The following is a 42,964-nucleotide window of genomic DNA, read 5'->3' as shown; positions in this document are numbered from 1 at the left end:
CACGTGCCCGCGCACGCCCCTCCGGAGGCCCCTGGCTGAAGGGGTGCGTCGGTGGGAGGTGGGGTCGTGTCAGCCGCCGCTCGTCGGGCGGACGGCGCTGCTGGAGCGGCTGAAGTGGTGCGCGGAGAAGGCCGAGAAGAGCGACAAGCTCGAGCGGACGGACAAGGGCGAGGGCCGTCAGGAAGGCGGCGGTGGCGCGCGCGCCGCGGGCCTCATCCGCGAAATCGTCAACGAGCGGATCAGCGACCCGTACGTGAAGCAGTTGCTCATCGCGTTCCTGGATGATCCGCAGGTGGCCGCGGGGCTGCCGGTGTCGCCAGCGGCCAAGGGCATGCACCACGCGTGGCGCGGCGGCCTGGCCGAGCACCTGCTGTCGGTGATGCGGCTGACGCTGCGGGTGGCGGACCACTACCCCATGGCGGACCGCGACCTGCTGCTGGCCGGCGCGATGCTGCACGACGTGATGAAGGTGGCGGAGATCTCGCCGGACAAGGGCTTCGACTACACGGACGAGGGCAAGCTCGTGGGTCACCTGGTGATGACGGCCCAGAAGATCCGCGAGAAGACGCTGGCCATCCCCGGCTTCCCGCCGCTCCTGGAGCAGCACCTCACGCACCTGGCCATCTCCCACCACGGGCAGCTCGACTACGGCAGCCCCAAGGTGCCGATGACGCTGGAGGCGCACATCGTCCACGCGCTGGACTCGCTGGACTCGCGCATCGCCTCGTGGCTGGAGGCCATGCAGCGCGACCCCAACGACAAGTGGACGGACGTGCTGCGCCACTACGACCGTCAGCTGTGGAAGGGCCCCTCGCCCACCACCCGGGGCCGCACTCCGGTGGAGGGTGGCGGCGCGGGTGGTGGCGGCCGTCGCAAGTCGCGCGAGGAGAAGCGCAAGGCCCGGGGTGAGAAGGCCCCGAACCAGGGCACTCCTCCGGCCGAGGGCACCGCCCCCGCCGTCGCGCGCGAGGAGTCGCCGCGTCCGCCTCGCGAGGAGCATCAGCGTCCTCCGCGCAAGGAGCGTCCGCCCCGCGAGGAGCGCGCCCGGGACGAGCAGCGTCCGCCCCGCGAGGACCGTCCGCCGAGGGACCCGAGCGGGCTGCCCAAGGAGCTGACGTTCAAGCCCTTCAGCGCGCTCACCACGCTGCCCCCCGCCTCCGAGTCCTCATCGAAGAATGGAGAGGGCTCCTCGGAAAGCTGAGTCGTCATGGCGAAAAAGCTGGGTGAGCGCCTCATCGAGGCGGGACTCGTCAACGCCGGGGCCGTGGAGCAGGCCCTGGAGCACCAGAAGATCACCGGCCACAAGCTGGGGGACTGTCTGGTGGAGCTGGGGCTCCTCCAGGAAGCGGCGTTGCTGCGCTTCCTGGCCGCGGAGTTCCAGACGCGCTTCGTGAGCGCGGACAAGCTGGCCAAGGCGAAGATTCCCACCGAGGTGCTGGACAGGCTTCCGGTGCGTCTGGCCGAGGCGCAGAACGTGCTGCCGCTCGCGGTGGACCCGGACCGGAAGCTGTTGTCCGTGGTCGCCGCCGAGCCGCAGAACAAGGCGCTGATGGACGAGATTGCCCTGGTGACGGGCATGTCGGAGGTCTACGCGTACGTGGGCCTGCGCGGCGCCATCGCCGCGGCCATCCGCAAGCACTACTACGGAGACCCCACGGCGTTCGCCGCGCTGCTGGAGTCGGCGAGCGCGCACTCGAACCCGACGGAGTCGACGTCGCGCACGGGGGCGGCGGAGCACAACCGCACCTCCACCAGCAACCGCAGCAGCCTCTCCTTCCGGATGGAGACAGACGCGCGCATGCGGCTGCAGCGCCCCAGCGGCACGCAGGTGGCGGGGCGCCCCTCCTCCACGCAGCGGCGCGAGCCGGGCGGCCCTCGCGGGCTGGTCAGCGACATCGACTACGTGGAGACGCTGGGCATCCTCGTGGGCCTGCTGGAGCAGGACCGCCAGCGCCACCGGGGACACTCCGCGCAGCTCGCGCGACAGGCGGGCATCGTCGGCCAGCGCATGGGCATGCCCCACAAGGAGCTGGCCGCGCTGTCCATCTCCGCGTACCTCCATGATTTGGGCAAGCCCTCCGAGCGGCACTTCTCGCTCGCGAGCAACGCCGTCAACTCCGAGTGGAAGGCGCAGGCCCGCGCGGCCTGTCGCGCGCCCACCAAGCTGTTCGAGACGGTGCACCTGCCCACGCAGGTCAACACCATCCTCGCGCAGCTCTATGAAGCCTGGGATGGCTCCGGCACTCCGCAGGGCGCCAAGGGCGAGGAAATCACCCTGGGCGCGCGCATCCTCGCCGCGGTGGACAGCTTCCTGGAGCTGACGAAGAACCCTGGCAACGCGCTGGGCAAGGCGATGACCAAGGAGCAGGCGCTGGAGCACCTGAGGACGAACTCGGGCGTGCTCTACGACCCCGTGGTGGCGGACATCGTCATCCAGCTCCAGAGCGGTGAGCTCCTGCGCCACCGGCTGGAGAGCGAGGGCCGTCAGGTGCTCGTGGTGGAACCGGACGAGACGGCCCGGGGCGAGCTGCTGGAGGCGGTGCTCAAGCAGGGCCTCGTCGCCCACGCGCTGTCCACTCCGGAAGGCGCGCACGACGGACTGGCCCGGCAAGACTGCGACGTGCTGGTGGTGAGCCTGCGCCTGGGACAGCAGGAAGTGCTCGACTTGCTCCAGCAGGCGCGCTCCACGCCGGAGACCGCGGGCCTTCCCATCGCAGTGGTGGGCGAGCCGGACGCGGCCACGCGCGAGCGCCTGATGATGGGCGGCGCGACGGAGCTGCTGCTCCCGGGAGACAAGTCGCTGGTGGCCAAGGCGGTGCGCGCGCTGCTCGAGGACCGGGTGTTGCACAACGGCCCGGGCCGCGTGGTGCGTGGCAGCTTCGACGAGCTGCCTCCGCGTGAGCTGTTGCGCACGCTGGGCGGCGGGAAGAAGAGCGGCAAGCTCCAGCTGCGTCAGCACACGCTGGAGGGCTCACTGCACCTGGAGGGAGGCCGCGTCGTCTTCGCCGCCTTCGGCGGCCACACCGGGGAACCCGCGCTCCAGGCCCTGCTGAAGATGAAGCAGGCCGACTTCCAGTACGACCCGGACGCGCTGCTGCTCGACGTGCCGCAGATGGACCAGGACCTCCAGGCCCTGGCCAACGCCATCACCGCAGGTTGAGGTTGAAGAGGGCGGCGGCGTTGGCGGTGGTGACCTCCGTCACCGTCTCCAGTGCCACGCCCTTCAGCTCCGCCAGCTTCCGCGCCGTCTCCACCACGTGCGAGGGCTCGTTCTTCCGGCCCCGGTGCGGCACGGGCGCGAGGAACGGGCTGTCCGTCTCCACCATCAGCCTGTCCAGGGGCGCGAAGCGCACCGCGTCCTGGAGCGCCTCCGTCTTCTTGTAGGTGATGACGCCGGACAGCGAGAGGAAGAAGCCCCGGTCCAGGTAGCGCCGCGCGGCGGCCGTGTCGCCGGTGAAGCAGTGGATGACGCCCTTGGAGACGCCCGCTTCTCCGAGAATCGCGTCGCAGTCCTCGTGCGCGTCACGCACGTGCACCACCAGCGGCTTGCCCAGCTTCACCGCGAGGACGCACTGGTGCCGGAAGATGCGGGCCTGCACCTCTCGGGGCGAGTGGTCGTAGTAATAGTCCAGGCCCGCCTCGCCCACGGCGCGGACCTCTGGCCGGGCGCAGGTGCGCTCCAGCGTAGCCAGGTCCTCGTCCGTGGCCCGCGCGGCCTCGTGCGGGTGGATGCCGAGCGTGGGCGACAGGAACTCCGGATGCGCGGCGGCCAGCTCCAGCGCATTGCCCCACTCGCCGGGGCCGTGGAACTGCCCCACGACAATGGCGTGGACGATGCCCACGGCACGGGCCCGCTCCAGCACGGGGGCCACGTCCGCGAAGTCCTTCACTTCCAGGTGGCAGTGCGCATCCACCAGTCTCATGTCCCCTCCTGAAACAAGTCGTCCAGTTCCTGCCGGGCCTCGGGTGAAGTGAAGGTGCTCACCGAGGCGCGAACACGCTCGCGGCCGTCCGCATCCCCCAGGCGCCACACCCCATCCGCCGCATCCAACCGGTCTTCTTCGTCAGCACTCGAGTCCTGGAGCAGCGCGAGCAGCCAGGGCAGCGCCCGCATGTCCCCCAGACGGCCCAGGCCTCGCGCGGCGGCGCCACGGCAGGAGTCCTTCGCGTCGTCGAGGATCTCCTTGAGTCGCTCCAGCGCACCGGGGGCCTTCACCTCGCCCAGCAGCTCCACCGCGAGCGCGCGGTCCTGACTCCACTTCTTGCGCGAGCGCTGAAGCAGGTGCGCCGCGCCCGCGGGGTCTCCCAGCTTCGCCAGCACCCCCGCCGCCTGCGTCCGGTCGAAGGCGGGCAGGAGCCAGCGGCCGAACAGGCGCTTCACGGCGGGCAGGGCTCGCGCGTCCTCCAGCTCGGCCATGGCGCCCAGGGAGCGGAAGCGGAGCAGGTCCGCATCCAGCGCCTCAATCAGCACCTCCAGCCCCGCGGGATGCTTGAGCGCGGCGATACCTCGCGCTGCCTCGAAGCGAACCTCCGGGACGGAGTCCTCCAACATGCCCGCCAGGGCCCCGCGCAACTCCGGCCGGTACAGGTCCGCCAGTCGACCGGTGGCCTCCAGGCGCACCACCGACTCCGCGTCCCGCAGGTAGAAGATGAGCAGCGCGGGCAACTCCTCGGGAGGAAGAACCACCGTCGCGAGCGCCACACCCGAGCGCTTCACCTCCGGCTGGGCATCCGACAGCAACCGGGGCACCACCTCCGCGAAGTCCTCGGCTGGCGAGGGGGCCTCCAGCGCGAGGTGGTGGAGCTGTTGCGCGGCCTCCGCCCGGAACGCCGGACGCTTCTCGCGCTCCAGGGCCAGCAAGGCCCGGTCCCGCTCCGCACGCCAATCCGTCACGTCCAGTCACCTCGCTGCCCGGCGGCCTCGGCCCCGGACGCGTGAATGGGCAATGGCCCCAGACACCGCTCGTGGGCGGAGCACAGGCGCTCCGCCCACCACCCCATCACTTCACGTCGCTGCCCGGCGGGACGTTGCCAGGGTCCAACAACGACAGGTCCTTGCCGCCGGGGCCCGCCGTCAGGAGCATCCCCTTCGACTCGATGCCCTTCAGGCTGCGCGGCTTCAGGTTCGCGACGACCACCACGTTGCGACCGACGAGCGACTCGGGAGCGAACGCCTCGGCGATTCCGGAGACGATGGTGCGCGGACCGCTCGCCTCACCCACGTCGACCGTGAGCTTGAGCAGTTTGTCCGCCTTGGCGACCTTCTCCGCCGCCAGCACCTTGCCCGACTTGAGCACCACCTTGGCGAAGTCCGCGTACTCAATCTCCCCCGAGCCGGCGGCCTCCGTGGCCCCCGCACCCGAGGTCGCCTGCGTGACAGGCGCGGGCTCGGCCGGCTTCTTCTCGGCCTTCTTCTCCTTGCTCGCGCCTTCGGCCTTCTTCGCCTCGGGAGCCGGCACGGCGGCGACGGCCCCCGGCGGCTCCACGATGATGGCGTTGACGCGGTCCTCTTCGAGTCGGGGCAACAGCGGCTCCGGGGTGCCGATGGGGCGGCTGCGATCCAACAGCGGGTACTTCGCCCCCTCCAGCGCCTTGAAGGTGAGCGGCTCGGCGCCGAGCTGCGCGAACAGCTTCTCCGACAACCGAGGCGTCACCGGCGCCAGCAGCGCGCCCAGCAGGTACACCAAGTCGGCGGCGTCGGACAGGTCCGCACGCGCGACCTCCGCGTCCTTCTTCACCTGGGCCCACGGCGCCGACGTCTGCACGAAGGCATTCGCCGCGGAGGCGATGTCCGTGATGACGCGGATGGCGTTGCGGTACTCCAGCTTCTCGAAGGCCTCGCGAACCTCGGGGATGCGGGCGAGCACGGACTCCACCAGCGCGCGGCCCGGACCCTCGGACCGACCCGGCGCCAGCTTTCCGCCCAGCGGCCCGGCCAGCAGCGACAGCGCGCGGTTGGCCAGGTTGCCCACGTTGTTCACCAGCTCCCCATTCACCCGAAGACGGAAGTCCTTGAGGTTGAGGTCCAGGTCCTCCACGCCCGCGCCCAGGTTGGCCGCGTAGAAGTAGCGCAGGTAGCTGGGGTCCAGTTGGTTGAGGTAGTCGCGCACCGGCACCATGGTGCCGCGGCTCTTCGACATCTTCTCCCCGTTCACCGTGAGGTGGCCGTGGACCTTGATTTCGCTCGGGATGTGCAGCCCCGCCACGTCCAGCACCGCGGGCCAGAAGAGCGCGTGGAAGTAGACGATGTCCTTGCCGATGAAGTGGACGATGCGTGCGCCGCTGTCCTTGGCCCAGTAGTCCAGCGCGCTCTTCGCCTTGCCCGTCTCCTTCGCCCACTTCTCCGTCGTGGCGATGTAGCCGATGGGCGCATCCAGCCAGACGTAGAAGTACTTGTCCGTCTCGCCCGGAATCGCGAAGCCGAAGTACGGGCCGTCGCGGCTGATGTCCCAGTCCGCCAGCCCCTTCTCGAAGAAGCCTTGCAACTGAGCGGCGAGGCCGGGGTGGATGAAGCCGGGCTTGCGCAGCAGCTCCTGCAGGAAGTCGGCGTGGCGGGAGAGCTTGAAGAACAGGTGCTCGGACGATTTGCGCACCGGCGGGGTTCCACACAGGGAACAGCGCGGGTCGATGAGGTCCGTGGGGCTGTACGCCTTGCCACACTTCTCGCAGGCGTCGCCGTACTGGTCCGGCGACTTGCAGTTGGGACAGGTGCCCTTGATGAAGCGGTCCGGCAGGAAGCGACGGTCCTTCTCGCAGTACGCCTGTTCGACGTCCTTGCGCTCGATGTCGCCCTTCTCCTTCAACCGCCCGTAGATGAGCTCCGCGTACTGACGGTTCTCCGGCGAGTTGGTGGAGTGGAAGTAGTCGAAGCGGACATCCAGGTCCTGGAAGTCCTTCTGATGCTCATCCTGGAACCGGGCGATGAAGTCCTCGGGCTTGAGGCCCTGCTTCGCCGCGTTGAGTTCGATGGGTGTGCCGTGCGTGTCGTCAGCACAGAAGTAGACGACGTCCTTGCCGCTGGAGCGGAGGAAACGGACGTAGATATCGGTCTGGATGTACTCGACGGCGTGCCCGATGTGGAGGGGGCCGTTCGCGTACGGAAGTGCACTGGTGACGAGGATTCTCTCCGCCATGGACTCTCCTGGGGGCGGCGGACATTAGCCGCTCGGTGGGCCGAGGTCATCGACGGCGTGGGGGCCGCGAGCACGAATGCAACGCGGTGCCGGGAATGTTATCGACCCGAAACGCATGTGCACCATCATCATCCTTCGCCAGGTCCATCCTGAGTGGCCGCTGGTGCTCGCGGCCAACCGGGACGAACTCCTCGCTCGTCCCGCGACGGGCCCACAAGTCCTGCTCGAGTCTCCCCGGACCGTGGGGGGACGTGATGTGGAGCGCGGCGGGACGTGGATGGGGGTTACTAACGAGGGCCTCTTCGTGGGCCTGACGAACCAGCGTGGCGGGCAAGCAGGAGGCCCGGCTCCCCGCTCGAGGGGAGAGGTGGTGCTCCAGGCCCTCGCCGCCGGCACCGTCGAGGGCGTCGAGCGCTACCTCGACACCCTCTCGGGCAAGGACTTCCTCCCCTTCAACCTCCTGTATGGCGACGCCCGGACACTTCGGGTGGCCTATGGCCGGCCCGGACAGTCAGGGCTTCGACGCGAGGATGTCCCGCCGGGCATCCATGTCCTGCCCAACGACGTGCTCGACTCGACGGAGCTGCCCAAGGTCCAGCGCGCGAAGACGCTCGCCACGAAACTCGTGCTCCAGCCCTGGCCCCGGTTCGAGGAAGGCCTGAAGGCCCTGCTGGCGGACGAGGCGCTTCCTCCCCTGGAGTCCTTGCCCGCACAGCTCTCAGGCGAGTCGTTCCCACCGGACTTCCGCCAGCGGCTCCAGGCGCTGTGCATCCACACGCCGGCCTATGGCACGCGCTCCTCGGCCATCGTCGCCCTCGCCCCCGGGCGCGTGGGGCACTACCTGACGTCGGAGACGCGCCCCTGTGAGGGCCCCTGGCAGGACGTCACTGCGATGCTTGAGACGCCGCGTCCCCCCGCCTGAACCCCGCCTGTCCCGTCTCCAGTCGCGACAGCAGGGCGGACAACAGGGCCCACAACCGGGGCTCCTTCAAGAGCCCGGGAGCCCGCAGCGAGCGGTGCAGCGCCACGAAGTCCCGCGCCACCTCCGGGTCGTCGAGCACCGCGCCGCCCCCGAGCAGCAGCTCCTCCGCGGGAGGCTCGCCTTCCACCTCCTGCACCGCCTGGCCCGAGGGGGCAGTGCCCTTCAGGTAGGCGACCGGCACCAGCATTCCGCAGGACACCCCGGGCCGCCCGCCCTCGCCGCGCAGCGCGTGAATCTCGCCCGGAGGAATGACGACCAGGCTCCCGGGCGGCGCCACCAGATTCGCGCCCCCACATGACACCTGCTGGACATGTCCGGCATCCAGGGTGAGCTGAAGCTCGTCATGGACGTGCAGTGCCTGCGAGGTCGCTCGACCGCTCACCCGGTACAGCACCAGCCCTGGATACGCCGCCGGGCGCCAGACCTGCGCCGTCGCATATCCCTCCCACTCCGTCACCATGTGCCCTGCTCCCGCCCCGTCACGCACGGGTGACACGAAAGCTAGACGCGACGAAGGCCCCTCACACGTGGCCGCGAGGTCATGGGTCGATGTCCGCTCGCGGGCAGTGTCGCCTCAGCGCGGCGCGACGGGCGCGGGCTCGCCCACCAGGACGCGTGCACGGCCGTCCATGGTGAGTGTCACCTCTTCCACCGTGGTGAAGCCCCCCGTGCCACGCGCCAGTTCGGCCAGGTGCCGCATCCACGGGTTGTAGGGCATGCCGTTGTCGGAGCAGCAGGGCACCACGGCGAAGGGCAGGCCATGCCGGGCCGCGTACTCGATGATGATGCGCGTGGCCCCGTCGGGGTGCATGCCCACCACCAGCTCCGCGTCGCACGGCTCCTCCAGCGTGAAGATGCGCTGGGCGTACGTCACCGGCAGGTGCTTGTGGCGCAGGTCGAAGGTGGTGACGGCCCGGCCGCGCCGGGTCAGCGCCTCGTTGAGACGCCCCTGCCCGCCCGCGACGTCGAAGACGCGAGGGGCCACGAAGCGCGACACGATGAAGTCCGCGAAGAGGTCGAAACGACGCTTGTCCGCCATACGCGGCCTCCTCTACCCGAGCCGGACTCCAAGTGCACGTCCCCGTCGCCCGCCTGCCCCTCAGACGCCGAGGCACACCGTGGCCAGCAGCCGCTCGATGACGAGCCGACCGTTGCCGGAGGACTTGAGGGACAGGTCCGCCTCCGCGCACGCCACCAGCGAGCCCAACAGCTCCTTGCGCTCATAGCCCGCGGCGGCCTTCATGCTGAAGGTGAGCGCCCAGGCGTTGGGCATCTTGCGCCGCGTGCCCTTCAGCTCCACCTCCAGCTTGGGGAACACCCGGGCCTCCACGTCCTTCGCGGAGCGCGGCGGAGTGCCCCCCGCGTAGCGGAACATCCACTCGTGGGCCTCCAGCAGGCCGCGCACGATGGAGGCCACCGCGCCCAGCAACTGGAGCGCATGCGTGCCCTGCCCCATCGCGTCCTCGGCGTAGGTGAGCGCGCCACGGAAGTCCCGCTTCTGGAGCGCCTCGGACAGCTCGAAGAACTCCTCCTCGCGAGCGTGGTGCACCAGCGACACGACGTCGGAGCGCGCGATGGCCGGCCCCTCCGAGTACGTGGCCAGCTTCTCCAGCTCCGACTGCAAGAGGCGGATGTTGCCGCCGACGCGCTCCTTGAGTTCCTCCAGCGCGCCGGGCCCGAGCTTCTTCTTGAAGGGCGCCAGGAACTCCGTGGAGATGGCGGAGAGGTCCAGGTCCTTGTGGCGCGCGGCCACCTTGCGCTCGACGACGTGGCCCTTGTCCTGCGCCAGCTTCACCAGCGGATTCTTCGCGTCCACTTCCGTGGCCGCCATCACCAGCGAGTGTCCCGAGGGGACGCCCTTCTGGATGAGGTCCATCAGCACCGTGGCGTCACCCTCCGGCGCGGTGATGCGCTCCTCCTTGCAGAAGGCGGCGGCCTCCTTGAGGAAGGCGACGTCCGCCTCGGCCAGGTCGACGTTCAGCTCTTCCTTCCACTGCTCCACCGACGGGGCACCCGACGCGGACGGGTCCAACTTGTCCACGCCCCACCCCGCGCGCGCGGCCAGCGCCAGCAATCGCCGGGCGCCTTCCTTGCGCTTGCCCGCCTTCCACGCCTCGCGAGCCTTGGCCAGTGGATCTCCCCGGCCCTTCTTGGGCGCGAGGAACTCCGGGTCCCTCACCACGACGACCTTGCGCCCGGGGAACAGCGGCATGGTGGCCAGCTCCTGCGCCACCTCGCGCGGGCTGCCCGCGTCCAGCATCACCAGGTTGAGCCCCACCGCGGCGTCGGGGACCAGCAGCTTGACCAGCTCGTCGGCGCCCTTGCGGACCAGGTACTCCTCGCCCCACAGCAGGTAGAGCGGAGAGACCTTCCCGGACTTCACGCCCGCGAGCACGTCCTCCAGCAGGTCCTTGCTCATCGCACGGTCTCCGTGAACAGGTCGATGAGCATGCGCTCCAGTTGCAGCCGGGGTGCGCCATTGCGCGCCACCGCCGCGCGAGCCGCCTCCAGCAGCGAGTGACGCCGATGCAGCCACGCATCGGAGATGCGCGAGGCCACGTCCACCGCCAGCGCGCGCAAGTCCCGGTTCGCCAGCGAGTCCTCGCGGCCGGCCCTCACCAGCGCCACGTCGCGCGTCCACAGCACGAGCAACTCCAGCGTCGCCTCCGCGTCCTCGCGCGAGCCGCCGTGCTCGTCGGCGAAGCGCAACAGGCCCACCGCGTCCTCGCCTCGCAGGGACTCGAAGGCGGTGACGACGTCCTTGCGCCGCGCCAGCGCCTCCACGTCCAGCGCCAGCGCGCGGCCCAGGCTGCCACCGGCCATGATGGCCGCGAGCTGGGCGGTGTCCGCGTCCAGCTTTCGCACGGTGCGCACGCGCTCGGCGACCAGCTCCACGGAGAGCGGGCCGAAGTGCACCTTGCTGCACCGGCTGCGAATGGTGGGCAGCAGCTTGTCCACCGCGTTGGCCACCAGCACCAGCGTGGTCTCCGGAGGCGGCTCCTCCAGCGTCTTGAGGAACGCGTTCTGCGCCTGCACGTTCATCGCCTGCGCGGAGATGATGATGGCCACCTTGCGGCGGGACTCCAGGCCGCGCAGGGCCAGCCGCTCCTGGAGGTTGCGGATCTGCTCCACGCGCAACTCACGACTCGGCGTCCCCGTGAAGTCCGAGCGTCCCGCCAGTCCGCGAGACACGCGTTCATCGTCCGGCATCACCCAGGTGACGTCGGGATGGAGGCCCTTGGCCACCCGCACGCAGCTGGCGCAGGCGCCACAGCCCACGTCCGGCTGCTCGGGGCAGGTCAGTGCCTGGGCGAGCCCCACGGCCGCCAGCTCCTTGCCCACCCCCTCCGGCCCAGCGAAGAGATACGCATGGTGCACCGCACCACCGCGAAGTGCCGCCTGAAGTGAATCAATCGCGCGGGGCTGTCCCAGCACCGATGCGAGCGTCATGGCGCGTGTATCCCTGCTTGCGCGCCACGCGTCAACCGCTGCCTTGACCCCTCGGGCGAGCGCGGGTCAGAGTCGGGGGCCCTTGCTGCCTTTTCTCCAGAGCAATCTGTCGCTGGCCGCGGGTGCGCTGCTGGTCCTGGTCCTCCTCGGGACGCGGGCGACGAGCCAGGACCCGGACTTGAAGCGGGACTTGACCGGCGCCCTGCGGCTCCTGGTGATGTTCCTGATGCTCCGGGTCACCGCCTGGGCCCTGCCGCACACGACCCCCCCGGGGCCGCTCAAGGCGCTCCAGGTGGCGTGGATGCTGACGTTCGCCTTCGGCGTCATCCGCGCGAGCGTGGGCTTCGGCCTGAAGCTCGTCCGGCTGCGCTCATCGTCCGTGGTGACGCCGAAGATTCTTCGCAACGTCATCGACTTCCTGCTCTACACGCTGGCCGCCGTCCCCATCTTCCAGACGCAGTTGGACCTGGACCTGACGGGGCTCGTCGCCACGTCCGCGGTGCTGTCGGTCGTCATCGGCCTCGCGCTCCAGGAGACGCTGGGCAACCTCTTCGCGGGACTGTCGCTCCAGCTCGACAAGCCCTTCGAGGTGGGCGACTTCATCCGCATCGGCGAGCACACCGGGCGCGTGGCGCAGGTGAACTGGCGCTCCATCCGAATCATGACGTTCCGCCGCGAGCTGGTGACGCTGCCCAACTCGATGGTGGCCAAGGAGCAGCTCAAGACGTTCTCCCAGGACCGGGAGCCGGTGGGCGTGGACACGCAGGTGCGGGCCTCCTACGACACGCCGCCCAACGTGATGAAGGCGGCCCTGCTGGACGTGGCGCGCGCGATTCCTCAAGTCCTGGTGGACCCCGCGCCCTTCGCCCGCACGCTCGCGTTCGACGAGGCGTCCGTCCGCTACATGCTCCGCTTCTTCGTGAACGACTTCTCGCTCGCGGACGCGGTGACGGCGGAGGTCCACACCCGACTGTGGTACCGGCTGCGACGCGACGGCGTGGAGGCGCCCGTGCCCCACCGCGTGCTGCGCATCCGCGAGGACGTGCCCAAGCCGGAGTTGCCCGCGCACACGGTGCTGAGCCTGCTGCGCGCGGTGGACCTCTTCCAGCCGCTGGCGGACGCCGACCTGGAGCGACTGGGCCAGGAGGTCCACGTGAGGCGCTTCGGCCGGGACGAGCACGTCATCCAGGAGGGAGACGACGGCCGCACCTTCTACCTGGTGGCCTCGGGCAAGGTGAGCGTGCGCGCGGGCAAGACGCAGGCGGAGGTCGCCCAACTGGGTCGGGGCGACTACTTCGGAGAGATGTCGCTGCTCACCGGAGAGAAGCGCGCGGCCACCATCGTCGCCCTGGAAGACTCGCTGCTGCTCGAGGTGGACCGGCCGACCTTCGCGCGGCTGTTCGCCGAACACCCGGGCCTGGCCCGCCAGCTCTCCGCCATCCTCGCGCAACGGCGCACCCAGCTCCGGGCCGTCGCGCAGGCCAGCGGCGCCAGCTCGGACCCCATCCCCGCCGAAGTGGGACGAATCCTGGGTCGGCTGCGCCAGATCTTCGGGCTCAGCGCGTCGCACGAATAGCCCCTGAGTCTCTCGCCCCAAGGGGCCATTTCCGCCCCGGTTGGGCCTGCCTGCCCTACCCACCAGGGGGTCCATTTCAAGGCGCTCGCGAGGCCCTCCCCGTCAGAGGGAATGTCAGACCCCTCCGGTAGTATCCCTTCATTCCCGCTACCGGAAAGGAAGTCGACATGACCACCCTTCGTGAGACCCCGTGCGTTTCCGTCAATCAGCTGGGCCAGTACCTCACCGGAACGCCGTCCCTCCGCAAGCGCATCATCCACGGGCAGCGCAACCCGGTGGACCCGCGGTACCTGCGCTACCCCGCAGCCGCCCAGGCCATCACCGAGTACCTCTGCGAGGGCCGTGACGAGGTCATCCTCCGCTACCACCAGCGGCGGCTGCTCAACGCCCAGCCGGACTCGGACTTCGACGCGCACCGGCTCGCCCTGTGCGCCGAGGCCCTCCAGCACTGCCTCCTCGCCGCGGACGACCTGGCCACGTGCGCCATCGCCAGTCCCGCGGACGGGGCCCCCGCGCCCCTGGAAGTCGCTGGCGTCGCCGTCAAGGTCCGGCCCGAGGTGCTGCTGCGCGGCGTCGATGCGCGCGGGCAGATGCGCTCGGGCGTGCTGAAGCTCTACTTCTCCAAGCACGCGCCACTGGATGAGCGCGCCGGCCAGTACATCGCCACCGTGCTCCACCGCTTCGCCGAGGAGCGCCTGGAGCAGCGCGGCCCCGTGGACCCTCGGCTCGTGGGCGTGTTCGACGTGTTCGCCGGCCGCCTCTTCATGGCGCCCAAGTCGCAGCAGCGCCGGCTCAACGACGTCCTCCTCGCCTGCGAGGAGATCGCCGGCTGCTGGAACCGGAACTGACGGACCGCCGGCCCCGCCCGTGCCCGCATCGGCGCGGGGCCGGTGTTCATTTCCGGGACGCGACTTCCCGCATCCGCGAACGCATTGGGGGGGAACCCCCTGTCCCCCCCTGGGAAGCCAAGGGGTTTCCTCGCGGGTGAAGCTGGCACGGCCTTCGCTTTGAGGGCCGCCATGGACTCGCTCCGCCAGGATTTCCGCTACGCGCTGCGCACGTTGAGGCATACCCCCGGCTTCACCCTGGCCGCCGTGGTGACGCTCGCACTGGCCATCGGCGCGAACACCGTCCTCTTCAGCGCCATCCACGCCATGCTGCTGCGGCCCCTGCCCTTCCAGGAGTCGGAGCGGTTGGTGCGGCTGTGGTGCAAGCAGGAGGTCATCAGCACCGCCTCCCTGTCGCCCCCGGAGCTGCTCGGTTGGCGGGAGCACGGCCGCGGCTTCACCGCGCTCGCGGGCTTCACCCGGCAGGACTTGAGCCGCACGGGTGGCGACACTCCCGAGCGGGTCCGCGCCGGCCGCGTCACCCCCAATTTCTTCAAGCTGCTGGGCGTCATCCCCGCCCAGGGGCGGGACTTCCTGGACGAGGACGCGCAGCCTCGCAACACCTCGAGCGTGGTGGTGGTGAGCCATGGCTTCTGGCGAAAGTCGCTCGGTGGCGCGGCCGACGCAGTGGGGGCATCGTTGCAGTTGGACGGGCGCACCCACACGGTGGTGGGCATCCTGCCGGAGGGCTTCACCTTCCCGGAGTTCGCCGAGGACGCGGACGTCTGGCAGCCCCACTGGCTGGACCCGGAGGCCCACGGCAACCATTTCATGCAGGTGGTGGGGCGGCTGGCGCCGGGCGTCACGCTGGAAGCGGCGACGGAGGACCTGCTGCGGGTGGCCCTGGCCATCGCCCGGACGGAACCGGGTGAGAAGCCGCACAAGGTGACGACGGCGATGTGGCAGCAGCACCTCACGTCCAGCAGCCGCCCGGTGCTGTGGACGCTTTGGGCCGCGGTGGGCTTCGTGCTCCTCATCGCCTGCGCGAACGTGGCCAACCTGCTCCTGGTACGCGCCCTGGCGCGGCAGCGGGACGGGGCCATCCGCGCCGCGCTCGGCGCCAGTCGGGGCCGCCGGATGCAGCAGGCGCTGGCGGAGAGCGTGCTCCTGGGCCTCTTCGGCGGCGCCCTGGGACTGCTGTTGGTGATGTGGGGCATGGAGCTGGTGCGCGCGCTGTTGCCCCAGTCGATGTTGCGCATGGCGCCCGTGGAGCTGAGTGTTCCGGCGCTGCTGTTCAGCCTCGCCCTCTCCGTGGGCGCCGGCATCCTCTTCGGCCTCGCGCCCGCGCTGCACACCGCCGGCATGGATGTGCTGCCGCTCTTGAAGCAGTCCGGGAGCGCGGTGGGCGCTCGCGCCAACCACCCCCTGCGCAACACGCTGGTGGCGGTGCAGCTGGCGCTGGCGCTGGTGCTGCTGGTGGGCACGGTGCTGATGGTGCAGACGCTGCGCAACGTGCAGGCGGTGGACCCGGGGTTCGACGCGGAAGGCGTACTGACAGCGCGGCTGTCACTGCCCGACGTGAAGTACGCCACACCCGACCGGCTGCGAGGCTTCTACGGCGAGTTGCTGGAGCGCCTGCGCGCGCTGCCCGACACGGAAGCGGTGGGGCTGGTCAACGACGCGCCACTGGGAGGAACCAACTCCAACGGAGGCTTCACCCTGGAGGGCGCGTCCGACCAGGACACGGACCGCTACCTCGCCGAGTACCGCGTGGCCTCTCCCGACTACTTCCGCGCCCTGCGCATCGCCGTGCGTCAGGGCCGGGCGTTCGGCCCCCAGGATTCCGAGAAGGGCGCACCCACCCTCATCGTCAATGAGGCCTTCGTGCGCACGTTCCTGGAGGGCGGCGACGCCCTCGGGCGCAGGGTGCGACTGGGCTGGAGCGACTCCGAGCCCTTTCGCGAAATCGTTGGCGTGGTGGCGGACGTGCGCCACTCGCGGCTGACGGAGCCCTCCACGCCGGAGGTGTACCTGCCCTACGAGCAGTTCCCCCTGCAGACCATGTCCGTCCTGATGAGGACGCGCCGCGAGCCGTCGACGCTGGTGGCGTCGGTGCGCCAGGAGCTGAAGGCCGTGGACGCCGAACAACCCATCTATGACCTGGCCCCCTTCGCCAGCCGCCTGGATCGCCAGCTCTCGCGTCCCTTGGCCACCGCGCGCCTGCTCGCCGCCTTCGCGCTGCTCGCCGTCATCCTGGCCGGCGTGGGGGTCTACGGCGTCATGGCCTACGCGGTGGGACAGCGCACCCGGGAGCTGGGCATCCGCCTCGCACTGGGCGCTCATCCCCGCCAGGTGCTCGGGCTGGTGATGCGCCAGGGCCTCCAGCTCACCGCGGTGGGCGTGGGCGTGGGCCTGCTGGCCGCCTTCGGCTGCATGAGACTGCTGGCCACCCTGCTGTACGGTGTGAATGCCAACGAGCCGGGCGTCTTCCTGGGTGTTGCCGTGGCACTGGCGGCCGTGTCGCTGTTGGCCACGTGGTTCCCCGCATTGCGTGCCAGCCGGGTGTCGCCGTCCGTGTCGCTGCGCGCGGAGTAACCGCGCCCTCCTGCTCGGACGGGAGGTGGGCGGCTCGGAACGCCCTCCCCCCTGAGTCAAGCTCCGGGCGCCAGGCCTCCGGACCCTCACGGGCCATGGGGTGACTTCACCCCAGCCCCAGGTAGGGCGGCGCGGAGCAGACCAGCGGACGTCCCGGACGGTTGGCCCTTTGACGCTTGGCGATGGAAGGGTTTAAGAGTCCGCATGCACTTCGACTGGACCTTTCTGGTTCGCGTGAGCGCGCTGGTGTTGCCCGCCATGCTGCTCATGGTTCTGCATGGCGCGACGGCGAAAGCCGCGGAGACGAGCGCCCCGCTGGAGAAGCTGGCCAGCCGCCGCATCTTCTTCGGGCACCAGTCGGTGGGCGGCAACCTCCTCGACGGGGTGAAGCAGATTCCCGCGTCCTCCCAGGGATTGGCGCCGCGCGTCGTGGAGGTGAAGAACCCCACGGAGTCGCTGGCGCCCGGCACCCTGGCGCACGCCCTGGTGGGACAGAACGAGAAGCCCGAGTCCAAGATCGCCGACTTCGAGCGGATGATGGACGCGGGGCTCGCGAAGTCGACGGACGTGGCCTTCTTCAAGTTCTGCTACATCGACTTCAACGGCGCCACGGACTCGCGCGCGCTGTTCGAGAAGTACCGCGTCTCGCTGGAAGGCCTGAAGGCGCGCCACCCGGGCACCACGTTCGTCCACGTCACCGCGCCGCTCACCACGGTGCAGCGGGGCGCCAAGGCGTGGCTGAAGGAGCTGCTCGGCCGTCCGGTGTGGGGCATCGCCGAGAACGTGCGGCGCGAGATGTTCAACGAGCTGATGCGCAAGGCGTACGGCGGCAAGGAGCCCCTCTTCGACCTGGCCCGGCTGGAGTCCACGGCGCCCGACGGCACGCGGGAGACCTACGAGCTGAACGGGCAGACGTGGCCGGCGATGGTGCCGGGCTACTCGGACGATGGTGGACACTTGAACGCGACGGCACAGGCGCGCCTGGCGAAGGAGCTGCTCAACTTCCTCGCGAGCCTGCCCGCGCCCGCCGTCCAGCCTCCCATCCCCGCCGTCCAAGCCACGCCGTGACATGACGCCGTTACGCCAATCACTGTCACGCGAGCTTGGGGGCCTCCTGTCCCGCCTGAAGTTGAGGCGCTGTCAGGAGGTGGGGGACTCGCCCACGGTGCTGGGCCGCGTGTGGATTCATGGCGCGGGCCGCGTGCACGTGGGCTCCCGGGTGGTGCTGGATGGACGGCTGGCGCCCATCGAGCTGCATGCCATGTCCAGCGACAGCCTCATCATCCTGGGGGACGACGTCGCCATCGAAGGTGGTGCCTCCCTGGAAGCGCTGAGCTCCATCACCGTGGGCCCGGGCGCGAGGCTGGGGGCCTTCATCAAGGCGATGGACAACCAGCACCATCCGCTCCGGGGCAACCGCCACGAGCGGCCCGCGTCGGTGCCGATGGTCATCGCGGAGGGGGTGACGGTGGGCAGCCGCGCCATCCTCCTGCCGGGCGCGCAGCTCCAGAAGGGCTGCACCGTGGCGCCGGGCACCGTCATCTCGCGCAAGATTCCCGCCGGAGTGACGGTGGGTGGCGCGCCTGCCCGGGTGTTGCGCAGGGAGGTGACGGGATGACGTCGCGAATGCCGTTCGTCCGGGTGCCCGCCGTGCTGGCCCAACTGGAAGCGCTGCGCAAGACGGTGGAGCCCCGCGCCCAGCGCGCGGTGGCCATGGTGCGCGCCCGGTGGTTGTTCCGCGACGTCCAGTCGCTGGGACACAACGTGGCCGCCTACGGCCCGCTCTCCGTGCACAACGCGGGGGAGATGGTGCTGGGAGACAGGCTCACCTTCGTGGGCGGGATGCTGCCCAGCTCGCTCGTGTGCCATGCGGGCGCGCTGCTCACCATCGGCGAGGAGACCCAGTTCAACTATGGCGTCTCGCTGGAGGCGTGGAAGTCGGTGAGCGTGGGAGCCCGGTGCATGTTCGCGTCGTTCGTGCGGCTCGGAGACCGGGACGGACACCACACCGCGCCCATCGTCATCGAGGACGACGTGTGGGTGGCCCATGGGGCCATCATCATGCCCGGGGTCCGCGTGGGGACGCGCTCGGTGGTCGCCGCCGGCAGCATCGTCACCCAGGACGTGCCGCCCGACACGCTGGCCATGGGCAATCCCGCACGCAACATGAGCCTGGAGCTGGTTGCTCGCGACACAGGCAGCTGAGCGCCTCAAGCCTTTTTCCCGGGTGCGTCTTCTTCACGCCTGGATTGTTTCCGAACCCATCCACCGTTTTTCCAGACAGGACTTCCTACCGTGAGCATTCGTGAACGCATCCGCACCTTCATCGTCGACACGTTCTTCGTGGACGAGTTCGGCGACGACGACTCCTTCCTGCGCAAGGGCCTCATCGACTCCACGGGGATGATGGAGCTGGTGGCGTTCGTGGAGCAGGACTTCGGCATCAAGCTGGAGGACAAGGAGCTGGTGCCGGAGAACCTGGACTCGCTCACGCGCGTCGCCGCCTTCGTCGAGCGCAAGCAGCAGCAGCGCCTGCCGCAAGCGGGCTGAGAGCGAGCGCGCCATGTGTGGAATCGCTGGCTTCACCTACCCGGCGGGAGGGAGCGCCGGGGCCGCGCGGGCGGAATCCGCCGAGCGGCTGCGCCGGATGACGGCCAGCATCCGCCACCGGGGCCCCGACGCGCAGCGGGCCCTGCTGCTGGACGGCGTGGCGCTGGGCCACACGCGGTTGTCCATTGTCGACCTGGAGGGCGGACACCAGCCCATGCGGGACGCGGCGACGGGGCTCACCGTCGTCTTCAACGGAGAGATTTTCAACCACGTGGAGCTGCGCGAGCAGCTCGCGAGTCAGTACGCCTTCCGCACGCGCTCGGACACGGAGGTCATCCTCGCGGCGTTCCTGGCGTGGGGCATCGACTGCGTGCGCCGCTTCGAGGGCCAGTGGGCCTTCGCGCTGTGGGACCCGCGTGACGCCACGCTGTGGCTGTCGCGAGACAGGGTGGGCATCTGCCCGCTGTTCTACGCGGAGCTGCCCGGCGGACACCTGGCGTTCGGCTCGGAGGCGAAGGCCCTGTTCGCCAGCGGCCTGGTGACGCCGTCGCTGGACGCGAGAGGGCTCAAGCAGACCTTCCAGCTCTGGTCGCCGGTGGCGCCGCGCACCTCGTTCGAGGGCGTCCGGCTGTTGCCCCCGGCGCACTCGGCGAGGTTCCGCGCGGGGACGTTGGAGACGTTCCGGTACTGGGACCTGGACTTCGGCGTGGAGCCGAGCACCGCGAGCGGCGAGCGCATCCAGGAGGAGCTGGGCGAGGCGCTGGAGCGCGCCGTGCGGCTGCGGCTGCGCGCGGACGTGCCGGTGGCGGCGTACCTGTCGGGGGGACTGGACTCCAGCCTCCTGTGCGCGCTGGCGCAGGGACAGTTGGGCGGAACTCTGCGGACGTTCTCCGTGGGCTTCGAGCGCGCGCGCTTCGACGAGCGTCAGCACCAGGCCACGGTGGCGGAGGCGCTGCGCACGGAGCACCGCGTGGTGGAGATGCGGGATGGCGACATCGGCACGTTGGTGCCCGGCGTCATCTTCCACGCGGAGCAGGCGATGATGCGCTCGGCGCCCGCGCCCTTCCTGCGGCTGAGCGAGTGGGTGCGGGAGAATGGCATCCGGGTGGTGCTCACCGGGGAGGGCTCGGACGAGATGTTCCTCGGCTACGACCTCTTCAAGGAGACCAAGGTCCGGCAGTTCTGGGCGCGGCAGCCGACGTCGAAGTGGCGGCCCCTGCTGTTGCGAAAGCTCTACCCCACCCTGTCGGTGAGCCAGCAGAACGTGGAGCTCTTGCGCGAGTTCTTCGGCATGGGGCTGGAGGACCCGGGGAGCCTGGGCTTCTCGCATCTGGTGCGTTGGTCCAACAGCGGTCGAATCCTCCGCTTCCTCGCGCCGGAGTTCGCGGCGAGCGTGGTGGACGAGGACCCGATGGCCTCGGTGCTCGCGACGGTGCCGAAGCACGTGGCCATGTGGCGGCCCCTGGCGCGCGCGCAGTACCTGGAGGCGAAGACACTCCTGTCCGGGTACCTCCTGTCGGCGCAGGGCGACCGCATGCTCCTGGGCAACGCGGTGGAGGGACGCTTCCCGTTCCTGGACACCTCGGTGATGGAGCTGGCGGCGAGAATCCCCGAGCGGGTGCGGCTCAAGGGCCTGGACGAGAAGCACGTCCTCAAGCGCTTCGCGAAGGGTCGCGTTCCCGAGTCCATCCTGGAGCGCAGCAAGTTCCCATACCGTGCGCCCATCGCTGGAGCGCTGGTGGGACCGGAGGCGCCGGCGTGGGCCAAGGAGCTGCTCGCGCCCGAGGCCGTCGCGAAGGTGGGCGTGTTCGACGCGCGCAAGGCGGAGCGGCTGGTGGCCAAGCTGCGTGCGCCCAACTCGACGGAGAGCGAGGCCGACACCATGGCCCTGTTCGCCATCGCATCCACGCAGTTACTCGCGCAGCATTTCCTCACCCCGAGGCCACTGCCCCAGGCCGACCTGGACGCCGTGGTGGTGGAGGCCGCATGAATGCGACGGACTCCGCACCCTCGTGGGTGCCTGGCCATTCCGAGCACCCGACTGTCGCCCCTGCATGGGGACGAGAGGCCGTATGAGCACGACGGACTCCGCACCCTCGTGGGTGCTTGGCCATGCGGAGCGCACACCGGACGCCTCGGCGGTGGACTCACCGTGGACGCGGCTCACATATCGACAGCTCTCCGAGCGGATGCGCTCCCTCGCGGGGCATCTGCACGCAGTCGGTGTGGCAGCCGGAGACAAGGTCCTCATCGCCCTGCCCCTGGGCTCGGCGGGCGCCGTGGCCGCGCTCGCGGTGCAGGCCCTGGGCGCCTGCGCGGTGGAGCTGGACCGGGAGACCGGAGCGACGTCTGTCGACGCCATCCTCGCGCAGACGGGCGCACGTCATGCCTTCATCTTCGGACAGGACGCGCGCAAGTGGACCGGCAAGGGCCTCGGACACCTGTACGTGGTCCACTCCGCGCGACCTCCGGAGCGGATGCTCCAGGCGCTTTCACCCGCGACGTGCACATGGGTGCAGGAGGACGGAGCGCTCGACGCGGACGTGAAGGTGACGCCGCTGGACGCGATGCCCTCGACGTCCGCCCAGGCCCACGCATCCATCGTCTACACGTCGGGCAGCACGGGCACGCCTCGAGGTGTCATCCAGACCTTCGGCAACATCGCCGCGAACACTCGCTCCATCGTCGAGTACCTGGGACTGACTTCTCGTGACCGGGCGCACCTGGTGCTCCCCCTGCACTATTGCTACGGCAAGAGCGTGCTCCAGACGCACCTGCTCGTGGGCGGCTCGGTGTTCCTGGACCCGCGCTTCATGTATCCGCAGGTGGTGCTGGAGGCGATGGCCGCCGAAAAGAGCACCGGCTTCGCGGGCGTGCCGCTCACCTTCGAGCTCTTGCGCAGACAAGCCGGCGCGGAGGCGCTGTCGAAGCTGCGGCTGCGCTATGCGACTCAGGCCGGCGGAGGCATGTCCCCGGACACGATTCAGTGGACGCGCGACGCGCTCTACCCCGCCGAGCTGTACGTCATGTATGGCCAGACAGAGGCCACCGCGCGACTGAGCTACCTGCCGCCCACGCGAGCCACGGAGAAGGCCGGCTCCATCGGCGTGGCGATTCCCGGCGTCGAGCTGCGCGTCGTGGGCGAGGATGGCAAGGCACTGCCGACAGGCGAGACAGGCCACCTGGTCGCGCGAGGCGCCAACGTGACACCGGGCTACTTGAAGGACGCCGAGGAGACCGCGGCCATCCTCAAGGATGGCTGGCTTTGGACGGGCGACCTGGCGTGGAAGGACGCGGACGGCTTCATCTTCCTCGTGGGCCGCGCCAAGGAAATCCTCAAGGTGGGCGGCCACCGGGTGAGCCCCGCGGAGATGGAGCATCAGCTCGCGCGGCACCCCGCCGTGCGCGAAGTCGCGGTGGTGGGCGTGCCGGATGCCCTGGGTGGCGAGGCGGCGTGCGCCGTGGTGGCGCTCCAGGAAGGCGTCGCGGTGAAGGAGGACGACCTGCGGCGCTTCTGCAGGGAGTCGCTGCCGGCGCACAAGGTGCCCAAGCACGTGGTGTTCGTGGAGGCGCTGCCGCGCGGGCCCAGTGGAAAGGTGCTCAAGGCGGAGCTGCGCACTCAATATTCGTCGGTCGGTTCTTCGTGAAGGGTTCGAGAGGGGTCCACAAATGAAATTCTCCAAGCAGGTGCTGGAACTGGATTGGGAGGCGAAAGCCGCCGAGCTGTCCGAAGGGCTGCGCGAGACGGTGACGAAGAAGCTGCGCAAGCGCGGCCTCGTGGTGGCCATCTCCGGCGGCATCGACTCCGCGTGCGTCGCGGCGCTGGCCGTGCGGGCGCTGGGTCCCGAGCGTGTCTTCGGCATCCTCCTGCCGGAGAAGGACTCCAGCGGGTGGAGCTCGCAGTTGGGCCGCAAGCTCTGCGAGAAGCTGGGAATCAAGTACCAGCTCCACGACATCGCCCCCATCCTCGAGGCCGCCGGCTGCTATCGGCAGCGCGACGAGGCGGTGCAGTCCGTCTTCCCCGAGTTCACGCCCGACATGAAGTGGAAGATTGTCATGCACGGCGACCGGCTGAACACGGACGCGGTGAACTTCTTCTACGTCGTGGTGCAAGTGAATGGCGAGGAGCGCCGCTTCCGGCTGTCTCCCCAGGCCTATACCCAGATTGTCGCCGCGACGAACTTCAAACAGCGCACGCGGAAGATGATGGATTACTTCCACGCGGACCGGCTGAACTTCGCGGTGGCGGGCACGCCCAACCGTCTGGAGTATGACCAGGGCTTCTTCGTGAAGCTGGGCGACGGCGCCGCGGACGTGAAGCCCATCGCCGGCCTCTACAAAACCCAGACATACAAGCTGGCCAAGCACCTGGGCGTCATCGACGAAATCACCAGCGGCGAGCCCACCACCGACACGTTCAGCCTTCCCCAGTCGCAGGAGGACTTCTACTTCTCCGTGCACTACTCGCAGTTGGACTTGCTGATGTGGGCCAAGAACCACGCGGTGCCCACGGACGAGGCCGCGCAGGTGATGGGCCTGACGCCCACCCAGGTGCAGCGCGTCTACGACGACATCGACCAGAAGCGCCGCAGCACGGCCTATCTGCACTCGCCGCCGCTGCTGCTGGAGAAGGTGCCGGAGCTGGAGCCCTTCAAGCTCGGCTGAAGATGAAGGGTGGACGGGAGGCACCCTCGCCTCCCGTCCTTCGAGCGGGGACTACTCCTCCTCGCAGGCCTCGGCCTTCACAGGGATGCCCTTGCGCGCGTCGTCGCGCACGTAGAGCGAGCCTTCGCGGAAGTAGTCCTTCCCACCCTGCAGACGGATGACGTTCCGCTTCGGGTCCGTCACCGTCCACTTCAGCATCTCGCTGGCTCCGCGCTGGTAGGCCACCAGCAGCGTCGAGCCGCCACCTGCCTCGGCATTCACGCGCCGCACCTGGCCCAGCAGGTCATCCTGGCCGTAGTCGATGAGAATCGACCCGGACGCCTCCAGCGTCACCGAGGGCGTGTTCGACCCGCACCACTCCTCGATGAGGTAGCCCTTGCCCTTGCGCCGCACCTGCACCCACTTGCCGGCCAGGGCGCGCATCGCATCGGCGGACGCGGCCTCGAGGCCGCCCTTCAGCCCGCTGCACTCCAGCTCGTTGGCCGACAGGAGCCCCGTGGCGACCCGCGGCCCCTTCACCACGCGCACGAGGACGTTGTACGGCATCGGCAACGAGGCGTGCATCTCCACCTTGTCCCCGGCCACCAGGGTGGGCCCCTGCCGCGTCCCATCCAGCGGCCGCAGGAGGGCCTCCTTCGCCTTCAGCGTGCACGTCGACAAGGCCTGGAGGGAGGCCCGCGAGAAGCTGTCCTGCCCGGACCACCCCGCGCCACAACAGCCCGGCCCCTGCCCCTTCAAGACCAGCCTGTCGGCTTCCAGCCCCAGCGTCCATTTACTCTCACGATGGATGTAGGTCGTCAGGTCCCATGACTTCGGGGAGGTCTTCTTCTCCACAGCGAAGGTGCAGTCACAGGCGTCCGTGCCCTTCCCGCTCGGAAAATTCGAGTCGTATTGGACATACGTCTGCCCATCCCCCTCCAGCACCACGAGTGTGGCGCCCTCCTTGGCATAGACACCCGTGAGTGGCGGTTGCTGCGCGGCTGCGAGGCCCGCCCACAGACACAATGACGCGCCAGTCACGAGCCCGTAACGCAGTGCATTCATTCGCGACTCCTTGTGTGGATTCACCCAGACAGGCTCCACGTCTATCTCTCTCCGAACCCGGAAGTCAGGCCAAACCGACCTGGGTCGCCGCAACTCTTCTTCTCAGCCGCCGACAATCCGGGCATCGGTTGTTCCCACACCCCTGTTTCCAATCGCGGAGTGCCCCATGTCCCCCCGCATTGAAGGTCGTCAGCAGACGTACTCGCCCACCTCGACGCAGACCTCGGGCCTGCCTCAGGGCCGAGACGCTCAGCTGAACCTCCAGCAGCTCTGGCCGTACATCGAGAAGTACGCGCAGAAGTACGGCGCGGACCCGAAGGTCCTCGCGGGCATCGTCGCGCAGGAGTCGTCGTTCAAGAACCACGGCGTGCACCAGGACGGCACGGGCCACGGACTCATCGGCCTGGATGACAACGGCCTGTTGCCCTCGTTCGAGAAGTGGTCCGGCATGCAGGTGGGCCGCGGGGCGAACGCGAAGACGATTCCGCCCGAGAAGCAGATGGAGTTCCTCGCCAAGACGATTGGCGACCTGACGAAGAAGCACGGCAGCAGCCTGGCCGCCGCGCGCGAGTGGCACCGGGGCGCGGGCAACATGAACGACGCTCGGGGTTACGACTACCAGAGCAAGATTCAGAACCACATGAACAGGCTGTTCCCCGGAGGCAAGACGCCGAGCGGGACGAACGCCAACGTGCCCGACAGCACGGTGACGGGCGGCAACAACAACACGCCGGGCAACAAGCCGGGTGTGGCGCCGAACCAGGTGGACTCGCGCAAGCCGGTGGGTGAGTCGGATTACCAAATCAAGAAGGGTGACACGCTCTGGGGCATCGCCTCGAAACTCAAGGGCCAGGGCATGGAGGGCTCGCACTGGGAGATCATCAACCAGATTCGCGAGCTGAACCCGAAGATCACCGACCCCAATCTCATCCTCGCGGGTGACTCGCTGAAGCTGCCGGGCGTCGCGGGCAAGGACCAGAGCTCGTACACGCCGGGCACGAACAAGCCCGGGCCGGTGGACCTCAATCCCAAGCCCACGGGACCGCAAGCCACGGACGGCGCCGCGCCTGTCACGGGTGACGGCCGCGTGGACCCGAGCAAGGTTCCGCAGATCAGCCAGTACAACCCGGCTGGGAAGAACGGCGCGTACACGAACGGCCCCGCGAACTGCGGCCCCACGTCGATGGCGCAGATTGCGCGCGCCTTCGGCTACGGGAAGGACATGACGGACGCGCAGCTCATCAACCACCTGGGCAGGATTGGCGGCACGTCGTCCAACGGCACGGGCGTCAACGGCATCGCGCAGATGGCGAAGGCGATGGGCAAGAACGCGGTGACGAAGGGCCCCGGCGCCAACGTGGAGTGGATTACGGAGCAGCTCAAGGCGGGCAAGCTGGTGGTGGCCAACGGCGACTACCACGCCATGCCCCCGCACCAGAACGAGGGCCGCACGTCCGGCCACTACGTCACGGTGGCGGGCATGGATTCGAAGGGCAACTTCATCGTCCGGGACCCGGCCGACGCGAACGTGAAGACGATTACGCCGGAGCAGATGCGGCACTTCCTGAGCTCCAACCCCAACGGTGGCTATCAGATGGCCATCGGCTGACCTGGCCGGAGTGAAGTAGGCTCGCGCGCGGACCGACACTCCCTGGGTGCCGGTCCGTTGCGTTTCCACACCCCGAGGTTTCGTGATGACGCAGAGCAACCCGACGCACACCTGCCTCTCCTGCAAGAAGACCGAGGGGGGCGAGGTGATTGGCTCCACCTACACGTCCACGGGCGAGAACGGGATGATCGTCCGCTTCTGGATGTGCGATGCGTGCGCCCTGAAGATGGGACCTGACCAGGGCCCCATCGACATGGACGAGCCGGCCGGGGCCGCGCAGCAGGGCTGAGACGAGCCCTCGCGCGGGGCGAGGAGCCGCGCGAGGGCCCGTACCGGTGGGTGGCCTGGGGCCTACACCGGGGTGGAGCGAGGGCGGCGGGCGGGGTATGGAATACGGCGTCCCTGCCCCCGTCGGAGAAGTCATGAACAAGCTCCTTGGCCCTGTGTCCTTCGTCCTCGCCTCGGCCGCGCTCGCGGTGGCCCTCTGGGCCCCGGGGCGTACCGAGGCGCCTCCCACCTCCGAGCGGCCCGAAGCCGTTGCCGCCGTGCCCGCCAGCCAGGAAGGCCTGGAGCGGCGCATCCAGGCCTTGGAGGACACCACGCTGAGCCTGTCCCGGCGACTGATGGAGCTGGAGCGGCGGCCGGCGGGGACGGGCGGCGATGGGGGCGGCGCGGCGCCGGCCCTGACGGCGGAGTTGGATCAGCTCCGTAACGAGGTCCGGGGGCTGATGACCGGTGAGACCTTGAGCACCGAGGGGGGCCGCGAGGCGCTGAAGGACGCGATGCGTTCAGTGCAGGAGGAGATGCGCACCGAGCAGTTCCGCTCGCGGCAGGAGGAGTGGATGCAGGCGCAGGTCCGCTCGACGGAGCAGCGCACGGAGCGCATCAAGCGGCTCGTGTCCGAGGCGAAGCTGAACTACTCGCAGGAGCAGGAGCTGACGCGCCGGCTGGAGGCCGAGGAGACCACGCGCAACACCCTGTTCGAGGAGGTGCGCACCGGCGCGAAGAACCCGCGTGACATTCGTCAGGCGTTGCGGACACAGCGCGACGAGACGGACCAGGCGATGAAGGCCCTGCTCGATGAGGAGCAGCGGGCCAAATACAACATCATGCGGCGCGAGGAGCAGATGAACTCCCGGCCCCGTGGTCCTCGTGAAGGTCGGTCTCAGGACCCGTAGTCTGGGGTTGGGAGGACAGTGGGTGGAAGCCTTTCGAGGACCCACCCCGCACTCCAGGAAACCCAAAGCAGCACTCGCAGTCCCGATGCAATGACTTGCGCGTTCCATCGCGCATGCACAAATCCATCTCCCGCAGAACACGTTGACCACTTTCGTACAGATCGAGTTTAACTACTCGGGAATACGGGAGGTTGGACATGGGGATGCGCGTTGGACGCCGTCGAACGCTTGGATTTTTGCTTCTTTTCGCCCTGACAGGGTGCGGCGACAGTGAACCTCGGAAGGAAAACAGAGCCGCCAAGCAACCGCCCATCCTGACGGAACACCGAGCCACGAAGGTGGGAGCCGGGCGTATGGCCTTGGGTGAAGACTGCACACAGGGCTCTCACACAGACTGTGCATCAGGCCTGTGCCTTCGTGCGGCACCGCATGGAGGCATGCCCTCCCAAGCCGGCTATGTCTGCAGTCGCACATGCATGCAACCTGCGGACTGTCCCTCGCAGTGGCGCTGCCAGCAACCAGTCGCTTCCGGCCAGGAGCGATTCTGCGTCCCGCCCTCCAGCTGATTGCCTGACATCCCCGCGGTCCCCAATCCTACTCTTCACGCTGAGCATTTCCCCAGTGACTTCGCCCACTTCCGCGGGGTGCTCACGCCACCACGAAGCTCGGGTTCCGCCTCCATCATTATTCCTTAGGACCACAAGCAATGCCTCTGCTAGCCAGACTAGGCTTTCTCGCTCTTCTCCTCACCCTAACATCAAACACCAGCCAAGCCCAGACATGCACTGGAGTCAGACGATACTGCGATGGCGACAAAATCGCCGAGTGCAGTTGCGATGGCTCCCTCCGTTTCTATTACTCTGCACTAAACTGCAATCTATCCGAGGGGAGGGCATGCGAACTCATCGGCCCCTGGTTTGATGACTGGAGTGGGCAATACGTCTCCTCATGTGCCCGACTCGCATCAACTGATTGCAACCCGGAAACAGATGCTTGGTCTACATGCGACGAAGGTTGCATAAAACCACCCCCGGACTGCGAGAATGGCAAGTCGTGCACCTGCGGACCCAATGGAGAAAAGATACCTGTTATTGGCGATCCCGTCCACGCCGACACAGGCGAGAGCATCCTCGTCGAGACAGACCTGACACTGAGCAGCAGTCTAGACACGCTTAAACTTCGCCGCCACTACACCTCTTCCGAACAGACGTGGCAAATGGAGGGACTGGTACGCTCCGTCCCTAAACCCTTTGGAAGCAATGCCGCCCAGGAAGACACTTTAAATTGGTGGCACGAGCATTACAGCTTCGTCCATCTGGCAGCCACCAAATGGGCGGTAGTCAAGGGCACGGGCGCCGTGACGCGATTCACACCTTGCATAGGGACGTCCTGCACGGCGTCAGCCTTCGGCAGTTCCGTCAGCAAGCGGGAGCGACTCCAGCGGACTGCCACTGGATTCATCCTAACTGAGTCGAGTGGCCGCAAGCTTCACTTCGACGCGAAGCATATTGAAAACGGCGGAACCCAGGAACGCTATTTCCTAACCCGAGTCGTTTCAGCGTCGGGAATCCAGGAGGCTGTACTCAGCTACTCGGCGCCCTCGGGCCTCACGTGCCCTACAGGAAACACAGGCAGCGCCGCGGGAGCACCCTATCTAGCAAGCGTTAGCAGTTCCTCAAGCGCGCTGGACTTCCAATACGCACAACTAGCATCCATCCATGGCACTGAATGCGTCATTCGCAGCGTAAAGCGTCGGGGGGAATCCACACCTGCCGTCACCTACTCGTATGTCCAGGACTCCAGCAGCACTGAGAGGCCCGGATTGGTGGCTCAAGCAGTCCTCGCCAGTAAGACCCTGACCTATAATTACTCCAGCGCCGCCCTTGAAGCCTCGGTAGGCGATGTCCTGGTGACGCGCCATGACTACACCACCAGGGGCGTCACGCGCTCAGCGTCCACCGCCTTTGCCCCTGGCGAACAACTGACCCTCAGCGCCAGCACCGCATCCACGTGCCAGCCTGGAAGCAACTGTTGCGGCGCGCAACCCAATGCGCGCACTGCGACTGATGCCTTCGCTGGACGTGGCAACGGACTAACGGGACCTGCGGGCTTCGTGCGTAAACATGAGACTCTCACCAACGCAGCCCAGACGACGTCACCCCGCCTCTACCAGACAACAGACGCGTGCAGCACTACGGGAGCCTGCAGTCCCGGCACCGAGCGTTACGAGTGGGCATGCGCAGCCGGCTCCCTACCCGCTCATGAAGTAGCTCGCAAAAACAAGCGCGACTTCTGGGAGGTCTATTCACACGCATCTCCAGCTACCGGCACCGGAATTCCAGCCTCGATTTTGGAGAGAACGAGCATCAAGCGTGGCGCGGTAGACATGACTGGCACCGGCGCGCTCGAGGAGGAGACTTTCTCCTACGTCTACGGACCTACCGGAGAGCAACTGCCAGCCACGACCGAAAAGCCCAGCATCCTCGGGGCTGCCGGACAGAAAGCTCGCACCTTCAACCGTTACGACTCCACGGGGCGACTGGCTGCCACGATTCAGTCCGGCTGGACTCGCGCCTTTGACACTTCTACCGGCGTATGGAGCAGCCAACAACGCTGGGTGGGCACGTTCTTCCTGACAACACGCACGGGCGAAACTACCGCTGATGGCTTTGGCCGAACCCTCGAGAAACATGGGCCGTGCTGGGTCGCAAACGAAGCCGCCACCGACTGCGCCTTCGGCACCACCTATCCGGTAACACGTAGCTATTACTGGCCCGATACGGAGACGACGCCCCGACGCAACCAACTGCAGAAGTCAGCCGAGTACCCTGCAGGTCTTTCGAGTCCTCCAGTTGAGACGACGTACAGTGCTTACGATGCGAGCGGGCGCGTGACGAAAATGATTGATGCCAACGGCGTCACCACACTCTCGACCTACCAGGACGATCAACTCTTGACGACGAGCGTGCGCGTCATCGGGCAACCCGACGTCGTGACAAGCTACGGCTACGACAGCGCCGGACACCAAACCTATATTCTGCATCCGGAGGGCAACTACTCGGTTTCCTGCTACCGCCAGGGAACCACTTCTGGCTGTACTGGCGGCACGTCTACTGACAGGTTGCAATGGAAGGCCAAGTCCTCCACTGCCACAGCTGCGACCTGGACCGAGAAAGTTTCCTACACCTATTGGCCTGATGGAACAGTCAACGAAGAACGCTATCAGGACGCTCTGGGCGTCACCCGCAAGCTCCTCTCCTATGCTGCCGATGCCCACCGGCGCACCACCTGGGAGAAGGCGGGAACTGGAACTGGCAGCTTTGCCGCGACAAAGAGCTACAACGGCGCCGACAGTGTTACCGGCATTGGCCAAGCCTTCAATGCACCCCCTGCATGGTGTGCCGCCGGCACGGATGGACAGCCCACGTCATCAGCCTGCGCCACGCTGCAGTATGATGGAGCCGAGCGAATTCAGCGCCTGGACGAGCACGCTACGAGTGGTACAACCACTCGGACATGCTTCAAGCACGACGCACATGGCAATGTCACCAGTATCGATGCCGGACTTCCTGACACGACGAGCTGTGCAACAGCCCCCCCCTCTGCACACGCCTCTCGCTATCAGTACGACGACTTCGGGCGTCTCGTGGAGGCGACCCTCGCGAGCACCGGAGCCGGAACATCTGCGGGAACCACCCGGTTCACCTATGATGCGATGGGCAACCAACTGGTGAAACAGACCCCCGCCATGGCAGTCGTTAGTACAAAGGACTACTTGGCCTATTCGTACGACTTCATGGGTCGCGCCCTTGCAGCATCGCATGTATCGCCGCTCGTCTCCGGTGGCGCCGAAGGCCTTTACGCCCTGGCATATGACGAGTCCGCAAGCCTCGACAGTTCCTGTGGATCGCTCGCCAATACACGCGGCCGCCTCCTCTACCGAGACGACTCATTCGGACGTACCTGGTTCAGCTATGACGCGTGGGGTCGCACAGTGAGAGAGGTCCGCCTGCGCACCGGGACCACCTCTTGTGCTGGTGCCACGGCCTACCAGACGCCTCACACACTCTACTCGTATAGCGCCAATGGCAACCTAACTCAGGTGACATATCCATACGGTCGCACCGTCAACTATACGTACGGGACGGGAGGTCTTGCAGACCGCGTTTCCAGTATCAGCGTCCAGACCTGGAGTTCCTCGGGTTCCGCATCAACGCCGCTGGTTTCACAGGTGACGTGGGAACCGTATGGTGGGCTGCGGGGATACCGCACCTACTATGCAATTTCCGCCACGACCGGCAGTATCGAATACGCCCTGGGAGACAACTCCTCGGCGGCGCCCGCTTCCTGCCCGTCCGCACCTCCATCCGTCACCTCCGGTGATGCAACAGGCCGACTGCGAGCGCTGTGGGTCTCCACTCTCGCCTCAGGAGTCAACTTCACTCCCGGCAGTGGCAATGGCAGCGTGCTGAAACAGCTCTACACTTGGCAGGCCGACCAGCTCATTCGAGCGGATACTTGTCTGTTGGGAACCTCCTCGCCTCGCATCGAGACCTACGGCTACGACGGCCAACTGAGGCTGACGAGCGGCACGAGCACGCTCACTACGCAGGGCGGCCCATTCTCGACTCGCGCCTTCAGTCACGACAGTCGAGGTAATCGCATCACCGAGTCCGGAGAGGCCAACACCTGGACCCTCGGCTATTCCAACCTCGGCCACCCCGACCAGCTCGCCTCTCGCTATTCCAACCAAGCAGGTTCCCAGCTCGGCTATTCGTATTACTACGACGCCGATGGGCGGGTCTCGAGCAAGCAATGGCATGCGGGCCCCAACAGTTCTGCTTTCTCTCTGAACTTCACCTCGGGCCCTACTTCTAGCGGCGCCACCGACTCCGTCTTCAAGTCCGTCAATGTCGAGGGACTGACATACAACTACTTCTATGACGGCACCGGCAAGCGCCGGCTCAAGGACTACCCCACTGGCATCAAGGACGAGTACTTCTACAATGGAAACAAGGGCCTCCTGGTGGATCAGGGGAACTCGTCCACCCTCGCCGCCTCCATGCATCCGGTTGACGAGTATGTGTGGCTCGACGACCGCCCAATCGCCGTCATTCGCGGCAAGTTGGATGCTTCGTGGTCACACCTCTCCGATACGACCGCCGACTGCAAGCGCCTCGACGAGGCTGCATCCTGTGGCATCTATCATCTCGTCACCGACTACCTCGGCAAGCCCGTCCTGATGCTGGATTCCCAGGGACGCGTCACCGGAACCGGCGAGTACGATGCGTTTGGCCACGTCAACCGCGTCAGCGTCGACATCGAATCACCTCACCCATACACCACCTCAACGGGCGTCCTCGGCGCGATCATGAAGCAGCCCACCGTCGCTGGCACCACCTTGAGTCAGCGCGTCCTCATCGACTCGTTGGACCTCTGGCGAGACGCGGACGACTGCCCGTCGGGCGGCGTTCCTGACATCATGGATTACCTCTACATCAATGATGTGGCGAGCAGCAGCAGGCTGACCGACATCGCCCCCTATTACGATGGTCGCATGTGGACGGAGTGGGTCATGCCTGGCGCAGCGGGCATCCAAGCGTCCATCGCCAACTCAGGTGTCAGTCAATGCATCCAGGGGCAGGTCTGCAGTGGCATCAACTGCAATTTCACATGCACCTGTACAGTCGCAGCGCCCAATGCTGAGAAGGCTTACTCGGGCGTCGTCATCTCAGCCTATGAGTACCGCCGAGTCCAAACCGGCGCCTCATACTTTTGGACACCATTGCGGATGCCCGGCCAGTACCACGATATCGAGACGGATCTTTTCGAGAACTGGAACCGGTTCTATGATCCCGGCACAGGAAAATACCTCCAGCCGGAGCCGATCATGCGGAAGCCTGGGTTCGTCAAGGCGAAAGCGCTACAGGGCACGGGCGCTCTTGCATACGCTTACGCGAACAACAATGCAGTGGGGTTCACTGACCCTAGCGGCCTCTACACGGTCGACAAGGAATGCAAACTTGGCGCGACCAATGACATGCAAATTCGCGTCAAAAGCGTCGCCGGAGGAATCAGCGACAAATGCCTCAGGGATTGCGTCGTCAAACGCGTGGATTCCATGAGATTCCAATGCGCAGGTGATTACTTCCAAGAGGTATGCAAAGACCCCGCACGGATCGCTGTAGGCCGACTTGGCGAGTCGTGCAATCGTCCCGAATCGAAGGCTGCATGGTGCAATCGCCCCTGCTCAGACGAAAGCGCCATTTCTGCGATTGTCCATGAAGCAGCGCACAACTGCGGCTGGAATCACACCCAGGGTAAGAATGTCCCGGGCAATGATGGCCACATCACCTGCACACCCAAGAAGGAAGAAACAGATATCGTGCTCCCATGACCATGAGCAGATACTTGCTATTTCTCTCCGCCATGGCTTCAGCATGTACGGCGACTCGCGCCGCAAGCCATACGCCACTCTCAAATCCGCAGATTTCCAATGGAATCACATGGCTCAATCCAAGCTACGATGGACATGAGATATCCGGGAATTTGCTTCTAGAGGGCGACTCCTCGATTGTCGTCGACAGACGCCTGCCCGAAGGAGCATCCATCGAGGTCCGGAGGGTCAAGACTTGTGACGGGGCATTCGTACCGCACGACGTCGCCGACTCTTCGCTTCCTCCACCGGAGGCGGCCGACTTGATGCGGATTGAACCAGGGTTCATTTACGGCAAGCGAATAAGCCTGTTGATCAGAGGCGATATGGGACCCGATTGTATTCTGGTGACGCTCGGAGTCAGAGATCGCTCCCAAGCCGGGCTCGACGATGGGGGCTACAGGCTGGGTCAATTTCGATTCGAAAAGAACTCAACGCCAACGAAGTAGGTCGCTCGACTTCATCATCAAAAGATGGAGTCGAGTAGGTTTTCGAATCCCAGAGCCGGACTACTCCTTGAAACTCGGCGGCACGGGACGCGGGTCGCAAGCAATGCCAGGACACCGCTTGTCCTCCGAGCAGCTCCCATCGCAGCAATGGAAATACTCTGGAGGACACACCGGGGCGCCCGCATCCTCCTGTTTCAGCTCGTGCCGGACCATCACTTCGCTCGATGCGTCCGGCGGTGGCGGAGGAGCGGCCTCGCGCTTCAGCTCATCCCCAGGCCCCCTGCATCCCAGCCCCATCAACAACACCCCCGCAACCATCCACCGTGCCCAGTACGGGCGCTGAATCGACATCACGAACATCGCCATCCTCCGTGTGTTCAAGGCCCTTCCGCCCAACACGCGGCAGCCCTCTCAAAAACAAGGGGCGGCCCCGGAGACCTCCCGGGACCGCCCCTCACACTTCCCGCTCCGACCTCAGACCGGGCGATTCACTAGCTCCTGCGACGACGGCGCAGCGCGAGCGCCAGCATGGCCAGGGCCGGCACCAGCGCGCTGGTGGCACTGCCACCCGCCGCGCTGCAGCCACCCTCGTCCGCCAGGTTCCGCACCGTCACCGACACTTCGACGGCGTCGCTCGTGCTCACGCCATCGCTGGCGCGGACACGGAAGAGCAGCACGGACGTCTCCGACACGTCGGGGGCCACGAAGGAGGCCTCCGCCTTGTCCGCATCCTGGATCTGCACGGACGGACCCGCGATCTGCGACCACGTGTACGCCAGCTCGTCACCGTCGGCATCCGTGCCCGTGGCGCGCATCTTCACGCCCGAGCCCTCGTGCACCGTGTAGCTGTTGTTCGCGGTGACCACCGGCTTGCGGTTGTCGCGCGTCACCGTAACCGTCACCGTGCTCGCCTCGCCGGCCTGACCATTGGCCGTCGCCACCAGGCTGAAGCGCAGGACCGCCGACGTCCCCGACACATCCGGCGCCGTGAAGCTCGCGGTGGCCGTGTCCGCCCCCGTGAGCGCCACCGTCGTACCCTCGGTCTGCGTCCAGGCATAGGTGATGTCCTCGCCGTCCGCATCCTCGGCGCTGCCCGACAGCGTCACCGTGGAGCGCGAGCTGACTTCCTGATCCACACCCGCGTTCGCCACAGGCGCGCGATCCACCTGACGAACGGTGATGGTGACCGTCGCCGGAGCACTCGCGCTGATGCCGTCATTCGCCACCAGGCGGAAGGTGAAGGCCGTGTCCGCCGTCACCTCCGGAGGCGTGAACGTCGGCGTGGCGCTGGTCGCTGAATCCAGCACCACCGCCGGGCCCGCCGTCTGCGTCCACGCGAAGCGGAGTGTCTCACCGTCCGCGTCCGTCGAACCCGACGCGTCGAGCGTGATGCTGCCGGAACGCTCGTCCACCGTGGTGGGTCCACCATCCTTCACGCCGGCCACCGCGACCGGGAGGATGTTCACGTTCGTCACCATGACCTGCACCACCTTGGGCAGGCTGGATTCCGTGCCATCACTGACCACGAGTTGGAACGTGAAGATGGTGTTCGCGGCAACGAGCGTGCTGAAGCTCGGCGTGGCCGTGGTGGCGCCGTTGAGCGTCACTGCGGGGCCACCCACCTGGGTCCACGCGTACGTCAGCGGGCCCGACGAGGAGCCATCGGGATCGACGCTCCCCGTGCCGTTGAGCGTGATGACCGTCGGGGTCCGCACACCGCCAGCACCCACGATGACCTCCGCCACCGTCTGGGACAGACCCGCCTCCGCCACCGGCGCCACGTTGCAGGCCGGAGCGGTGCCCGTGCCCGTATACGTCTCCGCGACGCGCGAGGTGAACGGCGTCGTGTTGGTGATGCCCGTGACGCGGATGTCGTCGACATCCCAGCCATAGGCCCCCACGCCGCCGTCAGAGGCCTGACGGAACCGCACACGGACCTGACGGCCGGCGAACTGCTGACCGAAGTTGAAGGTCACCGGATTGAACGCGGGGTAGTTCGCGCTCAGCTGCACGTAGGCAGGAAGCCCACCGAGATACTCGTTCCCGGTATCCAGGAGGTTGAGGTTGACGCCGGTCTCCGTCGTGCCAGCAAACCAGTCGAGGTCGTACCAGTTGACCCACGGGCCTTCATTCACGGAGACCTCGATGGCACCACCATCGAAGTGCACCCACACGCCACTGAGGAAGGCGGACTCGAAGCTGAAGCGGTGACGGAAGGACAGCGTGAAGTTCTGCCCGGCCGCGACGCTGAACAGGGGCGAGGTCAGCCGCTTGTCCATGCTCGTCGCCTCGTTGGAGGCGTGCCAGTACTGAGCACCCGCGTACCCGTTCTCCCACAGCGGGCGGTAGTTGAACGTCGACGCCACCCACGGCGTGCCCTGGGTGGAGACCGTGTCCGTGTTCGACGAATTGGCGCGCTCGTCGTAGTTGACCGCGGTCTGGAACGCACGGCTGGTGGAACCTTCCACCAGGGTGTGCGGGAACGTCACGTTGAAGCCGAGCACCGCCAGGGCACCCGCCGACGGAGGCGGAGCCGCCGTCAGCGAGACCGTCACGGAAGCGGTCGCCGTCGCACCGCGAGCGATGTTGCCGAAGTTGAGTGTAGCTCCGCTGGAGAACGCCGCCTCGACACCCTCGCTGGAACCCGCGAAGGCCGCGGTGGCCGTCACGCCACTGACTGCCGCGGCGCCCACGTTGCGCACCGTCACGGTGAGGCGACCCGTCTCACCCGCGTCCAGCACACCGTCCTTGTCGCAACCCGTGGCCGTGTCATCCAGGCTGATGCTGACGACCTCGAGCGTGTTGCCGGCCTGGAAGCTCTCCACCACGCCGATGTGGTCCGCGCTGTTGCGGTCCGCGACGCGCGCACCGAAGCCGGCACCACGCTTGGCGAAGGCGGCCAGGAAGCGCTGGTAGTCCGCGGGATCATTCGCGGCGGCGGCGGCCAGCACTGCGTCACGCGCCTCCAGGAAGGTGGGGCTGACCGGCGTCGCCTTGTAGGCCGCCACCAGGTAGCGCTTCATCCGGTCCTGCGCCTCCGCGAACGGATGGGCGTTCAGCAGGCTCGCATAGCACTCCCACAGCATCGTGGCCCAGACCTCGCCCGCGTTGTGGACCTCGGCATTGTTCCCGCCTCCGTTTAGCGGGTGGTTGGTCGGCAGGGGCGTGCCATCCGCCATATGGCGGAGCGTCAGGCCGTTCTTGGACATGTCCGTGCTGTAGGGAACTCGGCGGATGCCGAAATAGTATCCCTGGTTGCCCGCACCGCTCTGAGTGAAGCCAGCCATGCCGTAGGTGCCCTGCCACTGATTGTTACCGGGCTTGGTCACGTCTTCCGCACGCACCGACAACAGCATGGCGTGGAAGTCGCCCCAGCCCTCGCCCATGGAGCCGCCCTGGTTGTTCGTCAGACCCGAGCCGTTACCAACGAGGCGATTGGAGATGTAGTGCCCCCACTCGTGCGCGACGATTTCGTTGTCGAGCGTACCGTCGCGGTCCGCCTCACGAATCATGCGCGCCTCGACTGCGCTCGTCGCCAGCGCCGCTCGCCAGGCATCGGCGGCGGGCTTGGCAACCAGCAGCGACGGAATGGTGATGGCGTTGTCGATGGCCGGGATGCCCGTGGCCGCCATGCCGCCCACCGCGCCCGTGGCGCTATTGGTGATGAGCACGGCCTTGGCGCCCGCGCGCTGCGCATTGAGGACCTTGTAGCCAAAAGAGCAGGAGCCGCGCTCGATGAGCGCGATCTTCCCGGTGAACGGCGTCGTGCCGCCGTAGGGGTCGGCTCCGTTCGCGTCCGCGCAACCAATCCGGAAGGCGGTGGTCTTGGCCGCGTCGCCCGCGAAGGTGGGGGGCACCACGAACTCGCCCGACAGGTCGTAGATCGACGGCCCGAACGAAGCGGTGTACGTCCGGTGGGCCTGCGCGAGCGGCGCCGGGGCGGTGATCCGGAACTCCGCCGAGCTGTCGAAGATGTACTGCTGCATGCGAGGACGGGCGCCGTCGGCCGGGGTCGCCATGTTGGCGTTGTTACGGCCGCCGGAGTCCTGCGCCTCCACGCGGAGGCTGTCGCCCTCCAGGCCACCGCGCCCGTAGTTGCTCATCTGGGCGTTGCCGGAGGCCTCGTCGAAGCCCGCGTCGTAGAACCAGTCGTGCAGGAAGTTGGTGATGTAGAACAGGTTCACCACGGCGGCCAGTTGCTGCGTCTGGTTCGCACCAGGCTGGATGCTCGTGTCGTAGGCGTAGTCGAAGCCACGGCCCGCCACGTCGCTCAGCGGTGCGCGCAGATCGAAGCCCGGCTGGAAGCCGTCGCCACCACCGAGGTCCGCATACGCGTCGACGTTGTTGCCCGTCGTCACCGTCGCGCTCGCCGGCAGCCACGGGTCATTGCGGCTGAACGGGAAGCTCTCCAGCGTCACCAGGTTGGCCGGGTTGTCCAACGGCTCCTGGTAACCATCGGGGATGCCCGTGGGGTGCGGCGTACCCTCGGTGCCCTGGGGACCGTCATAGGGCAGCTTGGTGTTCGGGTCCGCCCACACGCGGTAGGTGAACGCCTCGGACTGGACCAGGCTGTGCTTGAGCAGCAGCGAGCCGTCGCGCGCGTCGATGACGTAGGCCGTGTACGAGGCGTCCGGGTTGGCCGCCGGGCCCGCGTTGACCTCCACGTAGTACGCCGGCACCAGCCCGTCCGGCATCGGGAAGAGGACCTGCTTCGAGCGCGGCGCCTCACCCATGCCGTGCGTCGACATCAGGTTCGCATCCACCGTGTAGTGGCTGTAGTCGCCCTTCGCGCCCGCGGGCACCAGGGCCCGGGCGTCCAGCGGACTGCCCGTCATGTCCTGGAACGCGCGGGAGATGGCCTGCGGCGCCGAGACGCGGAAGGCCGACGCCTGGGCGTTGCGCTCGTCGTCCTGCTGGCGCGGCTGCAGGTAGCCGGAGATGGCCACCAGCTGCTGGCTGGCGTCCATGACGACCTTGACCTCGTTGCGGAACACCTCGATGCCATTGACCCGACGGCCGTAGGTCGCGACCACCGCGCCCTCTCCGTCCTTCGGCAGGTGCACCGAGCGCAGCTCCGCGCTGTTCACCTCGGAGGCGTTCAGACGGTACAGGTCCGCGACTCCCCGCAGGTGCTCACGCGCCGCGGTGTTCGCGCTGGCCTGCGTCAGCGGACGCGCGGCCTTCGACTGCTGCGGACCCGCGCTCAGGGAGCGCTCACTGAATACGAACGTCGGTACGCCGAGACGACCTTCCACGCTGTTGATGCGCAGCCCACGCTGGGATGCGGTTGCCGCGGACTGGGGCAGGGAGCGATCCGCCGGCGACAGGAGGAAGGCATCCACCGCGGCCTGCCTCGCGTGTGCCTGCGGGGACCACATCAGCACTGCGAGCACAGCGCTCACCGTGCCCATCCAAAGACGCTTCATGAACGACGACCTCTCTCGGGTGGTGTTGAGAGCCCCACGCCGTCGGACGCCTGCTCGGCAAGGGCGTCCAGAGGTTATTGATTATTGCGTTTCCAACACAATAGCCCCCCGCAACTCGCCTGCTCCCCGTGCAAGAATACCGAGAATTGCCACGATTCCTGGCTGGCAATTCGGAGAAGGCAGACTATTTGTCACACAGTTGCGTTCACTGAGAGGCCGTGCATCAGCCAAACGGAGGGCGGGCGTTGTGTGCGATGACCAGCACTTCGTCGGGCCGGGCCTCCGCGCGCGCATACGTGAGGAGCGCGGCCAGGCCATCCGAGTGCTTGGGCCCGGCGGTCTCCAGCACCACTTCCTCGCGGTGTGGATGGAAGAGGTCGGCCTCGCCCAGGTTCTGCTCCATCCACCGCCGCCAGCCCGGCAGCGGCGCGCCCAGTGACGGCTGCAGACCCACCACGTCGTAGCCATCCGGCGTGAAGGCGCGGTGCAGCCCCACCACCGTCGCGCCCGTGCCGAAGCCGCTCACCACCAGCCGCACCTTGGGGAACGACTCGCGCACGACGTCGCGCAGCTCGCTGGCCCAGCCCTCCACGCACCCCACCAGCGCGCCGTTGGAGAGCTGACGAGGCCAGCACCAGCCCTGACGCTCGTAGCCCAGCGCCACCTCCCAGGCCTCGGACAACCGGCGCACGGTTCGCACCTCACCGCCGAACCCCTGCCCTCGCAGGTAGGCGGCACCCGCCGTGTCCGTGAGCGCGAGCACCGGCAGCCCGCGCTCCTTGCCCAACGCATCCAGCGCGAGCGACGACGAGGAGCCCGACAGCTCCACCAGGCCGCAGGCGCCCTCGGGCATCGTCTCCAGGTAGCGTGAGAACGTCAGATACTTGAGCCCGCCGGAGGGAAGCTCTCCTCCCCACAGCACCAACGGCCCATCGGGGGACAGCCGTGACAGGGGAAAGTGCATCAGCGGACCTCCCTTCGGTTGAGGCCCGCGTGGACACCTCGGGCCCACGGCTGAAGCTCGGCACCGTCTTGCCCTGGCGGCCAGTCCCCCCCGCCTTCCGCTGTCGCCCCGTGGACCGCGAGGCCGACCGTCCGCTGGCCCGGGACACTCGCCAGCCCTGGGGGGCGATGCGAAAGGTCTCCGAGGGCAGCGTCCTGTGCGATAGTCACCCTCAGCGAATCGCATGTTGCGCAGGCTCCTTCCGACGCTCATCGCCCTGGGTTGCGGGCTCCTCGCCCTCGGATGGGGGCTGGTGAGCCTCCAACGTATCTTCACGCGCGAGCGCGAGGACGCGCACGCCCAGGTCCGCTCCCGCCGTGACGCGCTGGCCCACGCCGCCACCGAGTCCCTGCGCCAGGTCCTCGCCCGCCACCTCGAGGAGCAGGTCTCCGCCCTCCACGCCGCCGTGGACAACCCGCTCGCCCCCGGCGAGGGCTTCTATCTCCAGTTCCGCGGCCAGCAGTTCCTCCCGCGCCTCACCCATCCCCTGCCGGGCGAGGACATGCCCGCGCGCGCCCTCTACGAGATGCTCTCCGACCACCTCCGGGGCAGCGTCCACACGGAGGGCTGGGAGCCCCGGCTCGCACGACTGCGCGCGGCCGAGGCCGCCATGGTCGCCGGAGAGTCGTCGCGAGCCACCGCGCTGGTGGAGGAGCTGCTGCGGCACCACACCCGCCAGACGCTTCCCGCCGAGCAGGAGCTGCCGTTCCTGCTGCTCGCGGTGGAGCACCTGCAGCGCGGCCCCCACACCACGCCGCTCATCCGCGCCCTCTTGCGAGAGGGACTCCCGGAGGAGTTCGGCGGCATCGGCCGGGGCGCGGGGTTGCAGCGGGATTTGCTGCGCGCGCGCTCCCGCTTCTCCCAGGCGGACTTCGATTTCCTCCAGTCGCGGATCCTCCGGCTGAGCGCCGCGCTGGGCGAGCCCACGCGCGACTTCCTGGAGCGCTCGCGCGAGGCGGGCGCGGGCATGCTCGTGATGCCCGAAAGCCTGGTGGAGCCCACCCTGTTGGGAGAGCAGTGGTACGTGGAGCCTCGCGGGGAGGTGCTGTACGGCATCGCCGTGGACATCCCCGCGCTGCTCGTCCCCATCACCCAGGACATGCGCACGCGAGGGCTCTTCGGCGCGGACGGAAAGGTGCGCCTGGTGGGGGACCGCCCGGCGATACCGGCGCGGGAGCTTCCGCTGCTCGTGGAGCTGCCCGAGTGGGCTCGCGCGGAGGTGGACATCGAAGCGCGCTATGGCCTGAAGACGCTGCTGGTGGCCGTGTGCGGCGCGCTCGCCGCGGCCATCGTCGCGCTGGCGCTGGTGTCGCAGCAGCGCAAGTACCGCTTCCTGGAGCTCAAGAGCGACTTCGTGGCCACCGTCTCCCACGAGCTGCGCACGCCGCTGGCCTCCATCCGCCTGCTCGGCGAGACGCTGGAGCGCAAGCTGGCCCATACGCCCGAGGTCCGCGACTACCCGGCCCGCATCGTCCAGGCCGCCGACGGGCTCCACTTCCTGGTGGAGAACATCCTGTCGTTCAACCGCATCGACAAGGGGCGCTGGACGCTGCGCTCCTCGCGCGTGCGCCTGGAGGAGCTGGTCAACCCGCTGCGGGACGACCTGGCCTCGGCCACCTTCGTGCCGGTGGAGCTCACCACGGACATGGACGACGCTGAGCTGGAGGCGGACCCGTCCCTGTTGCGGCTGCTCTTCTCCAACCTGGGCCGCAACGCGTGCGCATACAACCAGCGCAGCCCCGTGCGCATCTCCGTGAGCGCCCGGGTGTTCGAGGGGCATGGCTGCACCATGCTCTTCCGCGACAACGGCGTGGGCATCCCCGAGTCCGAATGGGAGAACGTCTTCCAGGACTTCTATCGTTTGACGCCTCCCGGACAGGAGGTTCACGGCAGCGGGCTAGGCCTGGCGCTGTGCCGGAAAATCATGAAGCTGCACCATGGCGACATCCAGGTGGCCTCCTCCACACCCGAGGGGACCACGTTCGCGCTGACCTTCCACGAGCCGCGTCGATGACCACCTCCACCCCGCCCTCCTCCACCC

Annotated in this window: 28 protein-coding genes; 18 read left to right on the top strand and 10 right to left on the bottom strand. The window is 67.7% G+C overall.

The features are described from left to right. On the top strand, positions 1 to 1,201 hold a 1,201-nt coding region (locus HUW62_RS15275), incomplete at its 5' end, for an HD domain-containing protein (protein ID WP_176434885.1). A gap of 6 nt (positions 1,202 to 1,207) precedes the next feature. Next, positions 1,208 to 3,160 carry an HD domain-containing phosphohydrolase gene (locus HUW62_RS15270; RefSeq protein ID WP_163865799.1) on the top strand — a complete coding sequence of 651 codons (1,953 nt, stop codon included), beginning with the start codon at positions 1,208 to 1,210 and terminating at the stop codon, positions 3,158 to 3,160. On the opposite strand, the gene HUW62_RS15265 is transcribed toward HUW62_RS15270, so the two are convergent. The 3 genes from HUW62_RS15265 to metG form a co-directional block, all read right to left on the bottom strand. Then, positions 3,147 to 3,923, bottom strand: coding sequence for a TatD family hydrolase (locus HUW62_RS15265; RefSeq protein WP_163865800.1), 777 nt, complete (start codon positions 3,921 to 3,923; stop codon positions 3,147 to 3,149). The two genes, HUW62_RS15270 and HUW62_RS15265, sit on opposite strands and share 14 nt — an antisense overlap. Beyond that, positions 3,920 to 4,894, bottom strand: a complete 975-nt coding sequence (locus tag HUW62_RS15260; protein ID WP_163865801.1) for a HEAT repeat domain-containing protein — start codon at positions 4,892 to 4,894, stop codon at positions 3,920 to 3,922. Before HUW62_RS15260 ends, HUW62_RS15265 begins: the two co-directional genes overlap by 4 nt. A gap of 106 nt (positions 4,895 to 5,000) precedes the next feature. Next, positions 5,001 to 7,133: a methionine--tRNA ligase gene (gene metG, locus HUW62_RS15255; RefSeq protein ID WP_176434884.1), complete on the bottom strand. Its 2,133-nt coding sequence runs from the start codon at positions 7,131 to 7,133 to the stop codon at positions 5,001 to 5,003. Positions 7,134 to 7,248: 115 nt separating this feature from the next. Between metG and HUW62_RS15250 the strand changes: the two genes are divergently transcribed. Further along, positions 7,249 to 8,055: an NRDE family protein gene (locus tag HUW62_RS15250; protein WP_163865803.1), complete on the top strand. Its 807-nt coding sequence runs from the start codon at positions 7,249 to 7,251 to the stop codon at positions 8,053 to 8,055. Here HUW62_RS15250 and HUW62_RS15245 read toward each other — a convergent pair. The 4 genes from HUW62_RS15245 to holB all read right to left on the bottom strand — a co-directional run bounded on the left by HUW62_RS15245 (position 8,018) and on the right by holB (position 11,565). Next, on the bottom strand, positions 8,018 to 8,575 hold the full coding sequence (locus HUW62_RS15245) for an AraC family ligand binding domain-containing protein (RefSeq protein WP_163865804.1): 558 nt from the start codon (positions 8,573 to 8,575) through the stop codon (positions 8,018 to 8,020). The two genes, HUW62_RS15250 and HUW62_RS15245, sit on opposite strands and share 38 nt — an antisense overlap. Before the next feature lie 114 nt (positions 8,576 to 8,689). Continuing rightward, a complete protein-coding gene (locus HUW62_RS15240) occupies positions 8,690 to 9,154 on the bottom strand; it encodes a hypothetical protein (RefSeq protein WP_163865805.1) in 465 nt (154 codons plus the stop codon). 60 nt (positions 9,155 to 9,214) lie between these two features. After that, positions 9,215 to 10,534: a DNA polymerase III subunit delta gene (holA, locus tag HUW62_RS15235; RefSeq protein WP_176434883.1), complete on the bottom strand. Its 1,320-nt coding sequence runs from the start codon at positions 10,532 to 10,534 to the stop codon at positions 9,215 to 9,217. Then, positions 10,531 to 11,565, bottom strand: coding sequence for a DNA polymerase III subunit delta' (holB, locus tag HUW62_RS15230; protein ID WP_176434882.1), 1,035 nt, complete (start codon positions 11,563 to 11,565; stop codon positions 10,531 to 10,533). Before holB ends, holA begins: the two co-directional genes overlap by 4 nt. 82 nt (positions 11,566 to 11,647) lie before the next feature. Here holB and HUW62_RS15225 point away from each other — a divergent pair, with 82 nt between their 5' ends. The 10 genes from HUW62_RS15225 (at position 11,648) to nadE (ending at position 23,778) form a co-directional block, all read left to right on the top strand. Further along, positions 11,648 to 13,141, top strand: coding sequence for a mechanosensitive ion channel family protein (locus tag HUW62_RS15225; RefSeq protein WP_240356370.1), 1,494 nt, complete (start codon positions 11,648 to 11,650; stop codon positions 13,139 to 13,141). 167 nt (positions 13,142 to 13,308) lie between these two features. Beyond that, positions 13,309 to 13,989 carry a hypothetical protein gene (locus HUW62_RS15220; RefSeq protein WP_176434881.1) on the top strand — a complete coding sequence of 227 codons (681 nt, stop codon included), beginning with the start codon at positions 13,309 to 13,311 and terminating at the stop codon, positions 13,987 to 13,989. A 171-nt stretch (positions 13,990 to 14,160) separates the two neighbouring features. Beyond that, on the top strand, positions 14,161 to 16,563 hold the full coding sequence (locus HUW62_RS15215; RefSeq protein WP_176434880.1) for an ABC transporter permease: 2,403 nt from the start codon (positions 14,161 to 14,163) through the stop codon (positions 16,561 to 16,563). 204 nt (positions 16,564 to 16,767) lie between these two features. Next, positions 16,768 to 17,631, top strand: a complete 864-nt coding sequence (locus HUW62_RS15210) for a hypothetical protein (RefSeq protein WP_176434879.1) — start codon at positions 16,768 to 16,770, stop codon at positions 17,629 to 17,631. 79 nt (positions 17,632 to 17,710) lie between these two features. Next, the gene (locus HUW62_RS15205) at positions 17,711 to 18,181 is read left to right on the top strand and encodes an acetyltransferase (RefSeq protein WP_368670418.1); all 471 of its coding nucleotides are present in this window, start codon (positions 17,711 to 17,713) and stop codon (positions 18,179 to 18,181) included. Further along, entirely contained in the window at positions 18,178 to 18,768 is a 591-nt protein-coding gene (locus tag HUW62_RS15200) for a DapH/DapD/GlmU-related protein (protein WP_163865813.1), read from the top strand. Before HUW62_RS15205 ends, HUW62_RS15200 begins: the two co-directional genes overlap by 4 nt. A gap of 90 nt (positions 18,769 to 18,858) precedes the next feature. Beyond that, positions 18,859 to 19,113, top strand: coding sequence for an acyl carrier protein (locus HUW62_RS15195; protein WP_163865814.1), 255 nt, complete (start codon positions 18,859 to 18,861; stop codon positions 19,111 to 19,113). A 13-nt stretch (positions 19,114 to 19,126) separates the two neighbouring features. Further along, on the top strand, positions 19,127 to 21,103 hold the full coding sequence (gene asnB / locus HUW62_RS15190; RefSeq protein ID WP_176434878.1) for an asparagine synthase (glutamine-hydrolyzing): 1,977 nt from the start codon (positions 19,127 to 19,129) through the stop codon (positions 21,101 to 21,103). An 82-nt stretch (positions 21,104 to 21,185) separates the two neighbouring features. After that, a complete protein-coding gene (locus HUW62_RS15185; RefSeq protein ID WP_176434877.1) occupies positions 21,186 to 22,760 on the top strand; it encodes a class I adenylate-forming enzyme family protein in 1,575 nt (524 codons plus the stop codon). A 22-nt stretch (positions 22,761 to 22,782) separates the two neighbouring features. Further along, complete coding sequence (nadE, locus tag HUW62_RS15180; protein ID WP_176434876.1) at positions 22,783 to 23,778, top strand: NAD(+) synthase; 996 nt, start codon at positions 22,783 to 22,785, stop codon at positions 23,776 to 23,778. Between the two features lie 51 nt (positions 23,779 to 23,829). On the opposite strand, the gene HUW62_RS15175 is transcribed toward nadE, so the two are convergent. Next, on the bottom strand, positions 23,830 to 24,822 hold the full coding sequence (locus HUW62_RS15175; RefSeq protein ID WP_176434875.1) for a hypothetical protein: 993 nt from the start codon (positions 24,820 to 24,822) through the stop codon (positions 23,830 to 23,832). A gap of 166 nt (positions 24,823 to 24,988) precedes the next feature. On the opposite strand from HUW62_RS15175, the gene HUW62_RS15170 reads away from it, so the two are divergent. The 4 genes from HUW62_RS15170 (at position 24,989) to HUW62_RS49970 (ending at position 34,006) form a co-directional block, all read left to right on the top strand. After that, complete coding sequence (locus HUW62_RS15170; protein ID WP_176434874.1) at positions 24,989 to 26,431, top strand: C39 family peptidase; 1,443 nt, start codon at positions 24,989 to 24,991, stop codon at positions 26,429 to 26,431. Positions 26,432 to 26,516: 85 nt separating this feature from the next. Then, entirely contained in the window at positions 26,517 to 26,720 is a 204-nt protein-coding gene (locus HUW62_RS15165) for a hypothetical protein (protein WP_163865820.1), read from the top strand. A gap of 133 nt (positions 26,721 to 26,853) precedes the next feature. Beyond that, on the top strand, positions 26,854 to 27,609 hold the full coding sequence (locus HUW62_RS15160; RefSeq protein WP_176434873.1) for a hypothetical protein: 756 nt from the start codon (positions 26,854 to 26,856) through the stop codon (positions 27,607 to 27,609). A 1,825-nt stretch (positions 27,610 to 29,434) separates the two neighbouring features. Beyond that, positions 29,435 to 34,006, top strand: coding sequence for an RHS repeat-associated core domain-containing protein (locus tag HUW62_RS49970; RefSeq protein WP_176434872.1), 4,572 nt, complete (start codon positions 29,435 to 29,437; stop codon positions 34,004 to 34,006). Positions 34,007 to 34,985: 979 nt separating this feature from the next. On the opposite strand, the gene HUW62_RS15150 is transcribed toward HUW62_RS49970, so the two are convergent. Then, positions 34,986 to 39,920: a myxosortase-dependent M36 family metallopeptidase gene (locus tag HUW62_RS15150; RefSeq protein ID WP_176434871.1), complete on the bottom strand. Its 4,935-nt coding sequence runs from the start codon at positions 39,918 to 39,920 to the stop codon at positions 34,986 to 34,988. 223 nt (positions 39,921 to 40,143) lie between these two features. Further along, entirely contained in the window at positions 40,144 to 40,884 is a 741-nt protein-coding gene (locus HUW62_RS15145; RefSeq protein WP_176434870.1) for a hypothetical protein, read from the bottom strand. A gap of 223 nt (positions 40,885 to 41,107) precedes the next feature. Here HUW62_RS15145 and HUW62_RS15140 point away from each other — a divergent pair, with 223 nt between their 5' ends. After that, positions 41,108 to 42,937: a HAMP domain-containing sensor histidine kinase gene (locus tag HUW62_RS15140; RefSeq protein WP_163865826.1), complete on the top strand. Its 1,830-nt coding sequence runs from the start codon at positions 41,108 to 41,110 to the stop codon at positions 42,935 to 42,937. Positions 42,938 to 42,964: the final 27 nt, after the last annotated feature.

This window comes from Myxococcus sp. AM011 (assembly GCF_013372595.1).
Taxonomy (GTDB): domain Bacteria; phylum Myxococcota; class Myxococcia; order Myxococcales; family Myxococcaceae; genus Myxococcus; species Myxococcus eversor.
Note: the sequence above shows the minus strand (reverse complement) of the source record. Positions and strands in the feature narration are given on the sequence as shown.

Excerpts from the sequence above, each read along its gene's own strand:
- HUW62_RS15185 (WP_176434877.1), top strand. The coding sequence starts at position 21,186 with ATGAGCACGACGGACTCCGCACCCTCGTGGGTGCTTGGCCATGCGGAG.
- HUW62_RS15210 (WP_176434879.1), top strand. The coding sequence starts at position 16,768 with ATGCACTTCGACTGGACCTTTCTGGTTCGCGTGAGCGCGCTGGTGTTG.
- HUW62_RS15220 (WP_176434881.1), top strand. The coding sequence starts at position 13,309 with ATGACCACCCTTCGTGAGACCCCGTGCGTTTCCGTCAATCAGCTGGGC.
- HUW62_RS15145 (WP_176434870.1), bottom strand. The coding sequence starts at position 40,884 with ATGCACTTTCCCCTGTCACGGCTGTCCCCCGATGGGCCGTTGGTGCTG.
- HUW62_RS15250 (WP_163865803.1), top strand. The coding sequence starts at position 7,249 with ATGTGCACCATCATCATCCTTCGCCAGGTCCATCCTGAGTGGCCGCTG.
- nadE (WP_176434876.1), top strand. The coding sequence starts at position 22,783 with ATGAAATTCTCCAAGCAGGTGCTGGAACTGGATTGGGAGGCGAAAGCC.
- metG (WP_176434884.1), bottom strand. The coding sequence starts at position 7,133 with ATGGCGGAGAGAATCCTCGTCACCAGTGCACTTCCGTACGCGAACGGC.
- HUW62_RS15170 (WP_176434874.1), top strand. The coding sequence starts at position 24,989 with ATGTCCCCCCGCATTGAAGGTCGTCAGCAGACGTACTCGCCCACCTCG.
- HUW62_RS15245 (WP_163865804.1), bottom strand. The coding sequence starts at position 8,575 with ATGGTGACGGAGTGGGAGGGATATGCGACGGCGCAGGTCTGGCGCCCG.
- HUW62_RS15200 (WP_163865813.1), top strand. The coding sequence starts at position 18,178 with ATGACGTCGCGAATGCCGTTCGTCCGGGTGCCCGCCGTGCTGGCCCAA.
- holA (WP_176434883.1), bottom strand. The coding sequence starts at position 10,534 with ATGAGCAAGGACCTGCTGGAGGACGTGCTCGCGGGCGTGAAGTCCGGG.
- HUW62_RS15270 (WP_163865799.1), top strand. The coding sequence starts at position 1,208 with ATGGCGAAAAAGCTGGGTGAGCGCCTCATCGAGGCGGGACTCGTCAAC.
- HUW62_RS15165 (WP_163865820.1), top strand. The coding sequence starts at position 26,517 with ATGACGCAGAGCAACCCGACGCACACCTGCCTCTCCTGCAAGAAGACC.
- HUW62_RS15140 (WP_163865826.1), top strand. The coding sequence starts at position 41,108 with ATGTTGCGCAGGCTCCTTCCGACGCTCATCGCCCTGGGTTGCGGGCTC.
- HUW62_RS15160 (WP_176434873.1), top strand. The coding sequence starts at position 26,854 with ATGAACAAGCTCCTTGGCCCTGTGTCCTTCGTCCTCGCCTCGGCCGCG.
- HUW62_RS15215 (WP_176434880.1), top strand. The coding sequence starts at position 14,161 with ATGGACTCGCTCCGCCAGGATTTCCGCTACGCGCTGCGCACGTTGAGG.
- HUW62_RS15240 (WP_163865805.1), bottom strand. The coding sequence starts at position 9,154 with ATGGCGGACAAGCGTCGTTTCGACCTCTTCGCGGACTTCATCGTGTCG.
- HUW62_RS15265 (WP_163865800.1), bottom strand. The coding sequence starts at position 3,923 with ATGAGACTGGTGGATGCGCACTGCCACCTGGAAGTGAAGGACTTCGCG.
- asnB (WP_176434878.1), top strand. The coding sequence starts at position 19,127 with ATGTGTGGAATCGCTGGCTTCACCTACCCGGCGGGAGGGAGCGCCGGG.
- holB (WP_176434882.1), bottom strand. The coding sequence starts at position 11,565 with ATGACGCTCGCATCGGTGCTGGGACAGCCCCGCGCGATTGATTCACTT.
- HUW62_RS15175 (WP_176434875.1), bottom strand. The coding sequence starts at position 24,822 with ATGAATGCACTGCGTTACGGGCTCGTGACTGGCGCGTCATTGTGTCTG.
- HUW62_RS15150 (WP_176434871.1), bottom strand. The coding sequence starts at position 39,920 with ATGAAGCGTCTTTGGATGGGCACGGTGAGCGCTGTGCTCGCAGTGCTG.